This window comes from Modestobacter sp. SYSU DS0290 (assembly GCF_054050955.1).
In genome coordinates, this window is record NZ_JBJHAI010000004.1 from 57,024 (window position 1) to 114,214 (window position 57,191).

Sequence of the window (57,191 nt, forward strand, 5' to 3'; positions counted from 1 at the left end):
GGGCGGTGTTCGTCGCCCGGCCCACCACCTGGGGGCTGGCGGCCGGCGGCGCCGACGGCGTGGTGCGGGTGCTGGGTGGCCTGACCGAGGAGCTCGCGCACACCATGGTGGTGTGCGGCCTCGACGACGTGCGCTCCGTGCCCGGGGACACCGTCGTCCGGGCGGGCCGCTCCACCCCGGGTCCGTCCCACTGAGCCGAGGCGGCTGGTCGGTGGCCGGCCCCGCCGACCACCACCTGGACCGCGGCGCCCCCGTCCGTCCAGCCCATCGGGTCACACCCGGCCCATCGTCCCGACGAGTCCGCGTCGTTTCGTCCAGCCGGCCGGATCCGCTCCTAGACTCACCGGCGTGGACACCGTCGTGACCGACCCCGCGGTCGGCCTCGTCCTCGAGGGGCGCTACCGCCTCGAGGAGCGCCTCGCGCGCGGCGGCATGTCCACCGTCTACGCCGCCACCGACCTGCGGCTGCACCGCACGGTCGCGGTCAAGGTGATGGCCGAGCACCTGGCGCACGACCCCGCCTTCGTCGACCGGTTCACCCGCGAGGCACGGGCCACGGCGATGCTCAGCCACGTCAACGTCGTGTCCGTCAGCGACCAGGGCGCCGACCAGGGCCTGGTCTTCCTGGTGATGGAGCTGGTCCGCGGCCGCACCCTGCGCGACCTGCTGCAGGCCCGCGGCCGGCTCACCGTCGGCGAGGCGTTCGCCGTGCTCGAGCCGGTGCTCGCCGGCCTCACCGCGGCCCACCGGGCCGGCATCGCGCACCGCGACGTCAAGCCGGAGAACGTGCTGATCTCCACCGACGGCCAGGTCAAGGTCGCCGACTTCGGTCTCGCCCGCGCCGTCGCCGGCACCGGGCAGACCAGCCACACCGGCGGCGTGCTCATCGGCACCGTCGCCTATCTCTCCCCCGAGCAGCTGGAGCGCGGGCGCAGCGACGCCCGCAGCGACGTCTACGCCGCCGGGATCATGCTCTACGAGCTGCTCACCGGGCACCCGCCGTACCAGGGCGACACCTCGCTCGCGGTGGCCTACCAGCACGTGCACCACGACGTGCCGGCACCGTCGGCGGAGGTGCCGGGCGTGCCCTGGCAGGTCGACGAGCTGGTCGCGCGCACGACACGCCGCGAGCCGGCCGGCCGCCCGCTGGACGCCGGGGCCTTCCTCGCCGAGCTCATCGACCTGCGGACCGACCTGGGGCTGGCCCGCGTGCCGGTGCCCACCGGCCGGACCACCGATGCCCCGGGCACGCTGCGCCCCACGAACCGGACCACCGCCCCCCGGCCGCGCGGGGCGAGCGCTCCCGGCCTGGGCCGCACCGACCCGCGCACCGAGGTGCTCGGCGGCGGCCGCAGCCGCGGCACCACCGTGCTGCCCGGCGCCGGCAGCGGTGCCACGGCCCACGTCGGTGGCACCCGCCCGGGTGCGTCCCGGCACCCCTCTGTCCGGCCGGGGGTGCCCGCGCACATCCGCCGCCGACGGGCCCGCCTGGGCCTGGCCGTCGTCCTGCTGCTGGCGATCACCATCGGGGCCGTCGGGTGGTGGCTGGGCGTGGGCCGCTGGACCGACGTGCCCGACCTGGTCGGCAAGGACCGGGACACCGCCGTCGGGTTGCTGCAGGAGTCGGGGCTCGACCCGGCCTTCGGCGAGGAGGTCTTCAGCGAGGACGTCCCCGCGGGCACCGTGATCTCCGCCGACCCGGCCGACGGCGAGGCGATCCGCGGCACCGACGTCACCCTGGTGGTGTCCAAGGGCCAGGAGCGGTTCGAGGTCGACCCCGCGCTGGTCGGGCAGCCGCTGGACGCGGTGCAGGCCGCGCTCACCGAGGCCGGGGTGCCGGTGACCCTGACGTCCCGCGAGGAGTTCGACGACGAGCAGCCGGCCGGCACGGTGCTGGGCTTCGAGCCCGCGGCCGGCACCGAGCTGAAGCGGAACGACCCCGTCATCGCGGTGGTCAGCGCGGGGCGGGCCCCGGTGAAGGTCCCCGACGTCGTCGGCCTCAGCCCCGACGCCGCGACGGCCAACCTGACCGAACGCGGTTTCGACGTCGCCACCGCCACCGGCCGCAGCGCCGAGGTCGACCCCGGTGAGGTCATGGCGGTCAGCCCCGGCCCCGGGGACGCCGCACAGCGCTACGGCAGCACCGTGACGATCACCGTCTCCGAGGGCGTGCCGCAGGTGACCGTGCCCGACGTGAAGGGCAAGTCCAAGGACGAGGCGACGGCGCTGCTCACGCAGGCGGGGCTGAACGCCGAGTCCACCCAGTTCATCGCGGGCGACCGCGTGTTCCAGCAGAGCCCCCGGGCCGGCGAGGTCGTCGACCAGGGCAGCACCGTCCGCATCCTCATCAGCTTCGGGTGACCTCTTCCTCGTGACCTCCCCCAGCACCACCCTGCCCTCCTCCGCCCTGCCCACCCCCGCCCTGCCCACCCCCGGCCTCCTGCCGCCGATCGGGGCGCACATCCAGATCAAGGGCGGCCTGGCCAAGGGCGGGCTGGCCTACACCGACGCCGTCCGGGCCCGCGCCGTCCAGGTCTTCGTCGGCAACCCGCGCGGCTGGAAGCCCAGCGCCGGGGACCCGGCGCAGGACGCCGCGTTCACCGCCGGCTGCGCCGAACGAGGGGTGCCCTCGTTCATCCACACCCCGTTCCTGGTCAACGTCGGCTCACCCAGCGAGGCGACGGTCGAGCAGTCGATCGCGACCATCCGGCACAACCTGGCTCGCGGCAGGGAGCTGGGCTGTGCGGGCGTCGTGGTGCACGCCGGCTCGGCGGTGGGTGCCGACCGCTACGAGGCCGCGCTGGCCCAGCTGCACGACCGGCTGCTCCCGGTGCTGGACGAGCTGCCCGAGGACGCGCCCCGGCTGCTCGTCGAGCCGACCGCCGGTGGCGGGAAGTCGCTCGCCGCCACGGTGGAGGACCTGGGGCCGTACCTGGCGGCGCTGGAGCAGCACCCGGCGGTCGGGGTCTGCCTGGACACCTGCCACGCCTGGGCGGCGGGTCACGACCTGGCGTCTCCCGGCGGCATGACGGCGATGCTGACCGTGCTCGAGGAGACCGTCGGCCCCGGCCGGCTGGGCCTGGTGCACGCCAACGACTCGCTGGACGCCCGGGGGTCCACCCGCGACCGGCACACCACCATCGGGGCCGGGTCGATCGGGGCCGCGCCCTTCGGCGAGCTGCTCACCCACCCGCTGATGGCCGGCGTCCCGGTGGTCGTGGAGACCCCCAGCGCCGACGACGGGCACGCCCGCGACATCGCGCTGCTGTGCGCCCTGCGGGACGGGACGGAGCTCCCCGGCTGAGCCGGCCGCCGGCGCGTCGCTCGGGCGAGTCCGGGCGACGCGCCGGTGCGGCATCGATCCCATCGCCTCCGCTCTTTCCAGAACGGCCGGGATCCGCTTTGACTCTCCGTGTCTGAGTCGTACCTGAGAGTGCGGCCACGTCGACCGAGGAGATCCCGTGCTCAACCGCAGCCTCCCCCGCCGGACCCTGGCCACCGCGGCGCTGACCGCGCTGGTGGCCACCGGCCTCGGTGCCACCGCCGGCACCGCTTCCGCCGGCCCCGCCGGTCCGAAGGACACCTACATCGTGACCCTGGTGCCCGGCTCGTCCGCCGCCGCGATCGCCGAGCGGGCCGCCCAGCGGTTCGGCGGCGAGGTGGAGCACGTGTACACCGCGGCCCTCAGCGGCTTCGCCGTCGAGCTGCCGACCGCCCTCGCCGACCGCCTGGCGACGCTCCCGGGCGTGGCGGGCGTCGAGCGGGACGCGCCGGTGGCGCTCAGCGCCACCCAGTCCTCGGCCACCTGGGGCCTGGACCGCACCGACCAGCGGTCGCTGCCGCTCGACGGCAGCTACGGCTACACCGCGACCGGCGCCGGCGTCACCGCCTACGTCATCGACACCGGCATCCGGCTGGGGCACGGCGACTTCGGCGGACGGGCGGTCTCCGGCTACGACGCGGTCGACGGCGGCAGCGCCGAGGACTGCAACGGGCACGGCACCCACGTGGCGGGCACTGTCGGCGGCACCGCCCACGGCGTCGCCAAGGACGTGCAGCTGGTGGCCGTGCGGGTGCTGGACTGCGCGGGCAGCGGCACCAACGCCGGGGTCATCGCCGGCATCGACTGGGTCACCGCCCACCACCAGCCCGGCCGGCCGGCGGTCGCCAACATGAGCCTCGGCGGCGGGACCAGCACCGCGCTGGACGACGCCGTGGCGCGCTCGATCGCCGACGGGGTCACCTACGCGGTGGCCGCCGGCAACGGCAACGCCCGGGGCGTGCCGCAGAACGCCTGCTACTCCTCGCCCGCCCGGGTCACCGGAGCGCTGACCGTGGGGGCGACGGACCGCACCGACGCCCCGGCCTCGTTCAGCAACTACGGCAGCTGCGTGGACCTCTTCGCCCCCGGCGTGGGGATCACCAGCGCCTGGCACACCGGCGACACCGCGACCAGCACGATCAGCGGCACCTCGATGGCCACCCCGCACGTGGCCGGCGTCGCCGCGCTGTACCTGCAGGGCAACCCGGCCGCCTCCCCGGCGGCGGTGGGCTCGGCGATCACCGCCGGGACCACCAAGGACGCGGTGCGGACCACCCGGACGGCGAACAACGACCTGCTGTTCAGCGCCTACTGAGCCACCCCCACGCCTACTGAGCCACCCACCGGACGACGTCGGCCGGGCAACCCTCTCGGGGCTGCCCGGCCGACGTCGTCCGTGCCCGGGGACGACCCGTCAGAAGATGCCGCTGAGCACCCAGGCGATGGCGAAGCCCACGACACCGATCAGCGTCTCCATGACCGTCCAGGTGCGCAGGGTGGTCTTGACGTCCATCTCCAGGAAGCGCCCGACCAGCCAGAACCCCGAGTCGTTGACGTGGGAGAGGACCGTGGCGCCACAGGCGATCGCGATCACGACCAGCGCGACGTCGATCCGGGAGAGGTCGGCGGCCGCGACCGCCGGGGCCATGAGCCCCGCGGTGGTCAGCAGGGCGACCGTCGCCGACCCCTGGGCCACCCGCAGGCAGGTGGCGATGACGAAGGCGGCCACGATCACCGGCAGGCCGATGGACTCCAGGCTGTCGGCGAGGGCGGTGCCGATGCCGCTGGCCCGCAGCACACCGCCGAACATCCCCCCGGCGCCGGTGATCAGGATGATCGCCGCGACCGGGCCGATCGAGGAGTTGAGCAGGTCCTCGGTCTCCGAGCGGGAGAACCGCTCGCGGCTGAGCACCGTGGCGGCCACCAGCAGCGTGATCAGCAGCGCCACCGGGGTCTGGCCGAGCAGGGTCACCCAGTCCAGCCAGCCGGCCTCCTCGTCGACCGCCCCGGCCGTGGCCAGGGTGTTGAAGCCGGTGTTGAGCAGGATGAGCACCAGCGGCAGGAGGAGCAGCGCCAGGACGGTGCTGAACTTCGGCGGGCCGGTCCGGGTGGCGGTGGCCGCCGCCGTCCCCCCGCGCGCCGTGGCACCACTCCCACCGCCGCCCATCGGGCCGTCGGCGTCGTCGACCTCGGTGGCCTCGACCCGCGGGTCGTCGGCCTCGGACTTGCGCCCGGCGAAGGTCGAGGGGATGCCCACCTGGACCCGGCGACCGATCCACTGGCTGAACAGGTAGCAGGAGATGAACCAGGTCGGGAGCCCGATGACCAGGCCGACGACGACCAGCAGACCGATGTCGGCGCCCAGGATGTCACCGGCGCCGACCGGACCCGGGTGCGGCGGGACGAAGGCGTGCATGACCGCGAAGGCGCCCGCCGACGGCAGCGCGTAGATCAGCACCGACCCGCCGAACTGACGGGCGACGCTGAAGATGATCGGGAGGAAGACGACGAAGCCGGCGTCGAAGAAGATCGGGAAGCCGAAGAGCAGCGAGGCGACGCCCAGCGCGAGCGGTGCCCGCTTCTCGCCGAACCGGTTGATCATCGAGTCGGCCAGCACGACGGCGCCGCCGGTGACCTCGAGCAGCTTGCCGATCATCGCACCGAGGCCGACGAGCAACGCGACGCTGGCCAGCGTGGAGCCGAACCCGGCCAGCATCGTGTCGATGACGTCGCCGGTCGGGATCCGCGTCGCCAGAGCGGTCAGCAGGCTCACCAGCACCAGCGCCACGAAGGCGTGGACCTTGAACTTCATGATCAGGACGAGCAGCACGGCCACCGCGGCCACCGCGATGAGCAGCAGTGGTGTGGTGCCCAGGACGGGCTCTACATCGGGCACGGGGAACCCCTCGGGTCGACGGCACAGTGCCTCAACTGGCTGTGAGGCGGGTCCCACTGTGTCAGTGGTGATCACCTGCGCGCGACCGTGGAGCACGTCTCGATCGGGTATCGGTGGCAGGATCCCCGGCATCGCGGACGGCAGCCGGGGAGGTGTGGGATGACCCGAGCCGGACGCCGGGTGCGCGGCGTGCTGAACCCCGTCTCGACCCGGCTCGCCGAGCTGTGGTGCACCAGCGCCGTGCGCCGCACCCTCCTCCGCGCCCTCCTCCGCGCCCAGGAGCGCCGCGCCTCACCCCTGACCGGCGGACCCGCGGACCCGGGGCGCTCCCCCGGTCCCTGGTCGGCGCCGCCAGGGGTCCTGCCCGGCTGGGACTGGCTGCCCCCGGACCACGGGGTCCGGCGCCGGCTGGACCGGGTGCCGGCGTGGGTGCGCCTCTGGTACCGGACGCCGTTCGTCGACCGCTACGCCCACGCGTGGATGTGGCACCACGGCGGCTGGGACGTGCTCCCCACCGCCGGACCGGGCGATCCCGCCGGCGACCGGGAGCCCCGCCGGCCACCGCCCAGGTCGCCGGCCGGCCGCCGCTGAGCCGGGGTCGCGGCGTGGGGCTGCCGGCTCAGCGGCCGGTGAGCTCCCCGATCACCTGGGTGAGCACCTTCGCCGCGCGCTCCACCCCGGCCCGGTCGACGTCCAGGTGGGTGACCAGCCGGATCCGCCGGCCGCTCACCTGACCGACCAGCACACCCTGGGCACGCGCCGCGGCGACGACCTCCGCGGCGGGGACGTCATCGACGACGACCATGTTCGTGGGCACCCCGGCGGGGTCGACACCGAGCCGCTCGGCCAGCGCCTGCGCGTGCGCGTGGTCCTCCGCCAGCCGCTCGAGGTGGTGGTCCAGGGCGTACAGCCCCGCGGCGGCGAGCACGCCGGCCTGGCGCATGCCCCCGCCCAGGCGCTTGCGCCAGAGCCGCCCGGCGGCGATCCGCTCGGCGTCGGCGACCAGCACCGAGCCGACCGGGGCACCGAGCCCCTTGGACAGGCAGACCGACGCGGTGTCGGCCAGCCGGCCGTAGGTCTCCAGGGAGACCCCGGAGGCGACGTGCGCGTTCCAGATCCGGGCGCCGTCGAGGTGGACGGCGACGTCGTGCTCACGGGTCCAGCCGAACAGCGCCTGCAGCTCCCCGAGCGGCTGCACCAGCCCGCCGCCGCGGTTGTGCGTGTTCTCCACCGCGATCGCCGCGGTCGAGGTGACGTGCCAGTCGTCCTTGGGGCGCACCTGGGCGATCAGCTGGTCTGCCGAGAGCGGACCACCGGTGACGACGGTGCGGCTGGCCAGCCCGAACAGCGCGGCGGCCGCACCCATCTCGTAGGTGAAGACGTGCGCGTCGGCGTCCCCGACGATCTCCTGGCCCGGCTCGCAGACCAGCCGCAGGCCGATCTGGTTGCCCATCGTGCCCGAGGGGACGAAGAGCGCGGCCTCGTGCCCGAACAGGTCGGCGACCCGCTCCTCCAGGGCGTTGACCGTCGGGTCCTCGACGTAGACGTCGTCGCCGACCTCTGCCTCCGCCATCGCCCGCCGCATCCCCGGCGTCGGCCGGGTGACGGTGTCCGAACGCAGGTCGATCAGGACGGGATCCTCACCCACGCAGCATCTCGGTGACCAGGAACGCCAGCTCCAGCGACTGGCCGGTGTTCAGCCGGGGGTCGCAGGCCGTCTCGTACCGGCTGTTGAGGTCGGCGTCGCTGATCTCCATCGCGCCACCGAGGCACTCGGTGACGTCCTCCCCGGTCAGCTCGACGTGGATGCCACCGGGCCAGGTGCCCAGCGCACGGTGCACGTCGAAGAACCCGAGCACCTCGTCGACGACCCGGTCGAAGTGCCGGGTCTTGTAGCCGGTGGGCGACTCGTGGGTGTTGCCGTGCATCGGGTCGCACTGCCAGACCACCTGGTGCCCGCTGGCGGTGACCTTCTCCACGATGCCCGGCAGGACGTCGCGGATCTTGCCGTTGCCCATCCGGCTGATCAGGGTCAGCCGCCCGGGGATGCCCTCCGGGTCGAGCCGCTCGACCAGCTCGGTGGCCTGCTCGGGCGTCGTCGTCGGGCCGATCTTGACCCCGATGGGGTTGGCCAGCTTGGAGACGAACTCGATGTGCGCGCCGTCCATCTGCCGGGTGCGCTCCCCCACCCACACGAAGTGGGCGCTGAGGGCGTAGGGGCGGCCCTCGTACATCCGCAGCAGGGCCCGCTCGTAGTCCAGGATCAGCGCCTCGTGGCTGCTGTAGAGCTCCACCCCGCGCAGCGCGTCGGAGTCGATGCCGCAGGCCTTCATGAACGCCAGGGCGCGGTCGATCTCCCGCGCGATCACCTCGTAGCGCACCCCGGCCGGCGAGGTGGCGACGAAGTCCTTGTTCCAGTCGTGCACCGCGTGCAGGTCGGCCAGCCCGCCGCGGGCGTAGGCGCGGATCATGTTCATCGCGGCCGCGGAGTTGGCGTAGGCGCGCACCAGCCGGTTCGGGTCCGGGATGCGCTCCTCGAGCACCGGGTTGAGCGAGTTGACCATGTCGCCCCGGTAGGAGGGCAGGCCGAGCGCGTCGGTGTTCGAGCTGCGCGGCTTGGCGTACTGCCCGGCGACCCGGCCGACCTTGACCACCGGCACGCTCGCGCCGTAGGTGAGCACCACCGCCATCTGCAGCAGGGTGCGGGTGGTGGCCTGCAGGTGCGGCTCGGTGTTGAGGTCGAAGGTCTCGGCGCAGTCACCGCCCTGCAGCAGGAACGCCTTGCCCTGGGCGACGTCGGCCAGCTGCTGACGCAGGGTGTCGACCTCGGCCGGGGCGACGATCGGCGGCACGGCCGACAGCGTGGACAGGACGGCGTCCAGCGCGGCGCGGTCGGGCCACTCCGGCTGCTGGGCGGCGGGCAGACCCCGCCACCGGTCCAGGTCGGGGACCAGGTCCGCGGGTTCAGGCAGGCTCACAGGTCGAGGGTACGGCCCGCCGGGCAGCCGCTGGGACACCTGTCCGCATCGTGGGACTCCCCCGGTCCCCGACGGCGCTGTGGCCGGTGGGACCGGTGTGACTCACCCCGGGGGCCGGTCCGGTTTCCGGTTCCGAAGATCACGAACGCTGCCGATGCAGCTAGCGGAGGCGGGATCTCACCCGCCCGGGGAAGCGGGTCAGGGGAGCACACGTGCGCTGGGGAATCAGGACGAAGGTGGTGGCGCTGGCGGTGGCCAGCATCGCGGTCACCGGAGCGGCCATGGTGGGGGTGAGCAGCTGGCAGAGCGGGTCGTTCGCCGACGAGGCGAAGGCCGACGTCGACCAGTTGGTCGACGACAGCCTCAGCCGGATCACCGACGGCGTCTACGACGTCGTCTCCACTCAGGGCGACTCGACCAGCGCGAAGGTCGACAGCGACCTGCAGGTGGCGAACTACGTGCTGGCGGAGTCCGGCGGGTTCGCGCTCGGGTCTGCCACGCGGAACACGGTGACGTGGGACGCGAAGAACCAGGTCACCAACGAGGTCACCCCCGTCGCGCTTCCCCGCGTCGAGGTCGGTGGCCAGTGGCTCGGCCAGAACGCCGACGCGGCCGTCCCGACCCCGGTCATCGACCAGATCCAGTCGCTGGTCGGCGGCACCGCGACGGTCTTCCAGCGGATGAACCCCGCCGGCGACATGCTCCGGGTCGCCACGAACGTGATCGGCGCGACCGGCGCCCGGGCGATCGGCACCTACATCCCGGCGGTCGGTCCCGACGGCGCCCCCAACCCGGTGATCTCCGCGGTGCTGTCCGGCCAGACGTACCGCGGGACGGCGTACGTCGTCGACTCCTGGTACGTCACCGCCTACCAGCCGCTGTTCGACGACGCCGGCCAGGTGATCGGCGTGCTCTACGTGGGCGTGAAGCAGGAGAACCTGCCGGCGCTGCGCGAGAGCCTGCAGAAGACCACCGCCGGTGAGAACGGCACCCTGTGGGTGCTCGGCGGTACCGGCGACCGCGCCGGGACCGTGCTGGTCAGCGCCGACGGCAGCGCGGACGGCACCTCCCTGATGGAGGCGGCCGACGCCGACGGCCGGGCGTACGTCCAGGAGCTGGTGGAGCGGGCGGTGACGCTGCAGCCCGGGGAGCAGGCGACGGTCCGCTACCGGGACGCCGACACCGGTTCGCACACCGTGCAGGTGGCCTACTACCAGCCCTGGGACTGGGTGCTCGTCGTCGACGCGCAGGACAGCGACTTCGCCGGCCCGGTCGAGCGGCTCGAGGCCGGCAGGTCGTCCATGGTGACCGGCATGGTGGTGGCGGCGATCGTGGTGGCGCTGGCCGGCGCCGCCCTGGCGCTGTGGCTGGGCCGCCGGCTCACCGAGCCGCTGCACGCGCTGCACCGCCGGATGGTCGAGATCGCCGACGGCGAGGGCGACCTGACCCAGCGGGTCGACGACTCGACGAAGGACGAGGTCGGCGAGCTGGCCCGGGCGTTCAACCGGTTCGTGGACAAGGTGGCCGGCACGATCCGGGACATCGGCAACTGCGCGGGGTCGCTGGCCATCTCGGCCTCCGGGGTGGCCCGGGTGGCCGACGGGCTCGGCGAGCGCGCAGCGCGCAACCGGGACCAGGCCCACGACGCCTCGCAGGCGGCCGCCGACATCAGCACCGGGGTCTCCTCGGCAGCAGCGGGTGCGGAGCAGATGGGCTCGGCGATCCGGGAGATCGCGCGCAGCGCCAGCGAGGCCAGCCACGTCGGCCAGGGGGCGGTCGAGCTGGCCGCCAACACCGAGACGGCGATCGCCGCACTGGGCACCAGCTCGGCCGAGATCAGCGACGTGGTCAAGGTGATCTCCGCCGTGGCCGAGCAGACCAACCTGCTGGCGCTCAACGCCACGATCGAGGCGGCACGGGCGGGCGAGGCCGGCAAGGGCTTCGCCGTCGTCGCCACCGAGGTCAAGGAGCTGGCCCAGGAGGCGTCGCGGGCCAGCGAGGAGATCCACCAGCGGGTGCAGTCGATCCAGGCCGACACCAGCGCGGCAGTGGGCTCGATCAGTCAGATCGTCGGGGTCATCCGGGAGATGAACGACCACCAGACCACGATCGCCAGCGCGGTCGAGGAGCAGACGGCGGTGACCAACGAGCTGTCCCGCAGCGTCACGTCGGTGGCCGACGGCGCGGGCTCGGTGACCGACGTGATGACCGAGGTCGCCTCCGACGTGGACCGGACGGCGGCGGACGTGGAGACGGCGCGCGCGTCGGCGCGCGAGCTGGACCAGCTCTCCGGCGAGCTGACCCGGCTGATCAACGTGTTCACCGTCTGACGACGGACCCGGGGCCGTCGGCAGCGACTGCCGGCGGCCCCGCGGCCCCGCGGCGCCGGGTCAGACCGGGGTGACCGGGGCCGCGGCCTCCCGCCCGTCCGCCGCCACGGCGGCGCGCCGCCGGCGGTGGTCCAGCCAGGTCATGACCGGCGTGGCGGCCATCCCGTGCACGACCACCGAGACCAGGACGACGAGCACCGTCACCCGCCACAGCTGCTCGGCGCCGGTGAACTCGGCCTGGCTCAGGCCGTAGGCGAGGTAGTAGAGCGACCCGATGCCGCGGACCCCGAAGAAGGAGATGACGCCCCGCTCCCGGAGCCCCGTGCGTCCGCGGAGCAGCCCCAGCCAGCCCGCCAGCGGCCGGACCACGAGCACCACGCCGACGGCCAGCCCCACCTCGGCCCCGCTCAGGCCGGCCAGCGCGCCCCGGGCCACCGCGCCACCCAGCAGCACCAGGACGACGACGGTCAGCAAGCGTTCGAGCTGCTCGACGTAGGTGTGCACCACCGGGTGCCGGCCGTGCGCCCGCTCCGCCGCCCGGATCGTGCAGGCGCAGACGAACACGGCGATGAAGCCGTAGCCCTCGACGAGCTCGGCGACGCCGTAGGCGAGGAAGACGGTGGCGAGCGCGACGAACCCCTCGGCCCGCTCGGCGAGGCCCGCGCGCCGCTGCCCGGCGGAGAAGAACAGCGCGCGCAGGGCCCAGCCCACCCCGATGCCCACGGCGACACCTGCCGCGATCCGCCAGGCCACGTCGAGCAGGAGCCAGTCCCGGAGCCAGTTCGACGGCGCCGCGCCGATGGTGGCCATGGCGACCGCCGCGTAGGTGAACGGGAAGGCCAGCCCGTCGTTGAGGCCGGCTTCCGAGGTCAGCGCGAAGCGGGCCTCGTCCTCGCTCTCCGCGTCACCGGTCGGCTCGTCCACCTGGACCTCGCTGGCGAGCACCGGGTCGGTGGGGGCCAGGACGGCGGCCAGCAGCACCGCCGCGGCCGCCCCCAGCCCGAGCAGCCAGCCGCCGAGCAGGGCGGTGGCCACGACGGTCAACGGCATGGTGATGCCGAGCAGCCGCCAGGTCGTCGACCAGCGCCGCCAGCCCAGCGGCCGGTCCAGGGCCAGCCCGGCCCCCAGCAGCGAGACGATCACGCAGGCCTCGGTGAGGTGGACGGCGATCGTCTCGTGCGCCAGCGGGTCGGGGGTGGGCAGCCCGTCGACGGCGGCGAAGGCGGCGACCCCGATGGCCACCACCACCATCGGCAGCGAGATCGGCAGCCGGCGGAGCAGCCGGGGCAGCAGGGCGGTCAGCAGGGCCGCGGCCCCGGCGACCCCGTAGGCCAGTCCGGTCGGGTCCATCCCGGGTCAGCGGGCGGCCGGGCGCCGGGGCGCAGGGGTGTCGGACCGGGCGAGCATCTGGGAGCACTGCCCGGGTCGACGTCCTCCGACACCACCCGGCTCCGGACGTCCCCTCACCGGACCGCGCCGAGGCGGTACCTGGTCAGACCGGCGTGCTCTCCATCCCCCACATCACCGGGCCGGTGGGACCGAGCCGGACCTCCGAGCGGACCCGCAGCCCGTGCGCCTCGTAGAAGGGCAGGTTGGCCGGGTTGGTGGTGTCGAGCCGGAGCGGCACCCCGTCCTCCGCAGCCCGGTCCAGGACGCCGTCCAGCAACCGTCCCCCGAGCCCGCGGCCCTGAGCGTCCGGGGCGACGGCGAGGAAGTGCAGGTAGGCGCACGGGACGTCGTCGGCGGTCTGCGCGCGGGCCGCGGCGAAGCCCTCGGCGATCTCCGCTGCCCGGGCGGCACCGACGAACGCGCGCAGCAGGCCACCGGCCGTGGGCAGCAGGTCGGGCGCGCCGGCCAGGGTGGTCCACGGGCGTCGCCACAGCGCCACGGCGGAGAGCGCGCCGTCCCGGACGAGGTCCACCTGCCCCGCGGCCACGTAGCGCTCGGCGCTGACCCCCAGCCAGGCGGCCGCCGCCTCCGGCCGATCTCGCGCGTCGGGGAAGACCCAGGCCAGCAGCGGGTCGTCGGCGTGGGCGCGGGCCAGCAGGGTCCGGATCTCCGCGACCGTCACCGCGCGGCGGCCTCGATGACGTGCCAGCGGGTCAGGTTGTACCGGGCGTCGACGAGGGCGTCGTGCGTGCCGGCGGGCTTCGGCGGGAGCGCGGGCCTACCGGCGTCGTCCCACCGCTGCCGGAGCTCGCGGGTGAAGCGCGGGATCGACCGGGGCAGTGCGGGCATCGCCCCCCACAGCTGGCACAGCGCGACGTGGTCGTAGGCGGCGAACCAGGCCCACAGCTCGATCTCCTCCCCCGGCGCGGTGAGGAAGGACAGCAGGTCCGCCCGGATCCGCTCCCGGCTGCGCCAGGCCTTGTCGGCCGGCGGCGGGAGCTGGTCCAGCACGTTGCGGCGGACCCAGGGGACGGCGCGGTCGGGGTCGAACTCGGTGCTCACCGCGTAGAACTCGCGACCGGTCTCGTCGACCACGCCGATCGACACCAGGTCGATGGTGGTCCCGTCCTCGATGAACTCGGTGTCGTAGAAGTACCGGCGCACGCTCACGCCGTCACGGTAGAGGGGCGTCCTCCGGCGGGCCCGGCTCCTGCCAGCTGTCCCGTACCGCCAGGGCCTCCACCTCGACCAGTTGCCCGGGGTACCCGAGCACCGTCACCCCGACCAGCGTGCTCGGTGCGTCGTGCTCGCCGAACGCGCCGCGCACCACGCCCCACGCCAGGTCCAGGTCGGCCCGATCGGTGGTCGCCACGTACACGGTCGTCTTGAGGACGTCGGTGAGTGCGACGCCGGCCGCCTGCAGCGTGGCGCCCAGGTTGGCCATCACCTGGCGAGCCTGACCGGCGACGTCCCCCTCGGCGACGACGGCCCCGTCGGTGTCGAGCGGGCAGGCGCCGGCGGTCACCACCATGCGGCCGGGGTCGGTGACGGCCGCGTACGCGTACGGGACGTCGGCGAGGTCGGGCAGGCGGACGAGTTCGATCCCTGCGGTCACCCGCTCATGATCGGGTCTGCGGTGCCGGCACGCTCCTCGGGCACGCGGGCCGCCCAGGAGTCCGACCTCCTGTCCGGCCGCCGCTCCGGCCACCGCCCCGACCGTCGTCCACAGGTCCCCGTTCCGGCTGGTCAGGCCACCGACACCCCGGTATCGTCGTACATGTGTTCGAGTCGGCCGCCCAGTCCGCTCCCCTCGGGGAGGCGGAGCTGCGCGCCGCGATGGACGAGCTGACCGAGCGCTGGCGCGCCGAGGTCCTGGGCGACGAGACACCTCGGTGGCAGACCGCGGCCGGGCGGCTGAGCGCGTCCTTCGAGGCAGGTGGCCACCACCTCGCCGGGGTGCGCGCCGCCCAGGCGGCCATCGGCACGCAGGAGGCCCGCCGGGACCGCGCGATCGCCGCGTTCTGCCGGTCCCGCCCCGCGTCGCTGGACCGACCGGAGAACGAGATCGGCGCGGCGGCGGCCGCGACCCGGGCGGCCCGCCCGGCAGCGCTGGCACCGGTCAGCGAGTGGGCGGTCGACGAGGTCGCGGTGGCCCTGTCACTGACCGAGGCGGCCGCGACCCGGGTGGTCGTCCAGTCCCTGCAGCTGGTCGAGCGGCTGCCCGGCACCCTGCGGGCGCTGGAACGGGGCGACCTCACGTGGGACCACGCCCGGGTGATGAGCGAGCTGATCGCGCCGCTCGACGAGGAGGTCCGGGCCACTGCCGAGGAGCGTCTCCTCGGCCGGCTCGGGAGCAAGACGCCGGCACAGCTGCGGGTGGCAGCCCACCGCGTGGTGGCGCGGCTCGACGCGGCCGCGGTGGCGCGCCGGATCGCCGCGGCCATCCGCGACCGGCACGTCGCCGTCCACCCCGGGGCGGACGGCATGGGCACCCTGTCGGCCACGCTGCCACTCCCGGTCCTGCGGGCCGTGCAGAGCACCCTGGAGCAGTACGCCGACGCGGCCGCCGTCCCCGGCGACGAACGCACCCGCGCCCAGCGGATGGCCGACTGCCTGGTCGACCTGGTGCTGCGCCCCGGCGAGCACGGGCTGCCGCCGGTGCAGGCCCACCTGACGGTGGTCGCGGGTACCGGGACGCTGCTCGGCACGGACGACAAGCCGGGTGAGGTGAACGGTGATCTCGTGCCGGCGGAGATGGTGCGCCGGCTCGCGCAGGCCCTGGGTCTGATGCCCGCCGGCGACGCGGTCCCCCACTCCCCCGCCACCGACGCCGACTCAGACCCCCACGCCGCGGCACTGGCCGACCTGCTCGGCACCCGCATGATCGCCGGCAACGCACTGGCGGCCCGGCCGGCGATCGCCCTGGTCGACGAGCTCACCGGGCAGCTGCTCGCACTGACCGACGCCGCTGGTCTGCGCGCCGGACGACCCCTCGGACCACCGCCGGAGAGCCCGGGCTACACGCCCGAGCGAGCGCTCGACCGGTTCGTCCGGCTGCGCGACCGCCGCTGCCGGTTCCCCGGCTGCCGCAAGCGACCGATCCGCTGCGACCTCGACCACACGGTGCCGTGGCCGCTCGGGCCCACGGCACACGACAACCTCTGCTGCCTGTGCCGGCACCACCACCGACTGAGCCACCAGGCACCGGGCTGGCGGCTGCGCGGGCTCGACGACGGTGGGCTGGAGTGGACCACCCCGACCGGCCAGGTGCTGGTCACCCACCCACTGCGCTTCGGCGCCGACGACGACCTGCCACCGCCGTACATCGAGCGGCCGGCTCCACCGCACGGTGGCCCACTGCCCGGAGCCCCACCGCCCGACGAACCACCGCACGAGGAACCACCGCCCTTCTGACCTGCGGCCCCCTGCCCCCGGGCCGCACGCTGACGGACCCGAGCCCGGGCGCCCAGTTCCAGGTGCCCGGGCTCGGGTGCCCGTCGGCTCGGGGTCGATCAGCTCACGGGTCCATCAGCTCAGGAGCCCGTCGGCCCGGGCGCCATCGCTCGGGGGCTCGTCGCCTCGGAGTTCGACGGTTCCGTCAGCAGATCACTGACCAGTTCCAGGGTCAGCTCGGGGAACCGCTCGGCCACCGCCTCCGCCATGAGCCGCTCGCCCTCGGGTTCGTCGAAGGTGCAGCGCTCGCGGGTGGCGGCGTCGGGCCAGCGTGCGTAGGCCACCCACGTGCCGTCGTCCGCACGGTGCAGCCGCGAGCCGTAGCTGCCGCAGCCGGCGTGGATGGCCCGGGTCACCCGCTCCCACCCGTCGCGGAACTGCGCCTCCTGACCTGGCCGCAAACGCCATCGGTAGACCACCGCGAACATCGCTCCTCCTCCCCGGTGACGCGCGGTGCGTCACCCGGGGGGACCGTCACATCTGATGTGGACTTGAGGTCAACCCTCGTGGCGGTGAGGCTGCTGTCGTGCTGCTGACGATCGGGGAGCTCTCCCACCGGGCCGGTCTCCCACCGGCGACCCTCCGGTACTACGAGGAGATCGGGCTCATCAGCAGCACCCGGTCAGCAGGGGGCCACCGCCGGTACCCGCGCTGGACGCTGCGCCGGCTGGCCGTCGTCGCCGCCGGACAGCGGGTGGGGCTGCCCCTGGCGCAGATCCGCGACTCACTGGCCGACCTGCCCACCGACCGGGCGCCGGACCGCAGCGAGTGGTCGGCGCTGTCGACGGCGTGGCGGGCGCACGTCGACGCGCGCATCGCCGAGCTGACGACCCTCCGGGACGAGCTCGACGGCTGTGTGGGCTGCGGCTGCCTGTCGCTGGACCGGTGCCCGCTCCACAACCCGGACGACGAAGCGGCCGACGAGGGCCCGGGCGCCCGACTGCTCCGCCGGGCGCGGACGCCCCAGCAGCGCGGCGCCGGAGGACGTCGCCCGGACACACCCGATCATCGACCCTGCAGCGACTGATCAGTGCCCGTTCCGACCTGACGGTGCTCCGTGCCCAGCGGCAGGCGCTGTGGACGCCCGGGGCGACGGCTGGATCCGCGTGGATCGACGGGGCGACGGGCCCGGACGGACGGCGCCGGCGCGGACCGGGGCGTGGTCAGCCGGCCAGTGAGCTGGGCAGGCGGTCGGCGGCCTCGGTCGGCGGCGGCTGCAGCCGGCGGACCACCTCCCGGGCGCTGGCGCCGGTGGAGTCCATCGACTTCTTGACCTTGGCGCCGTAGAGATCGACGTACTCCTGGCCGGACAGCTCCATGATCTCGTACATGATCTCGTCGGTGATCGAGCGCTCGACGAACCGGTCACCGGCCAGCCCGGCGTACCGGGAGAAGTCCAGCGGCTCACCGAACCGGACGCCCACGCGGACGAACGTGCGGTTGACCCACCGGCCGAACGCACCGGGGACGGGCAGGTCGCGCGGGGTGTAGGTCATCGCCACCGGGATCACCGGGGCGCCGGTCTCCAGCGTCATTCGGGCGACCCCGGTCTTGCCGCGGAACAGCCGGCCGTCCGGCGAGCGGGTGCCCTCGGGGTAGATGCCCAGCAGCTTGCCCTCGCGCAGGATCCGGATGCCGGTGCGGATCGCGTCCTCGGCGGCGGAGGCGTCGGTGCGGTCGATCGGCACCTGACCGGTGCCACCGAAGAACACCCGCTGCGCCCAGCCCTTGAGGCCGCGGGCGGTGAAGTACTCCGCCTTCGCCAGGAAGGTCACCCGGCGGCGGACCGAGAGCGGCATGAAGATCCAGTCCGCGGCGGCCAGGTGGTTGCTGGCCAGGATGGCCGCGCCGGTCCGCGGCACGTGCCCGGAGCCGACCGGGCGCCACCGGAACACCAGCCGCACCAGCGGCCCGACGGCCACGAACTTGAGGAACCAGTAGAACAACGCGCCTCCCTCAGCGGCTGTCAGACTAGGGAAGCGCCCAGGTCCGCGACAATCGGCGCCCCACTGCGTTCCCCCCGTCCCACCAGCACTCCCCGCCCCACCTGCTCCGGCCACTGCCGCCCGCCCGCCCCTCCCGGAGGTCCGATGCGCCAGGCTCTCTCCCCGACCTCCGCCCCCCGGATGCCCGGCGCCGACCCGTTCGAGCTGCCGGGCGGCCCCGTCGGGGTGCTGCTGTGCCACGGCTTCACCTCCACCCCGCAGAGCCTGCGCGCCTGGGGGGAGCACCTGGCCGCCGCCGGCTTCACCGTCAGCTGCCCCCTGCTGCCCGGGCACGGCACCCGCTGGCAGGACGCCAACGTCACCACCGAGGAGGACTGGTACGGCGCGCTGTCCACCGCGCTGGACCAGCTCACCGACCGGTGCGCGACAGTGGTCGTCGCCGGCCTGTCGATGGGCGGCACGCTGGCGCTGCGGCTGGCCGAGCGCCGTTCCGAGGACGTCGCGGCCCTGGTGCTGGTGAACCCCTCGCTGCTCACCGAGCGTCGTGAGGCCAAGCTGTTGCCGCTGCTGGCCCGGGTCACCCCTGCCTGGACCGCGATCGCCGGCGACATCAAGAAGCCGGGCTGCACCGAGCTCGCCTATCCCCGGCTGCCCACCCGGGCGGCGCTGGGGCTGCGCCGGCTCTGGCGGGCGACCCGCGCCGAGCTGGCCGCCGTGCGCGCGCCGCTGCTGGTCTTCCGCAGCGAGACCGACCACGTGGTCGAGCCGGCCTCCACCCGGGTGCTGCTGGCCGGGGTCGGCAGCACCGACACCACCGAGGTCCTGCTGCACGACAGCTGGCACGTCGCCACCCTGGACAACGACGCCCCCGCGCTGTTCGCCCGGTCGGTCGAGTGGATCCGCGAGCGGGTGCCGTCGGCGAGCACCCCGGAGCCGACGCCGTGACCCTCCCCCGCCGCGGACGCGGCCGCCGTGACAACGGCCTCGACGCCCAACTGTGGCACCCGCTGCGCGACGTCGACCCACGGGTGGGCGAGCACCTGCTCGACGTGCTCGCCGCGGCCGGCATCGCCGCCTACCTGGAGCCGGCCACCGACGTCGCGCCCTACACGCGCAACGTCTACCTGCCCAGCCCGCCCTCGGACCGGCTGTTCGTCGACCGCGCCCGGAGCGCGGAGGCGCGGGCCGTGGTCGAGCAGACCGCGGAGGAGCCGGCCACCGAGCCGGCCGGCGACCACCCGGTCCGCCGCTCCAGTCCGGTCACCGACGAGGACGCCGAGTTCGCCCGGATCGTCGCCGCCTTCGAGGCCGAGCACGGCCGCACGGTCATCGACGAGGAGCCGCGCGACGACCCGCCGCCCCCACCCGCCGAGGTGTCGGTGCTCGACCTGCCGGAGGAGCACTACGAGCCCCCGCCGCCGCCCCCGCTGCCGGTCCTGACCCCGGCGTCGCTGACCGCCGTGCTTCTCATCGCGATCGGCGCGGTGCTGGTGATCGTCCCGGGGCGGCTGGGGCTGACGCTGGAGTCCGGGCTGGTGCTGGGGGTGGCGGCCCTGGTCGGCGGGGTCGGCATCCTGGTCTCCCGGATGCGCGACCGGTCCGACGACGGGGACGACGGCGCGGTCGTCTGACCCCCCGTCACGAGGCCTTCTGCCGCCGGCCACGCTGCCCTAGCGTCGCTGCCCATGGGCAGCCACCCGCACCGCACCGTGGTCGCACTGACCGGCCACCTGATGGACACCGGCGTCCTCGCCCGGGTGCTCGACGACGTCCTGGAGTACGGCGGCGACTACCGGATCGAGGACCTGACGCTCGGCCGCCAGCACGAGGACGAGTCCCGGGCCCTGGTCGAGGTCCGCGCCGGGGACGCCGAGCTCCTCGAGCGGATCGTCATGCGGCTGCAGACCCACGGCGCCAACGCCGTCGACCCGGGGACGGCGACCACCCGGCCCGCGCCGGCCGACGGCGTCTTCCCCGAGGACTTCTACTCGACCACCAACCTGGACACCTTCGTCCGGCTCGACGGCGAGTGGCTGGCCGTCGACCGGGCGGAGATGGACTGCGGCCTGGTCGTCGCCGGCGACCCGGGCCGGCCGGTCGTGCGCACCGTGCCGGTCAGCGACGTCCGCGCCGGGGACGCCGTCGTCTGCGGCGCGGGCGGCGTGCGGGTGGAGATGGCGCCGCAGGTGGCCCGGGGCGAGGAGGGGGACTTCGGCTTCATGTCCTCGGCGGTCTCCAGCGAGAAGCCGCAGGCCCTGCTGGTCCGCCAGATCGCGGAGCGGATGCGGGAGGTCAAGGCCGCCGGCCGGCGGGTCCTGTGGGTCGGCGGGCCGGCGGTCGTGCACACCGGTGCGGCACCGGCGATGGTCCGGCTGGTGCGCGCCGGCTACGTCGACGTCCTGTTCGCCGGGAACGCGCTGGCCACCCACGACATCGAGTCCGCGCTGTTCGGCACCTCGCTCGGCGTCGACCTCGCCCGGGGCGCCGGGGTGCCGCACGGCCACGAGCACCACATCCGGGCCATCAACACGATCCGCGCGGCGGGGTCGATCGCGGCGGCGGTGCGCACCGGAGTGCTCACCGGCGGGGTGATGCACGCGATGGTGCAGGCCGGCAAGCCGTTCGTGCTGGTCGGCTCGGTCCGCGACGACGGCCCACTGCCGGACGTGATCACCGACGTGATCGACGGTCAGCGCGCGATGCGCGACCAGCTGCCCGGCGTCGGCTTCGCGATCATGGTCGCCACGATGCTGCACTCGATCGCCACCGGGAACCTGCTGCCGGCGTCGGTGCCGCTGGTCTGCGTGGACATCAACCCGGCCACCGTCACCAAGCTCGCCGACCGCGGCAGCGCCCAGGCAACGGGCATCGTGACCGACATCGGCCTGTTCCTGGAGCAGCTGGCCCGCGAGCTCGCCCCCGAGTGACTCAGGCGGCGCCGTCGGCCACGGCCCGGCGCACCAGGTCGGCGGCGCCGACCAGCCCGGCCTGCGCGCCGAGCTCGGCGGCAACCACCCGCGGACCGGGGCGGAACCCGCGCCCGGGCAGCGCCCGCTCCAGCCGCTGCCGGGCCGGGCCGAGCACCGTCTCGCCGAGCACGCTGACCCCGCCGCCGATGACCACGACCTCGGGGTCGAGGACGGCGGAGAGGTCGGCGATGCCCTGACCCAGCCAGGAACCGACCTCCGCGAGCAGCTCCCCGGCCAGCGGGTCGCCGTCGGCCGCGGCCCGCGCGACCACCTCACCGGTGATCCGCTCGAGGTCGCCGCCGACCCGGTCGATCAGCGCGGCAGCGGCCGCCGGTGAGTTCTGCGCGACCTCCCGGGCGGTGTGCCCCAGCGCGTTGCCGCTGGCGTACTGCTCCCAGCAGCCCCGGTTGCCGCAGGCGCAGAGCCGGCCGTCGGGGACCACGCGCATGTGCCCCCACTCGCCGGCCACCCCGTGTGCCCCGCGCTGCAGGCGGCCGTCGATGACCAGCCCGCCGCCGATGCCGGTGCCCAGCGTGATCATCAGGACCAGGTCGCTGCCGCGGGCGGCGCCGTAGCGGTACTCGGCCCAGGCAGCGGCGTCGGCATCGTTGCCCACCCACAGCGGGCGCTGCAGCCGCACCCCGAGGTCCTTGCGCAGCGACTGGTTCCGCCAGGCCAGGTGCGGGCTGAACAGCACGGTGTCGCCCGTGCGGTCGAACCAGCCGGCGGCGCCGACGCCGACGCCGACCAGCGGCCCGCCGTGGCGCTCGGCCAGCTCGTCGACGACCGCGGCGATCGCGTCCTCGGTGGCCGCCACCGACTTCCCCGGGGTGGCCCGGCGGGCGGTGTCGAGGATGGTGCCGTCGGCGGCGACGACGCCACCGGCGACCTTGGTGCCGCCGATGTCGATGCCCAGCGCGGGCAGCTCGGCGGCGAGCGGGGTCCGGTCCGGGGCGCTCACGCGACGTCGATCCGCTGCACGCGGGCGGTGCGGGGGTGCGGGGAGGGCACCGGCTCCTCGTTCGCGGGAGGGGCACCCGGCTCCCGGGCGCCGTCGTCGGCACGCTGGCCGGCCGGGGTGCCGGCCTGGGCGCGGAGCGCGTCGGCGGCCGTGGCGAGCACGTCGGCGAGGCCCTCGAGCAGGTCGGGCCGGCGTCCGCGCAGGGCGGCCAGCCCGGTGCACAGGGGGCACCAGCGGCAGTCGGCGTCGGAGCAGGCCGCCGCGCCGTCGCGGTCGGCCGTGCCCGTGGTGGCGTTCCCGAGCAGCCCGCCGAGGGCCCCGGCCAGGCTGCCTGCCGCGGGGTGCTCGGCCGCCAGGCCGGTGACCAGGCGCCGGGCCTGCTCGATCCAGTCCTGTCCCGGCGTGGTCACGGTGTCTCCTGCGGATCGGTGGGGCGGGGGTCAGGGGGCAGCAGCCCGGCGGGCCACTGCGCGGGGTCGGGGGTGAAGCGGACGGCGAGCGTGGCCCGCGCGGTGCCGGAGTCGTCCAGCGCCCCGCCGGAGACGGTGCACCGGCGCAGCAGCGGGTCCAGCGGGACCGACCGCCGCACGCCGGCCGCGGTGACCACCAGGTCGTCGGCCCACCGGGTGAGCTCGACCTCCCCCCGCCGGGCGAAGGGCAGCGTCAGCTCCAGCAGCCACTCCCCCGCCGCCGACCGGCTGGTGCGCGGGACCCCGGGCTGCGGTCGGCCGGTGGCGGAGGAGGCCGGGACGGCGGCGTCCAGGGCGGCCAGCTCGGCCGGCGTCCGGGGTGCCACGGCCGCCTCGGCGACCTCGCGGACGTCCCCGGCCAGCTCGGTCAGCCGGCGCACCGCGTCGGCCTGTGCGGCTGTCCGCTCGGCCCACCAGTCGCCGGTGGCCGCGGGGAGCAGCCGCGCGGCCGTCACCGAGGCGACCCGCTGCCCGAGCACCCCCAGCGCGGTGGCGGTGGACTGCAGCTCGTCGGCGGCGGTGGCGTCCGGCCGCAGCACCAGGTGCACCGCGGTCCGCGCCGGGTCGTCCAGCGGCACCCGGTCGACCAGCTCCTCCAGCCCCTCGGCGCTCGCCAGCAGCCCGGCCAGGCCGTTGGGCCGCCCCGGTGCCGCCGCCGCCCGGAGGCTGGCGAGCACCCGCAGCCGGGTCGGCGCGAGCTGACCGAGCCACCAGCGCAGCGCGCCGGGCAGGGTCAGCAGGGACAGCGCGGCCGGGGTCGGTCCCGCGTCGACCACCACGGCGTCGAACCGGCCGGCGGCGGCGTGGCCGGCGAGCGCCGTGAGCAGCGCGAACCGGTCCACCCCCGGCACCGGGACGACCGACGTCGCCGGCGGGAGCACGTGCATCGGCAGGACGCCGGCCAGCTGCTCGACGTGCCGGCCCCACACCTGCTGCAGCGCCGGCTGGGCCGTGACCACCTCGACGTCGACGGCGCCGGCGAGCCCGGCGGTGGCGGGTGCGCGGTCGGTCAGCAGCAGGCAACGGGAGCCGGTGGCGGACAGCCGGAGCGCGGTGGCCGCGGCGACGGTGGAGCTGCCGGCCCCGCCGGGGCCGGTGACCAGGATGATCTGCACGTCAGCCCTCGACGCGCTTCTTGAGCTCCTTGAGCGCGGTGTCCAGGATGACCTTCTCCGCCCGGCGCTTGATCAACCCGAGCATCGGGATCGACAGGTCGATGGTGATCGAGTACGTCACCGTGGTCCGGCCACCGGCCTCGGCCAGCGTGTAGGAGCCGTCCTGCTGCTTCTGCATCTGGCCGCGCACCAGGGTCCAGTGCACCGCGCGGTCGCCGTCCCAGGTGTAGGCCAGCTCGTAGTCGTCGCTGACCGGCCCGGCGTCGATGACGAAGTGCACCCGGCGGGCGCGGCCGTCGGGCCCGGTCTCGAGCACCTCGACGGTCTTCGCCGCGGCCACCCACTGCGGGTACGACGGGAAGTCGGCGATCACGGCCATCACCGCGGCCGCGGGCGCGTCGACGACGATCGACTGGGTGGACTGGTCGGCCATGCGCCGCAGGGTAGTCGCCGACCGTGACCACCCGGAGTCCCGACCGGACCGGTCACCCCGACCGGGGGTCGTTGCCGTGTCCCCCGGCGACTCCGCCGACTAGATTGACCTCCCGACCCAGCGTCCGGGTCCGGGAGGCGACGGCGCCTCCCGCCCGGGCGGGGCAGAGAGGACCGGCGTGCGCGAGCTGAGCGTTCCCCCCACCGCCACCGTGGGGGCCGATGACGCCCTGACGGACATGGTCGCCCGCAACGCGGCCGAGCACCCGCACGACGTCGGGCTGCGCCGACAGGTCGACGGAGAGTGGCGGGACGTGACCTGGGCGCAGTTCGCCGCCGAGGTCGCCGGCGTGGCCAAGGGCCTGGTGGCCGCCGGGGTCGGCCCGGGCGACCGGGTGTGCCTGCTGGCTCGCACCCGGTACGAGTGGACGGTGCTGGACTACGCGATCTGGACCGCGGGCGCCGTCGTCGTCCCGGTGTACGAGACCTCCAGCCCCGACCAGATCTCCTGGATCCTCACCGACTCCGGTGCCCGCGCGATCTTCGTGGAGAGCCAGCGGCACGCCGACGACGTCGAGTCGGTGCGCAGCGAGGCGCCGGACCTGGGCCCGGTGTGGGTCATCGACGACGGCGCGCTCGACCAGCTGACCGCGGCGGGGGCCGACGTCCCCGACACCGAGCTGGCGGCCCGCCGGCAGACCCTCGGCGCGGACAGCCTGGCCACGCTGATCTACACCAGCGGCACCACGGGGCGGCCCAAGGGCTGCGAGCTCACCCACGGGAACTTCCTGTTCGAGGTGCGCAACGGGATCACCCTGCTGGACCGCTTCATCAACCCCGGCGGCTCGATGCTGCTGTTCATCCCGCTGGCCCACGTGCTCGCCCGGGTGCTGCAGGTCGGCGCCATCGATGCCCGCACGGTCGTCGGGCACACCCCCGACATCGCCGACCTGGTCGGCGATCTGGGCCGGTTCCAGCCCACCTTCGTGCTCGCCGTCCCCCGGGTGTTCGAGAAGGTCTACAACGGCGCGAAGGCCAAGGCGGAGGGCGACGGCAAGGGCAAGATCTTCGACCGCGCCGCGCAGGTCGCCGTCGACTGGTCCCGCGCGCAGGACACCGGCGGCCCGGGCCTGGCGTTGCGGCTGCAGCACGCGCTGTTCGACCGGCTGGTCTACGGCAAGCTGCGGGCGGCCCTCGGCGGGCACTGCGCCGGCGCCGTCTCCGGTGGCGCGCCCCTCGGCGAGCGACTGGGGCACTTCTTCCGCGGTCTCGGCGTGACCATCTACGAGGGCTACGGGCTCACCGAGACCACGGCCGCCGCCGCGGTCAACCACGACGCCGCGATCCGGATCGGCACCGTGGGCCGGCCGCTGCCCGGCGTGGACGCGGCCATCGCCGAGGACGGCGAGGTGCTGCTGCGCGGCGGGATCGTGATGCGCGGCTACTGGCGCAACGAGCAGGCCACTCGCGAGGCGATCGACGCCGACGGCTGGTTCCACACCGGCGACCTCGGCGAGCTCGACGAGCAGGGGTTCCTGCGGATCACCGGCCGCAAGAAGGAGATCCTGGTGACCGCCGGCGGCAAGAACGTCGCCCCGGCCGTCCTGGAGGACCGGCTGCGGGCGCACAAGCTGGTCAGCCAGTGCATCGTCGTCGGTGACCAGCGGCCCTTCATCGCCGCGCTGGTCACCCTGGACGCCGAGGCGCTGCCCGCGTGGCTCAAGGGCCACGGCAAGGACGAGTCGCTCACCGCCGCCCAGCTGCGGGACGACCCCGACCTGCTGGCCGAGCTCGACACCGCGATCGCCGACGCCAACAGGGCCGTGTCGCACGCCGAGGCGATCAAGAAGTACCGGGTGCTCGCGGAGGACTTCACCGAGGCCAACGGCACCCTCACCCCGAGCATGAAGCTCAAGCGCAGTGTGGTGATGAAGGAGTTCGGCGCCGAGGTCGAGGCGATCTACCAGAGGTAGACCGGCACGGCGTCAGCCCTGCAGCAGTCGGGCGAAGGTGTCGGCGATCGTCGCCCAGGACCAGCGCTCCTCGACCCAGGCCCGGCCCGCGCGCCCCATCGCGCGGGACCGGGCCGGGTCGTCGAGCAGGTCGCTGATCACCTGGGCGACCGCGGTGGGTGAGCGCGGGTCGACCACGTGCCCGGTCTCCCCCTCGCGGACGGTCTCGGGGGCCCCGCCGGAGGTGCCGGCGATCACCGGCCGGCCGCAGGCGGCCGCCTCCAGGAAGACCATCCCCAGCCCCTCCACGTCCAGCCCGCCGCGGCGGGTCCGGCAGGGCATGGCGAAGACGTCGCCGGCCGCGTAGTGGGCGGGCAGCTCCCCGGCCGGCACCCCACCGGTGAGCACCACCGAGCCACCGAGCCCGCGCGCCGCGATCGCCCGGCGCAGCCGCAGCTCCAGCGGACCGCCCCCGACCAGCAGCAGCCGCGCGTCGGGGTGCCGGGCCAGCACCTGCGCCCAGCCCGCCACCAGCACGTCCTGGCCCTTGCGCGGCACCAGCCGGCTGACGCACACGACCACCGGCGCGCTCCCCAGCCCGTACTGCTCGCGCACGGCCGAGCCGTCGGCGTCGGGGGTGAACAGGTCGACGTCGACCCCCGGGGACAGCTGGCTGAGCACCGTCCGGTCGCCGAGGGCCGGGGCGAGCCGGGCGTGGGTGTACTCGCTGATGTAGCTGAGCTCGTCCAGCCCTCCCGCGATCCGCTGCATCAGCTGCCGCGCGGCAGGGAGCGCCACCCAGCCGGTCTCGTGCCCGTGGGTGGCGCCGACCAGCCGGCGCACCCCGGAACGGCGCAGGGCCGGCGCCATCAGCCCGAGCGGTGCGGCCGCGCCGAAGAAGACGGTGTCGCACCCGTGCTCCCGCGCCAGCCGCGCGGCGGTACGGGTGGCGTCCGGGGTGGGCAGGAGCATCCCGGTGCCGGCCCGGACCACCGGGTAGGGCAGCCGCGCGTCGTGCTCGGCGGCGCCGGGGTGGTCGGAGGCCAGCACGGCCAGCGACTCCGGGGGCCGGGTCGCCAGCAGCGCCGCCACGAACGTCTGGATGCCGCCCTGCCGGGGCGGGAAGTCGTTGGTGACGACGAGGGTGCGGCTCACCGGGGCACCGGGACGCCGTGCAGCAGCGCCCAGTCCGCCGCGAAGGCGATCCGCTGCGGGACGGTGGGGTGCGATCCGTAGAACCACTGCCAGGCGGCCGGCGGGTCCGGGTCGTTGAGGTTGGCCTCGCCGAGCCGCCGCTGCATCGCGGTGAAGGCGGCGGGGTCCCCGGTCAGGTCCAGCGCGTGCAGGTCCGCCCGGGCCTCGATCTGCCGGGAGACCACGTTCTGCACCGGCGTCGAGACCAGCGTCCCGACGGCGATCAGGAACAGCAGCAGGCCGACGACGGCGCCGTCGTCGGGTCCTCGCGCCCCGGCCCGGCGCAGCAGCGGCGTCGAGCGGAGCAACCAGCCCAGCAGGGACACCCCGGCACCGGCGCCCAGCGCACCGATCAGCGTGCCGGTGAGGACGTCGTCGGTGGCCACGTGCCCCAGCTCGTGGGCCACGATCGACTCGATCTCCTCGTCGGGCAGCCGGTCGAGCACCGTGTCGTAGACGACGATGCGGCGGGTCGACCCGAACCCGGAGACGTAGGCGTTGAGCGCGGTCGTGCGCCGGCTGGCGTCGGCGACCAACACGTCCTCGACCGGGGCGCCGCTGCGCTCGGCGAGTGCGAACAGGTCGCTGCGCAGCTGCCCGTCCTCCAGCGGCTCGAACTGGTTGAACGCCGGCTCGATCAGGAGGGGGTAGAGGAACGAGCCGACGACGACGAGCGCGGCGGCGCCCCCGCCGGCCCAGGCCCACCAGCTGCGCGGTGCCCGTCGGGCCAGCGCCACCACGGCGAGCAGCCCCAGCGCGGTGACGCCGGCGCTGATCCCGGTGGAGACCGCAACGTCCCGGGCCCACAGCCCCCAGCCCCGGGTCGAGAGCCCGTACCGGTGCCGCACCACCTCGCCCCAGACCGACAGCGGGAGGGTCACCAGCCGGCCGACCAGCAGGATCGCGAACGTGCCCAGGAGCACCTCCCAGCCCCAGCCCCCACCGAGCGGGCGGGCCAGCCGGCGGGCGGTGGCCGCGCCGGCGCGGGTCAGCCCGAACACCGCGGAGACGGCCAGGCCCAGCAGCAGGGAGACCAGCGACGCCGGCCGCACGGCCCCGGCGAAGTCCTCGGCGCGGGCGATCTGCTCGGCGCTGAACACCGCGGCGGGGTCGACCGGGGTGCGACCCCCGGACGGCGTGGCGAGCACCTCCCACGGGGTGGCGACCGCGATCACCACGACCAGCGCCGCTCCCAGGACCGCCGCCGCGCCGAGCGCCAGCCGCCGGGAGCGCCCGTCCACCGGGGCCACCGTGCTCACGCGGGCCGGCTCGGGACGGTCGGGAGGGGCACGCCAGGGAGCTTAGGACGGCGCCCTGTGCGCCCTGCCCGCCGCTGACCGGCTCAGCCGACGAGGCGGCGTGCCCCCACGTAGCCGGCCATGTCGACCCCGGTGACGACGACCGGGCTGCCGAACGTGGGCGCGTGCACCATCTTCCCGTTGCCCACGTACATGCCCACGTGGCTCACCGGGCTGTAGAAGAACACCAGGTCACCGGGCTGCAGGTCGGCCCGGCTCACCGCGGTGCCCATCGTCGCCTGCACCCGGCTGGAGTGCGGCAGCCGGATCCCGGCAGCGGCGTAGGCGTACTGCGTCAGGCCCGAGCAGTCGAAGGCGTCCGGCCCGCCGGCGCCCCAGACGTAGGGGTCGCCGATCTGGGCCAGCGCGGTGTCCACGGCGGCCTGCGCCGCGTCGGAGGAGGCGACGACCTCGGTGGCCGCGGGGGGCGCGAGCGTCGGGCCGGCGTGCTCCTCCACCACCGCCTGCTGCTGCACCGCACTGAGGGAGTCGTACTGGGCCTGGTACTCGGCGATGCGGCCCTGCAGGTCCGCCTGCCGGGCGGTGACGTCGGCCAGGCCGGCCTCGGCCTGCCCCGCCGCGGCGTCGGCGGCCGCCTTGGCCTGCTCCGCCGCCTGCGCCGCGGCGGCCACCTGGGCGAGGACGTCGGTGGTGTGGCCGGCGATGGCGTCGAGGGTGGTCACCTGGGAGAGGAACTCGTCGGCGGAGCCGCTGGTCATCAGGGCGTTGAACCGGGACAGGTTCTCTCCGGTGAAGGCGCTGCGCGCCACTCGCCGCATCTGCTCGTCGAGCGCCGCCAGCTGCACCTGGGCAGCGGCCAGCGCCTGGCCGGCTGCCTCGGCGGCGGCCCGCTGCTGGTCGAGCACCACCTGGGCGTCGTTGAACTGCTCGGTGACGACCTCGAGCTCGTGCGTCGCGTCGGACACCAGGCGGGTGGCCTCCTCCGCCGTGCCGGCCTGGGTGACCGGGTCACCGGGGGCCGCGGCCGCGCTGCCCGGGAGCAGGGTGAGCGTCAGGCTGGCGGTGAGCCCGAGGAGGAGCCCGGCACCGAGCCGGCCGGTCAGCCGGGCGCTCCGAGGACCGGAGGGCAGGGCAGCAGAGCGGACCGGGGTGATCCGGGAGCAGGGCTGAGGGCTCGCCATGCGAGGCGGGGCTCCGTTCTTCCTCGTCGCACCGCCTGCCGGGTCGACTGACGGGCCCGGGCGCCGGACTGCGCGCCCGCTCCCGACCGCGTCGGTGCTGACGCGGTGTGCCCGGCGACCCGGTGCACGCGAGGACCCACCTCAGTGCTGCGGTGGGCCCCGCTCCAGCCGACGGGGTCGGCTGGTTCGGCGGTCTCCGGCGGGGCCACCTGGATCGGTGACGACCTCCCTACCGGACGTCACGAACCTACGGCCGTGACCGGACCGAGACAAAGACCCGGCAAACCCGAAAACCGGGGCCAGATGTGACGAATCGCAGGCGTGCGATTTGTCAGCTCACGTGGCGGTCGCCATGGCCCGACGCATCCTGATGACGCAACGGCGGAACCAGGCCGAACTCTGCCAAAGCCCGGACCGCCCGCCGCTCCACGTCGTCCAGTTCCACCGCGGGCCGGGCCTCCGGGGCGGAGGCGTCAACGCGAGTCATGTCACGGCCGGCCCCGGCACGTCCGGGCGCGTCCACGCGCACCGGCACCTCGGCCGGCCCCGCCGCGTCGGTGGCGCGCGGGACGAGCGGGACGACGCTGGGGTCGCTGCCCTGCCAGCCCGGCGGTGCGCCCAGGAGCACGGTGACGACGCAGTCGGCGCAGCCCTGCCCGCGGACGGTGCAGGTGTCGCAGTCGATGAGCACGGCGGCTCCCCCTCTCTCTCCGTCGCGGACGGCCTTCCGTCCCGACAGCGCGGAACCTAGGAGCAGCCACCGACAGTTCCGGCCCGACCACCCCGCTCCCCTCCCGGGCCCGGCGTGCCCTCCCCCGGACTGTCGGACCCCCGACCTACCGTCCGCGACGTGCCACCTGTTCCCGCACCGCCCCCCGTCCCGCTGCCCGGTGGGCCGGGCGCCCGCCCGCACGGCTGGGCCTCTGCCGCTCTCCCCCCGGCCGCCCCCGCGCTGCCGACCGGCCCGCGCTACGAGCAGGTGTCGATCGACGAGGTCGGCACCGCACTGTCGGCGGTGACGTTCGTGGTCGTCGACCTCGAGACCACCGGCGGCTCCCCGAAGGACAACGCGATCACCGAGATCGGCGCGGTCAAGGTGCGCGGGGGCGAGGTGGTCGGCGAGTTCCAGACGCTGGTCGACCCGGGCCGGGAGATCCCGCCCTACATCAGCGTCCTCACCGGCATCACCACGACGATGGTGGCCGCTGCGCCGCGCATCGACGCCGTGCTGCCGGCCTTCCTGGAGTTCGCCCGCGGCGCCGTGCTGGTGGCCCACAACGCCCCGTTCGACCTCGGATTCCTGCGTGCGGCCTGCGAGGAGTCCGGCATCGCCTGGCCGGCCGCCGCCTCGGTCGACACCGCCGTCCTGGCCCGCCGGCTGCTGACCCGCGACGAGGTGCCCAACTGCAAGCTGGCGACCCTCGCCCCCTACTTCGCCACCTCCACCGAGCCCTGCCACCGGGCGCTGGCCGACGCGCGGGCGACCGTCGACGTCCTGCACGGCCTGTTCGAGCGACTGGGCCCGCTGGGGATCACCACCCTGGAGGAGCTCTCCGGCCTCACCCGCCAGGTCGACCCCGAGCGCCGCCGCAAGCGGCACCTGGCCGAGCACGTCCCGTCCGGCCCCGGCGTCTACGTCTTCCGCGGCCCGCGCGACGAGGCGCTGTACGTGGGCACCTCCACCGACCTGCGCAGCCGGGTCCGCAGCTACTTCTCCGCCGGCGAGCAGCGCAGCCGGATGACGGAGATGATCCGGCTCGCCGAACGCGTCGACGCGCTGCCGTGCGCGCACGACCTGGAGGCCGCCGTCCGGGAGCTGCGGCTGATCGCCGAGCACAAGCCGCGCTACAACCGCCGGTCGCGCTTCCCCGAACGCGCCCTCTGGGTGCGGCTCACCGACGAGCCCTTCCCCCGGCTGTCGGTGGTCCGCCGGGTCCGTCCGGGCGCCGGGGCCTTCCTGGGGCCCTTCCCCGACCGCCGGGCGGCCGACGCCGCGGTCGCCGCGGTGCACGAGTCGCTGCCGCTGCGCCAGTGCACCCCCCGGCTGGCGCTCGCGGGCACGGGCGCCGCCTGTGCACTGGCCGGCATGGGCCGGTGCGGCGCGCCCTGCACCGGCGCGCAGAGCCGGGAGGAGTACGCCTCGATCGCCGCGGTGTTCGCCGCGGCCGTCGACTCCGACCCGCGTGAGCTGGTCGCCCCGCTGCTCACCCGGGTCGAGCGGCTGGCCGCCGAGGGCCGGTACGAGGACGCGGCGCTGCTGCGCGACCGGGTGGCGGTGCTGGTGCGCGCGGTGCAGCGCCGGCAGCGGCTGGAGTCGCTGGCCACCGTGCCCGAGATGGTGCTCGCCCGCCCCGACGGCGCCGGTGGTTGGCAGCTGTCGGTGGTGCGCCGCGGCCGGCTGGTCGCCGCGGGGGTCGCCGAGCGCGGCCGCTCGGTGCGTGACTGCCTGGCCGAGCTGCGGGCCACCGCCGAGACGCCCACCGGCCCCGACGGCGAGCTGGCCGCCACCGTCGACGAGACCGAGCTGGTGCTGCGCTGGATGGAGAAGCCCGGCACCCGGCTGGTCGAGGTCGCCGGCACGCTGGCCAGCCGCACCCCGGGAACCGGCGCCTACCGCGCGTTCCTGGCGCAGGTCGAGGCCGGCCGGGCCGAGCGCGACCCCTTCGGCGACGGGCGGCCGCTGCGCACCCGCAGCCAGCCCGACCGGGTGGCCCCCGACCGACCGGAGGCGCGGCGCGGCCGGGGCGCCACCCGGCTAGCATCCCGGGAGTGATCACCGCCATCGTGATGATCGATGCCGCCACCGACTCCATCGCCGAGGTCGCCGAGGCGGTCGCCGACCTGCCCGGGGTCAGCGAGGTCTACTCCGTCGCCGGCGACGTCGACCTGGTCGCGATCATCCGCGTGCCCGAGTTCGACGAGATCGCCCAGGTGATCGCCGGGCGGATCAACAAGGTCCCCGGAGTCGTCGACACCGCCACGCACATCGCCTTCCGCGCCTACTCGCGGCACGACCTCGAGGCCGCCTTCTCCATCGGTTTCGAGTCCGCCGACTGAAGTAGGGCCCCGCTGCCCCCCCCCGACCCGCGCGAGCTCGGGTCCGGGCCCCTGCAGCGGGGCCGACACGGCCGGGGGCCGTCAGGTGCGGGTGCGGAGCGCCTGGCTGACCTGCACCCACTCCTCGAGCTTGGCCGCCGCCCGGCCGTCGTCCACCGCCGCGGCCGCCCGCTCCAGGGCCGCACCGAGGCTGTCGTGCAACGGCGCACCGCTCGCGTCGAAGGCGGCGAGCGCACCCGCGGCGTTCAGCAGCACCGCGTCCCGCACCGGCCCGCGGTCGCCGGCCACGAGGCGGCGGACCACCTCGGCGTTCTCCTCCGGCCCACCACCGCGCAGCGCGCCCGGTTCCGCGACCGGGATGCCGAACACCGTCGGGTCCAGCCGCTCGGGGACCACCTCGCCGTCGCGCACCACCCACACCGACGACGTCGTCGTGGTGGTGAGCTCGTCGAGGCCGTCGTCCCCCCGGAACACCAGGGCCCGGCTGCCGCGCTCGGCCAGCACCTGGGCGACCACCGGCGCCATCCGCAGGTCGGCACACCCGATCGCCCCGGCGACCGGCCGGGCCGGGTTGGTGAGCGGGCCGAGGAAGTTGAAGACCGTGCCGATGCCCAGCTCCCGCCGCGGGACCGCGGCATGCCGCATGCCGGGGTGGAACACCGGCGCGAAGAAGAAGCCGACCCCCGCCCGGCGGACGCACTCCGCGACCGCGCCGGCCGGAAGGTCGATCACCACCCCGAGCGCCTCCAGCACGTCGGCGGTGCCGGACTTCGACGACGCCGCCCGGTTGCCGTGCTTGGCCACCGGCACCCCGGCGGCGGCGGTGACGATCGCGGCCATCGTGGAGATGTTGACCGTCTGCGCCCCGTCGCCGCCGGTGCCCACGATGTCCACGCAGTCCTGCGCGAGCACCACCGGCGTGGCCTGGTCGAGCATCGTGGCCGCCAGGCCGATGACCTCGGCCGGCGTCTCCCCCTTGACCCGCAACCCCATGACCAGCCCGGCGATCTGCGCCGGGGTGGCCTCGCCGGTCATCACCTGGCGCATCGCCCAGCGGGTCTCCTCGGTCGTGAGGTCCTCCCGCCGGGCCAGCCGGCCGAGCAGCGCGGGCCAGGTCGGGGCGGTGGCCGCCACGCCGCTCAGCGCCGCACGACGGGCCGCGAGGCGGCCCGTTCGCGCAACAACCCGGCGACGGTCTCCGGGGCGACCAGCGGGTCGACCGGGAAGGCCAGCGTCGCGTCGGCCTGCGACCAGTGCGCCAGCCAGCGGTCGGCCTGGCGGGCGATGAGCACCACCATCGCCGGGCAGTCGGCCACCTCGGCGCGCAGCTGCCGGCTGATCCCCATCCCGCCGGTGGGCTGGGCCTCACCGTCCAGGACGCACAGGTCGACCCCGCCGGCGTCGACGGCGGCGACGACCTCGTCGCCCGTGACGCACTCGAGGTATCGCAGGGGCCCGACGTCCGGGGCGGGGAACGCGCCCAGCGCGGTCCGGACGGCGGCGCGGACCTCGGCCCGCTGGCTGAAGACCAGCACGGTGGCCGGTGCGGCGTCGACGCTCACCCGGCGCAGCTTAGTGGCTCGCCCCGGCGTGTCGGAGGGCGCACCGCGCGCTCACCGCGAGACACGCCACGCGCAGCCACCCCGCGTCGTGGGGAGGCCGTCCCGATGCCATGATGACCCCGTGACAACGGCCCCCGTGGCGAGCAGCACCTTCGACACCTCGCGGGTGCACTCCCTGACCCGACCGAACATGGTCAGCGTCGGCACGATCGTCTGGCTCGCCAGTGAGCTGATGTTCTTCGCCGGCCTGTTCGCCATGTACTTCACCGCGCGCGCCCGGGCGACAGACGGCTGGCCACCGGAGCCGACCGAGCTGAACCTGCCCTACGCGACGTTCTTCACCGTGATCCTGGTGGCCTCCTCGGTCACCTGCCAGCTCGGTGTCTTCGCCGCCGAGCGCGGGAACGTCTACGGGCTGCGTCGCTGGTTCGCCATCACCTTCCTCATGGGCGCGGTGTTCGTCCTGGCCCAGATGAACGAGTACCGGGTGCTGGTCGCCGAGCACGGCACGACGATCGCCTCGTCGAGCTACGGCTCGGTCTTCTACCTGACGACCGGCTTCCACGCCCTGCACGTCATCGGTGGCCTGGTGGCCTTCGTCTACGTGCTCATCCGGTCCACCATGGGCCGCTTCACGCCAGCGCAGGCGACCTCCGCGATCGTGGTCTCCTACTACTGGCACTTCGTCGACGTCGTGTGGGTCGGGCTCTTCGCCACGATCTACCTGATCCGCTAGGGAACCGGTGACCACCACGAACCCCTCGTCCGAGGCCCCCGCCGAGAGCGGCCGTCGGAGCGTGCGCGCCCGGTTCGGCCGGCGTCCGGTGGCCGGCACGCCCGCCGCGGCCGCCCTGTCCCGGCGGCGGTCCAAGCAGCGCCGCCGGCTGGCCAACGTGGCCGGTCTGATGGCCGCCCTGGTGCTCACCGGGGTCGGCTACTCGGCCCTCGCCCCGGGCGCCAGCGCCGCCGACGACGCGACCGGCAACCCGTCCAACGCCGTGGAGGCCGGCCGGGAGCTGTACACCCGCAGCTGCATCACCTGCCACGGGTCCAACCTGCAGGGCGTGCAGGACCGCGGGCCGTCGCTCGTCGGCGTCGGAGAGGCTGCCGTGTACTTCCAGGTGCACACCGGCCGCATGCCGCTGGTGCGCCAGGAGGCCCAGGCACCCGAGCGCCCGCCGGTCTTCTCCGAGGAGGAGATCGACCAGCTGATGGCCTACATCCAGGCCAACGGCGGCGGCCCGACCCTGCCCTCGGGCGACCTGCGTTCGGGCGACCTGGCCGCCGGCGGTGAGCTCTTCCGGCTCAACTGCGCCCAGTGCCACAACTTCACCGGCCAGGGCGGTGCGCTCTCGTCCGGCAAGCGGGCCCCCTCCCTGGAGGAGGCCAACGACCTCACGATCTACGCCGCGATGCTCTCCGGCCCGGAGAACATGCCCGTCTTCGGGGACAACCAGCTCACCCCGGAGGAGAAGCGGTCGATCATCAACTACGTGCAGACCGTGCAGGCGCAGGCCGACCCCGGCGGTGCCGGCGTCGGACGCGTCGGGCCGGTGGCCGAGGGACTCGTCATCTGGGTCGCCGGCATCGGCGCACTGCTGTTCGGGATCTTCTGGATGGGAACGAAGGCGTGAGCACCCCCCACACCGGCCCCGGCTCCGCCGGCGGCGACGACACCGCCGGCCCGACGCACGGCGGACCGGACGACGAGTACAGCCCCGAGCAGCTCGCCGCGATGGACCGCACCGAGCTGGACCGGCTCGGTGCCCGCTACGACGGCGTCGAGGTGCTGCACGTCGAGCCGGCCGCGGAGCCCGGCTCCGCGCTGGAGAAGCGCGCCACCCGGCAGGTCACCTTCTGGTTCGCGCTGGCCGCCGTCGCTGCCGTCGCGTTCCTGGTCATCTACGCCGGCTCCGGCTGGTTCCTCCCGGACTGGGAGTGGCAGGTCGGCGGCAGCACCTGGAGCGCGCTGTTCACCCCGATGCTGGGCGTCACGATGGGCATCTCGCTGACGGCGATCGGCGTCGGCCTGGTGCTCTACGTCAAGAAGCTGCTGCCGCACGAGACGGCTGTCCAGGACAAGCACGACGGGTCACACTTCGACCGGGTCACCACCGGCGCGACGCTGCTCAGCGGCCTGGACAAGTCCGGCCTGCCCCGCCGGAAGCTGCTGGCGACCACGATCGGGGTCATGGGTGCCGCGGCGGGTGTCATGATCATCGCCCCGCTGGGCGGCCTGATCCGCAACCCGAACACCGGCAACCCGCTGGGCACGACCCCGTGGGCCAACGGCGTCCGGCTGCTGCGCGCCGACGGCACCCCGGTCCGGCCGGCCGACCAGCAGGTCGGCTCACTCGAGACGGTGTTCCCGGCCGTCCCCGGTGGCAACTTCCACGCCGACGCGTCGGCCTCCGTGATGCTCATCCGGCTCCGCCCGGAGCAGCTGGCGAGCAGCCAGCCCCCGGAGGGGCAGGAGGACTTCGGGTACGGGGACTACCTGGCCTACTCGAAGATCTGCACCCACGCCGGCTGCCCGGTCTCGCTCTACGAGCAGGAGACCGGCCGGATCCTCTGCCCGTGCCACCAGTCGCAGTTCCAGGTGACCCAGGGCGCCAAGCCGGTGTTCGGCCCGGCCACGCGCTCGCTCCCCCAGCTGCCGATCGCCGTGGATGATGAGGGTTACTTCGTCGCCCTCGGGGACTTCCCCGAGCCGGTCGGCCCCTCGTTCTGGAACCTTGGGAGGCTCTGATGGCCACCACCACGCCGAGTACGGCGCGACCCACCACCAGGATCGGGGCGGCCGCCTACGAGGTCGATGACCGGCTCATCGTGGCCGGGCCCGTCCGCCGGACCCTGAACAAGGTCTTCCCCGACCACTGGTCGTTCCTGCTGGGGGAGATCGCGCTCTACGCGTTCGTCATCCTCCTGCTGTCGGGCACGTACCTCACGTTCTTCTACGACCCGTCCCTGACCGAGGTCGTCTACGACGGGTCGTACGCGCCGATGCGGGGCATCGACGTCTCGCGGGCCTACGAGTCGACGCTGAACATCTCCTTCGACGTCCGCGGCGGGCTCGTCATCCGGCAGATCCACCACTGGGCGGCCCTGCTGTTCGTGGCGGCGATCGTCGTCCACCTGTTCCGCATCTTCTTCACCGGCGCGTTCCGCCGGCCGCGGGAGACGAACTGGTTCATCGGGGTCGCGCTGCTGGTGCTGGCCCTGGTCGAGGGCTTCGCCGGCTACTCGCTCCCCGACGACCTGCTCTCCGGTACCGGCCTGCGGATCGCCTCGGCGGTGATCATCTCCATCCCGGTGATCGGCACCTGGCTGTTCTTCACGGTCTTCGGTGGTGACTTCCCCGGCGAGCTGATCATCGGGCGGCTCTACATCCTGCACGTGCTGATCGTGCCCGCGATCCTGCTGGCGCTCATCGCGCTGCACCTGCTCATCCTGGTCAAGCAGAAGCACACCCAGTTCCCGGGCGCCGGCCGGACCGAGCACAACGTGGTCGGCAACCGGCTCTTCCCGACGTTCGCCGGCAAGGCGACCGCGCTGTTCTTCATCGTGTTCGGTGTCTGCGCCGCCCTCGGTGGCCTGGTGCAGATCAACCCGATCTGGTTGCTGGGTCCCTACAACCCGGCGCAGGTGTCCGCGGGCTCGCAGCCCGACTGGTACATCGGGTTCCTCGACGGCGCGGCGCGGCTCTTCCCGCCGTGGGAGCTCGTGCTCTGGGGCTACCACGTCCCGGCGCTGTTCTGGGCCACCGCGGTGATCCCGGGTCTGATGTTCGGCGTGCTGGCGCTCTACCCGATCATCGAGCGCAAGATCACCGGCGACACGGCCAGCCACCACCTGCTCCAGCGTCCCCGCGACGTGCCGGTGCGCACCTCGCTGGGTGCCATGGCCATCTCGTTCTACGTCGTGCTGTGGATCTCCGGCGGCAACGACGTCATCGCCGACAAGTTCGACATCAGCCTGAACGCGATGACCTGGTTCGGTCGGATCGGCATGCTGGTGATCCCGCCGGCGGTGTACTGGCTCACCTACCGGATCTGCCTGGGTCTCGAGCGGCACGACCGCGAGGTGCTCGAGCACGGCATCGAGACCGGCGTCATCCGGCGCCTGCCCAACGGTGAGTTCATCGAGGTGCACCAGCCGCTGGGTCCGGTCGACGAGCACGGCCACGGAGTGCTCGCCTACGGCGGCGCCTCGGTGCCGAAGAAGATGAACCAGGTGGGCGGCGCACGTCGTGCCATCCGGGGCTTCTTCAAGCCCGTCGAGGAGCCGGCCGCGGTGCAGGCCGAGGCCGAGCGCGAGTCGCGTGGCCTGGAGTCCTCGCAGGCCAACCGCGAGCTGACGGGCTCCGGTCGCCCCTCCGAGGGTGGCCGTCCCGCCGAGGGTGGTCGCCCCCAGGACCCGCGCGACTGACCCACTCGCACCACCAGCAGGGCCCCCGGCGGATCATCCGCCGGGGGCCCTGCTGCTCTCCCGTCCGTCTGTGGGCATCCCACTCCCCCAGCCTCGGGCCCGAACGCCTGGAACCGGGACCGTCAGGGCCGCGCACCGAGACCGCAGTAGCCGCGTGGCGCCCGGGTGCCCGCCGGCGGCGCACCGCGCTCTCCCCACTCGAGGCCCGGGCCGAGGTGCGCGACGCCGTGGAGTGCCGGGCAGGACACCGTCCACCTACGCCGGACAGCCGGCGCCGGGCCGGTCGTGACCGAGCCGGTCAGCTCGCTGCCGGTGCAAGTCGTGGCGACGTCGGTCGTCCTCCGTCACGTCGAGCAGGCCGGCAGCCGGGTGGCCGGCGCCCGGCTGACCGACCCCGACCCGGCGGCGCCCACCCGCGCCCACCGAGCATCCCCCACGCCCCTCCCCCGCCTCCAGCCGCCCGAGGTAGGCCTGAGCCGCGTCAGCACGCGGCTGAGGCAGCGCCTGCGCGGCTCACCCCCTGCCCCGTGGCGGGCGACGGGTCACCCGAGCGTCGGACCGGCTCAGCGCCGGCGGGGCACCTGCAGCGCCCCCGGCAGCACCGCCATCTGGCACGGGATCCCCGCGCATCCGCGACCGACCGCGCCAGCCCGTGCCGCGGGCGACGTCGCCAGCGCGCGCCTGCACCGCAGCTGGCCCGTCGGCCACCGCGCGCTCGAGCGATGCCTGGGGCCGGGCCGCCCCCTTGCCCAGCGGACGACGACCGGCGTGCGCCGCCCGGGCACCGACCACGAGGCACCGACCACCGGGCACCGACCACTGGGCACCGACCACTGGGCACCGACCACCGGGCCCCGTCACGGACACGCCAGCGACCCGCCCCACCCGCTGGACAGGCCGCGGACGGCACCGCGGCGGACAGGCACTGTGCCCCGGATGCGTGGCGACCCCGATGTCCGCCCCGTGGAGACGACCGGTCCCCGCCGGCCTCCGCGCAGCCGTGCGCGGGCGCCCGCCGGGTGCCCTGTCCCCACAGACGCCACCGGGGCCCCTCCCGACGTGGGAGGGGCCCCGGTGGACGAGGTGGAGCGCGGTTCAGCTGTGCGCGTTCTGCCCGACGTAGTACTCGAAGAGCAGCCCGCCCACGGTGATCAGGAGTGCAACTCCGGCGATGAGGACCAGCCAGGGGTACCAGAACGCCAGCGCGATCCCCATCAGGGCGGCGGAGAGCGCCAGCCCGAAGGGCCAGTAGCTCGCCGGGCTGAAGAAGCCCAGCTCACCGGCGCCGTCGGCGATCTCGGCGTCCTTGCGGTCCTCCGGCCGGGCGTCGATCCGCCGGCTGACGAACCAGAAGAAGCCGCCGATCAGCGCGGTCAGCCCACCGGAGAGTGCCAGCGCCGTGGTGCCGATGGGCTCCCGGGACCAGACGCCGTAGACGACCGCGGCGACGAGGCAGAAGACCGTGATCAAGTTGAAGATGAGCGCTTCGACCTTCACGGCCGGTCCTCCTGGTGCTGCGGGGTGGAAGGGTCAGTCATCTGCGGCGGCCGAGGCCTGTTCGCGGGCGCCCGCGAACGGGCTGGTCGAGGTGGCGTAGCCGGGCTCGCCGATGCTCTCCAGGGCGTCGTGGGTCGACTGGCCGGCCACACGCGCGCTGATGTAGTCGTCGAAGTCGTCGCCGCTCACCGCACGCAGCTCGAAGTTCATGAACGCGTGGTACGTGCCACACAGCTCAGCGCAGCGGCCGACGAAGGCACCCTCCTCGCGGACGGTGACCTCGAAGACGTTGTCGCGGCCGTTCTCGTTGCCGGGGATGACGTCCAGCTTGAACAGGAAGTCCGGGATCCAGAACGAGTGGATGACGTCGGCGGAGGCGAGCTCGAACCGGACCGTCTGGTCGACCGGGACGACGAGGATCGGGATCTCGTCGGTGCTGCCCACCGTCGACACCGGCTCGCCGCCGTTCTCGTCGGTGGTCTCCGGGTAGACGAACTGCCAGTTCCACTTGAAGGCGTTCACCGCGACGGTCACGTCGGGGTCTTCGCTGCGCTGCATGACCCGGTTCTGCGTGTTCACCGTGAAGAAGAACAGCACGGAGACGATCACGAACGGGATGATCGTGTAGACGACCTCGAGCGGCAGGTTGTACGCCGTCTGCTTCGGCAGGTCATCGCCGCGCTTCCGGTACCGGATCGCGGCGTAGGCGATGAGCACCCAGACGGCGACGCCCACCACGAGGGCGGCGATCGTGGAGCCGATCCAGAGCGCGTGCATCTGCTCGGCCTCGTCGGTGATGCCCTCAGGCCATCCCCAGCTCCAGAAGCTGCGGTCCACCGAGCACCCTCCTCATCTCCCCCGTGGCGGCACCACGAGGTCTTCCCGGTGGTGGTCCACCGGCACCCATCGACAGGCGCCGCTCACCCCCACCACAGTCTTCCGGAGACTATCCGACCCCGCCTGCCGTGCCCGGGGCGGGCGGACCCGCCCGGCGGGTCGCCGCGGCGCCACTGGCTCCACTGCTGCCCCGCAGGCACCCCACACCTCGCGGCCGGGGCGGACGGCACCGGCAGCCGGGCCCCGCCGGTTACAGTCGGGGCGTGTACCGACGCCTGCTGACCTGGCGGTGGGTGCTCATGCACCTGCTGGTCCTGGCGCTGTTCGTGGCCACCTTCTTCCTGGGCTCCTGGCAGCTGTCCAAGGCCGAGGCGGGTGGCGGCGCCGTCAACTGGAGCTACGCGCTGCAGTGGCCGCTGTACGGCTTCATGGGCCTGGGCTTCTACCTGCGCATGGTCCGGGACGAGTACCGCCGCGACCCCGACGACGGCGAGCCGGGCAACGCCGTCGTCCTCTACCAGCGCCCCCGGATCGACACGACGGGAGACCCCGAGCTGGCCGCCTACAACGCCTACCTCGCCGAGCTCAACGCCAAGGCGCTGGGACAGCGGGTGAACGGTGGCCGCTGACACCAGGACGCACAGCTCGCGACTCCCCCACGCGCTCGCCCGCCGGGTCGGGCGGGACGTGCCGCAGGCACTCACGCGCTACCGGGTGATGGCCTGGGTCGTCGGCGTCCTGCTCATCGCGCTGGTCCTGGTCGCCGTCCCGTTGAAGTACCTGGCCGACCTCGACGGGCCGGTCGCGGTGATCGGGACGGCGCACGGCTGGCTGTACGCCATCTTCTTCGTGACCGCCTGCGACCTCGCTCTGCGGGCGCGGTGGTCGCTCAAGGGCTCGGTGCTCGTGCTGCTCGCAGGCACGGTCCCGGTCCTGTCGTTCGTGGCCGAGCGGTTCGCGACGCGGAAGACCCGCGCCGGCGAACGCGTCTGACCGGCCGCCCTCCCCCTACTCTCCCCCACCCCAGGAGCCCTCCCCGCATGTGCGGCCTGCTCGCCTACCTGTCCACCGACGCCGACCGGGTCGGGGAGGGCACCGTCGAGCAGGTGCGGCACGCGCTGCGCTGCCTGCGCCACCGCGGTCCCGACGACCGTGAGGTCTGGGCCGACCCGCACGCGGTGCTGGGCTTCAACCGGTTGGCGTTCATCGACATCGAGGGCAGCCCCCAGCCGATGCCCTACGCCGAGGGCCGGTACCGGATCGTCTTCAACGGCGAGATCTACAACTACCTGGAGCTCCGCGAGGAGCTGAGGGCCGCCGGTGCGACCTTCGCCACCGAGGGCGACACCGAGGCGATCGTCGCCGGCTACCACCTGTGGGGCGAGGCCGTCGTCCCACGGCTGCGCGGCATGTTCGCCTTCGTCATCTGGGACACCGAGACCGGGACCGCCTTCGGCGCCCGGGACGCGTTCGGCATCAAGCCGCTGTTCACCGCGCGCCTGGCCGACGGCGGGCTGGTCTTCAGCTCGGAGAAGAAGGCGCTGCTGGAGCTGCTCGGCGGCACCCCGGGCGCCGGCGGCATCGACCCGGCGTCCCTGCAGCACTACCTGACGCTGCAGTACGTGCCAGAGCCCGCCACCCTGCACCGCGGCATCCGCCGGATCGAGAGCGGCAGCAGCTTCACCGTCGTCGACGGCGAGCTGCACACGAAGCGCTGGTTCCACCCGACGTTCCGCCCCACGCCGGTCACCCCCGGCTCGGAGCAGGCGCTGTTCGACCGGATCGCCGAGGTGCTCGAGGACTCGGTGGCCAAGCACATGCGGGCCGACGTCACCGTCGGCTCGTTCCTGTCCAGTGGGATCGACTCGACCGCGGTCGCCGCGCTGGCCCACAAGTACAACCAGGACCTGGTCACCTTCACCGTGGGCTTCCAGCGAGAGGCGACGTCGGAGGTGGAGATCGCCGCGGAGTCCGCGGCCATCCTGGGCGTGCGGCACGTACCGGTCGAGGTGACGGCGCAGGAGTTCGCCGACGCCATCCCCGCCGTCGTCTGGTACCTCGACGACCCGGTGGCCGACCCGGCGCTCGTGCCGCTGTACTTCGTGGCCCGCGAGGCCCGCAAGCACGTCAAGGTGGTGCTCTCCGGCGAGGGCGCCGACGAGCTGTTCGGCGGCTACACGATCTACCGCGAGCCGTTGAGCCTGGCCTGGGCGGGCAAGCTGCCGCCGGCCGGACGGCGGGCCCTCGGGGCGCTGTCGCGGCTGGTCCCCGAGGGGGTCCGCGGGCAGGACCTGCTGCGGCGTGCCTCCATCCCGCTCGAGGAGCGGTACTACGGCAACGCCCGCAACCTGAACGCTGAGGAGCTCGCCCAGCTGCTCCCCGGCCGCGACCCGGACCTCTCGCACGTCCAGGTCACCGAGGAGCTCTACCGGCGCACCCGCGAGGCCGGCTACGACGACGTGACCGCCATGCAGTACGTCGACCTCTTCACCTGGCTGCGCGGCGACATCCTGGTCAAGGCCGACAAGATGACCATGGCCAACTCGCTCGAGCTCCGGGTCCCGTTCCTGGACCCGGAGGTCTTCGCCCTGGCCAGCACGCTTCCCCTGGAGATGCGCGTCCCCCGCCGCGGCGACGCGACCAAGTACGCGCTGCGCCAGGCGATGGCGCAGATCGTGCCGCCGCGGATCATGAACCGGCGCAAGCTCGGCTTCCCGGTGCCGACCGGGGAGTTCCTCGCCGGTCCGCTGCACGAGTGGGCCCGCGGCCTCGTGACCGAGAGCCAGACCGACGAGTGGCTCGACCGCGACCACGTGCTCACCCTGCTCGACCGGCTGCGCCAGGGGGAGACGCCCAGCAAGCGGGTCGCCCGGCAGGTGTGGGAGGTGCTGGTCTTCATGATCTGGCACGGGATCTTCGTCGAGCAGCGGATCACCCCGCAGATCCCGGAGCCGGTCTACCCGGTCCGGCTGTGACGCGACGCACGGCGCGGCTGGCCGTCAGCGGGCTGGCCGCTGCTGCCCTGCTGGCCGGCTGCTCCGCCGGTGACGATGCGTCGCCCGCGCCCAGCAGCCCGCCCGGCACGTCGGCGCCGGCGAGCCCGCGGACCCCGCCACCGATCGCACCGTCCGCCCCCGGGACGGTCAGCCCGTCGGTGCCCGCGCCCACCTCCGGTCTCCCGGTCCCGATCCCGTCCGCCCCCCAGAACTGACCGAGGCCCGGCTCCCCTGGAGGGGAGCCGGGCCTCGGTGCCGGTTCAGGCGGCGATCAGTGGAACGAGTCGCCACAGGCGCAGGAACCGCCCGCGTTGGGGTTGTCGATGGTGAAGCCCTGCTTCTCGATGGTGTCGACGAAGTCGATCGTCGCGCCGCTGAGGTAGGGGATGCTCATCCGGTCGACGATGACCTCGGTGCCACCGAACTCGAAGGTCTGGTCGCCGTCGAGGAAGCGCTCGTCGAAGAACAGCTGGTACCGCAGACCCGAGCAGCCACCGGGCTGCACCGCGATCCGCAGCCGCAGGTCGTCGCGACCCTCCTGCTCCAGCAGCGCCTTCACCTTCGACGCGGCGGGGTCGCTGAGGATGACGCCGGTGGCGTCGGGGGCCTGCGTGTCCTGCACGGTCATGTCGTGGTCCTCCCACACTCGAGGGTGTCCTGTTCGCCCGCCCACCGGGGACGGCCCGACAGGACGGCCAACACCGCCGTGGCGGAGCTGCTTCCCACTGTACGGCGGTCCGGCGGCCGAGGGGGAGGCCCCGACCGGGTGGGGCGCGGCACGGCGCCGGCGGAACGGGCCTGTGCGGGGCCTCGGCCACGTAGACTCCCCTGCCGTGAAGCTCCGCCTGCCCGGCCGCCGCGCCGACTCCGCGACGACCCCGGACACCCAGTCCGACCTGACCGCACAGCTGGCCGGGAGCACCGCGGTGGGCAAGGGCCGCCCCACCCCCAAGCGCAGCGAGGCCCAGGGCCGCCGCTCCGGGCCGGTGCCCCCACCGCCGACCAACCGCAAGGAGGCCTACCGGCGCTCCCGGGAGCAGCAGGCGGCCAACCGCGGCACCACCCGCGCGGCGGCCCTGCGCGGTGACGACAGCGCGCTCCCGGCCCGCGACCGCGGCCCGGTCCGCCGGCTCGTCCGCGACGTCGTCGACGCCCGGCGCAACGCCGGCAGCTTCTTCCTCGTCGTGGCCGCACTGGTGCTGGTCGGCTACTTCATCCCGAACCCGGCCGTGCAGAGCTACACGGTGTTCGTCTGGTTCGCGTTCTTCCTCGTGATCATCGTCGACTCGGTGTTCCTGGGACGCCGCATCAAGAAGGTCGTCGACGACCGGTACCCCGACCACACCGAGCGGATGCGCGGCCTGGTCTGGTACGGCATCAGCCGCGCGACCATGATCCGCCGGTGGCGCTTCCCGAAGCCGCAGGTCGCGCTCGGCGCCGAGGTCTGAAGAAGTCGAGGGACCCCCTCGCCCCCCACCGCTCGCAGGCTCGCGGCGGGCCCTGCGAGGGGGCCGCGGCCGGTCATTACCCGGCCTAAGTACCGTCGGGTCGTGCAGACACGACGCCTGGGCCGTTCCGGCCTGAACATCTCCGAGATCGCCTACGGCAACTGGCTGACCCACGGCAGCCAGGTCGAGGAGGACGCCGCGCACGCCTGCGTGCACGCGGCCCTCGACGCCGGGATCACCACGTTCGACACCGCCGACGTCTACGCCGGCACGAAGGCCGAGTCGGTCCTCGGCCGGGCGCTCGCCGGCCAGCGCCGGGAGGGTCTGGAGGTCTTCACCAAGGTCTACTGGCCCACCGGCCCGGGCGCCAACGACCGCGGCCTGTCCCGCAAGCACATCACCGAGAGCTGCCACGCCTCGCTCAAGCGCCTGCAGACCGACTACGTCGACCTCTACCAGGCCCACCGGTACGACCCCTCGGTGCCGCTGGAGGAGACGATGACCGCCTTCGCCGACCTGGTGCGGCAGGGGAAGGTCCTCTACCTCGGGGTCTCGGAGTGGCGGGCCGAGGAGATCGCCGCCGCGGCCGAACTGGCCCGCGAGCTCAAGGTGCCGCTGATCAGCAACCAGCCCCAGTACTCCATGCTGTGGCGGGTCATCGAGACCGAGGTGGTGCCCACCAGCGAGAAGGAGGGCCTCTCCCAGATCGTGTGGTCGCCGCTGGCCCAGGGGGTGCTCACCGGCAAGTACCTGCCCGGCCAGCAGCCGCCTGCCGACAGCCGTGGCGGCCACGCCACGGTCGGCGGGTCCATGAAGAGCTACCTGACCGACGACGTGCTGACCCGGGTGCAGCAGCTCCGCCCGATCGCCGACGAGCTCGGCCTGTCGATGGCCCAGCTGGCGGTCGCCTGGGTGCTGCAGAACCAGAACGTCGCCGCGGCGATCATCGGGGCCAGCCGCCCCGAGCAGGTGCACGACAACGTCAAGGCCGCCGGCGTCCAGCTACCGGCCGAGGTGCTGACCCGGATCGACGAGGTGCTCGGCGACGTCGTCGAGCGGGACCCGGCCAAGACCTCCCGCGGCTGAGCAAGGACCCCGTCCTCCTCACCCCTCGCGAGCTCGGGGCGAGCCTCTGGACGGGGCCTGACCTGGCGGCGGCCGATCAGGTCGCCGCCAGGCCCATCGGGCCGTAGACGCGTTCGCCGTCCTCCAGCAGCGTGACGGTGGCGACGCCGCGGTCGAGCAGGTCCCGCCAGGCCTCCCCGAGCCAGGACTCGGCGTCGCCCTGCGCCTCGAACTCGGGCACCTCCACACCGATCGCAGCAGGATCGGTGGGCGTCCCCGCGGGGTCCTCCAGCTGCCAGCTCCAGACCATGGGGCGAGGCTAGCGAGCAACGCACCCGCGCGCGCTCCGCCTGCGCTGGTGATCTTGGTTTACACGGTAAGGCGACGGGGGATGCAGAGGGCTGCCCTGCTCGTCGAGCACCGCTCCCCAGATCCGCGGAGGACCCATGTCCCAGCCCGTCCAGGGCGTCGGCGCCAGTCGGGTCGAGCTCCCACCCCCGGCCCCCGAGAACGCCTCCACCGGCCAGCTCATCGGTCAGCTGTCCGAGCAGCTCACCCGGCTCGTCCGGGACGAGATGCGCCTGGCCCAGGCCGAGGTCAGCACCAAGGCCAAGCGGTTCGGCCTGGGGGCCGGCCTCTTCGGCGGCGCCGGGCTGTTCGGCTTCCTCGGCCTGCAGGTCCTCGTGGCCGCCGCCGTGCTCGCCCTCGCCCTCGTCCTCCCGGGCTGGCTGGCCGCCGTCGTCGTCGCCGTCGTGCTCTTCCTGGTCGCCGGCGTCCTCGCGGTGATCGGCAAGAAGGACGTGCAGCAGGCCACTCCCCCCGTGCCCACCGAGGCCATCTCCAGCGTCAGGACCGACGTCGCCACCGTGAAGGAGAGTGCGTCCCGATGAGCGGACCCGACGACGAGCAGCCGAACGGCGGGGCGGGTCCCACCGACCCCGACGCGATCCGGGCCGACATCGAGCAGACGCGCGAGCAGCTGGGCAGGACGATCGACGAGCTCAGCCACCGCCTCGACGTACCTGCCCGGGCGAGGCAGAGCGCCGACCAGGTCAGGACCTCGGCGGTGGAGAGCGCCAACCGCACGAAGGACACCGCGGTTGAGACCTACCGGGAGAACCCGCCGGCCGTCATCGGGGGCGGCGTCGCCGTCCTGACCGCGGCCGTCGGCGTGCTCGCCTGGCGACGGAAGCGCCGGGCGACTCGGGCGGCGCGCGCCGCGGCGAAGGAGGCCGGGCACCACCGGGCAGCGGCCCAACGGGCGGCACGGCGGGCCGCCGAGGAGCGATCGGCAGCGCGCGCCGCGGCCCGCGAGCGGGCTGCGGCCCGGCGGGAGGCGACCGCGCGGGCCCTCGCCGAGCGCAGGCGCACCACCCGGGAGCAGCGGGCCACCGCCCGTCGAGCCGCCGCCGCCCGGCTGACCACGAGCTCCCGGTGAGCCCCAGCCCTCGGGCCGTCTACCGCCCCATCGGCCTGCTGGGCGGAGTCCTGGCCGGTGCCGTCTCGGGCGCGGTGTTCAAGCAGATCTGGAAACGGGTCGCCGACGAGGACGACGCGCCCGGCGCGCTGCAGAGCGAGTACCGGATGCGCGAGGTCGTGCTCGCCGCCGCTGTCCAGGGCGCCCTGTTCGGCGCCACCAAGGCCGTGATCGACCGAGCCGGCGCCCGCGGGTTCACCAAGCTCACCGGCAGCTGGCCCGGCGACTGACCCGCCACGACCGACCACCACCCGAGACGAGGGGACCGCCCAGATGGTCGACGCCGGACGCCGGGAGAGCGCCGTCGAGCGCATCCGCGAACGGGTGCAGGAGAAGGCCGAACGGCGCGCTGCCGCCCGGGCCGCCGCCGAACGCGCCCAGGACGACCCCGCCACCGGCGCGTCCGCGGCCTCGGTCGTGGCCACCGAGCGACGGGAGGCCGCACGACCGGCGCCGGAGGTGCCCAGTCACCGGGAGATGCCGGGCGTGCACGCCGAGACCCCGCTGCAGATCCCGCCGCGGGGCTGGCTGCAGGTGGTCAAGCGCGCCTGGGCGGAGAACAACGCCGACAACATGCCGATCATCGCCGGCGGGGTGGCGTTCTTCGGCTTCCTGGCGATCTTCCCCACCCTGATCGCCACCGTCTCGATCTACGGCCTGGTCGCCGACGCCGACACGGTGGAACGGCAGATCGCCTCGCTGTCCGAGCAGCTGCCCGACGAGGCGGCGGAGCTCATCGGCGACCAGCTGCGGAACATCGTGGAGAACAGCGGTGGAGCGCTGACGGTCAGCCTGATCCTCTCCATCCTCGGCGCACTGTGGAGCTCGTCGGGCGGGACCAACAACCTGGTCAAGGCGGTCAACATCGCCTACGACGAGGTGGAGACCCGCAGCTTCGTCAAGCTCCGCGCCCTGGCCCTCCTGCTCACCCTGGGCGCGATCGTCTTCGTGCTGATCACGTTCTCCCTGGTCGCCGTCCTGCCGATCGTGCTGGACGCGCTGCCACTGGGCGGGTTCGGCAGCGTGCTCGCCCAGGTGGCCCGCTGGGTGCTGATCCTGGGGGTCATGGTGGGGTCGCTGGCGGTGCTCTACCGGGTCGCCCCGGACCGGGACGCCCCGCGGTTCGCGTGGGTCAGCCTGGGCTCGCTGCTGGTGACCCTCGTCTGGGCGCTGGTGAGCCTCGGGTTCAGCTTCTACGTGAACAACTTCGGCTCCTACGACAAGACCTACGGTGCGATCGCCGGCGTCATCGTGTTGATGCTGTGGCTGTACCTGACCTGCTACCTGGTGCTGCTGGGCGCGGAGATCAACGCCGAGACCGAGCACCAGACGACCGTGGACACCACCGAGGGCGACCCCCAGCCGATGGGCCAGCGGGACGCCGTCGTGGCCGACGAGGTGCCCGACCCACCGGTGCCGTCGAAGTAGCGCCCCCGACGGACGAGGGCGCCGATCGTGTGCCGTCCTCACGACCTCCCTAGGATCGGCCCGTGCCACCGACGATCTCCGCCACCGACCGCCCGCTCGAGAAGCTGACCGCCGACGCCGTCGTCGTCGGGGTCGGCGCGGGGCCCACGGGCCTGCTCACCACCCCTGGCGCCGAGGCGGTCGACCGCCTCCTCGGCGGGCGGCTGCTGGCCGCCCTGGCCGACCTCGGCGCCCGCGGCGCCGAGGACGAGGTGACCAAGCTGCCCACGTTCGGCCAGGCCCCCTTCCCGGTGGTCGCCGTCGCCGGGCTCGGTGCCCCGCAGGCCGACGGCGGTTACGCCCCGGAGGCCGTGCGCCGCGCCGCCGGCGCCGCCAGCCGCGCCCTGACCGGCCGCAGCTCCGTGGTCACCCTGCTGGCCGCGGTCGGCGGCACCCCGGACGCCGAGCGCCTGCACGCCGTGGGCGAGGGGTCGCTGCTGGGCGCCTACGAGTTCACCGCCTACAAGTCCGGGCTCGCCGACGACCGCCCCGCTCCGCCCGCGTCGTTCGAGCTGGTCGTCCCCGACACGGCGGCGGCCAAGGCGCCGCTGGCCCGGGTGCGGGCCGTCGCCCACGCGGTGACCCTGGTCCGCGACCTGGTCAACACCCCGCCGAACGACCTGTACCCGGCCGAGCTGGCCGCCCGCGGCGCCGCCGCCGGCAAGAAGGCCGGGCTCTCCGTCGAGGTGCTCGACGAGAAGGCGCTGGCCGACGGCGGCTACGGCGGCATCCTCGCCGTCGGCAGCGGCTCGGCGCGCGGCCCGCGGCTGCTGCGCCTGGTCTACAAGGGCAAGAAGGCGCGCACCAGCGTGGCGCTGGTCGGCAAGGGCATCACCTTCGACAGCGGCGGCATCTCGATCAAGCCCGCCGCGAAGATGGAGGACATGAAGAGCGACATGGCCGGGGCCGCGGCCGTGATCGCCACCGTCTGCCTCGTCGCCGAGCTGGGGCTGCCGGTCGACGTCACCGCCACCGTGCCGATCGCGGAGAACCTGCCCAGCGGCACCGCCTACCGCCCGGCCGACGTGGTCACCTTCCGCAACGGCACCAAGGCGGAGATCACCAACACCGACGCCGAGGGCCGGGTGGTGCTCGCCGACGCGATCTGCCGGGCCACCGAGGACTCCCCCGCGTACCTGCTGGAGACCTCCACGCTGACCGGCGCCCAGCTGGTCGCCCTGGGCACCCGCACCGCCGGTGTCATGGGCAGCGACGAGCTGCGCGACGCCGTCGTCGACGCCAGCACGCGCACCGGCGAGCCGATGTGGGCGATGCCGCTGCCGCCGGAGCTGCGTCGCGGGCTGGACTCCTCCGTCGCCGACCTGGTCAACGCCAACGCCGACCGGATGGGCGGCATGCTGGTGGGCGGCCACTTCCTGGCCGAGTTCGTGCCGGCCGGGCTGCCGTGGGCGCACATCGACATCGCCGGCCCCTCGTTCAACACCGGGGCGCCGTGGGGCTACACCCCCAAGGGCGGCACCGGCGTGCCGGTGCGCACCCTGCTGGCCACGATCGAGGACCTGATCGCCCAGCACTGACGACCCAGGGGCTGCCCTGCCGCGCGCGGTCGGCGCGGCAGGCCAGCCCCTACAGGCGGTTCTGCTTCTGGCGGGCGCTCCAGTCGCGCATCCGCTGGGGGTAGCCGGTGACCTGCGCGTCGTAGACGGGAACGGCCAGGTCGCGGGAGAGGCGGCGGGCCACGTCGGGACCGTCGATCCGCCGGCGGGTCCACTCGCCGTCCGCGGCGACGAGCAGGATCGTCGTCTCGGTGACCGCGGTCCGGGGCTCGACGTAGCCCTCGACACCCCGGCGGGTCGCAACGAACTGCTCGAGGTGGGCGAGGTCGCCGGACCCCGACGCCCGGTCCAGCGTGCCCCGGCGTCCGCCACCGGGACCCGCCGTCCCCCGCCGTCCGCGCAGCCGGTCGAACAATCCCATCGCCGCTCCCGTCGCTCACGACCGCGGTCTGCTCCGCGACGCTCCGGCGACAGCAACGGAGCATGCGGACGTGCCGTTCCCGGGAGTGGCAGGATGGGCAGGCGCAGGACCACCGCGCCCGGGTCAGGCACCGGGCCACCCAGCACTGAGGAGCACTTGTGAGCGCACCGACCACCCCCGCTGACCTGGTCATCCTCGGTGGTGGCTCCGGTGGCTACGCCGCTGCGCTGCGCGCCGCTGAACTCGGCCTGTCGGTCGTGCTCATCGAGAAGGACAAGGTCGGCGGCACCTGCCTGCACCGCGGCTGCATCCCGACCAAGGCGCTGCTGCACAGCGGCGAGATCGCCGACATGGCCCGCGAGGGCGAGCAGTTCGGCGTCAAGACCTCGCTGGCCGGCATCGACATGGACGGCGTGAACGCCTACAAGGACGGCGTGATCGGCAGGCTCTACAAGGGCCTGCAGGGCCTGATCAAGAGCCGCAAGATCACCTACGTCGAGGGCGAGGGCCGGCTGGTCTCCCCCACCGCCGTCCAGGTGAACGGCGAGACCTACGAGGGCCGCCACGTCCTGCTGGCCACCGGCTCCTACGCCCGCTCGCTGCCCGGCATCGAGGTCGACGGCACCAAGGTCATCACCAGCGACCACGCGCTGGCGCTGGACCGGGTGCCCGCCTCGGCGATCGTCCTGGGCGGCGGCGTCATCGGCTGCGAGTTCGCCAGCGCCTGGAAGTCCTTCGGGGTCGACGTCACCATCGTCGAGGGCCTCAAGCACCTCGTCCCGCTGGAGGACGAGTCCTCCTCCAAGCTCCTCGAGCGCGCCTTCCGCCGCCGCAAGATCGGCTTCGAGCTGGGCAACCGCGTCTCCACCGTGCAGACCACCGCCGACGGCGTGAAGGTCACCCTGGAGAACGGCAAGGAGCTCGAGGCCGAGCTGGTGCTCGTGGCCGTGGGCCGCGGGCCGGTCAGCCAGGGCCTGGGCTACGAGGAGGCCGGCCTGCAGATGGACCGCGGGTACGTGCTGGTCGACGAGTACTGCCAGACCAACGTCCCCACCATCTCTGCCGTCGGTGACCTGATCCCAACCCTGCAGCTGGCCCACGTCGGCTTCGGTGAGGGCATCCTCGTCGCCGAGCGGCTGGCCGGGCTCCCGGTCGTGCCGATCGACTACGCCGGCGTGCCGCGGGTGACCTACTCCGACCCCGAGGTCGCCTCGGTCGGCCTGACCGAGGCCCAGGCCAAGGAGAAGTACGGCGAGGTCGAGGTGCTCACCTACGACCTGGGCGGCAACGGCCGCAGCCAGATCCTGAAGACCGCCGGTGCGGTCAAGCTCGTCCGCGCCGCCGACGGCCCCGTCATCGGCGTCCACATGGTGGGCAGCCGGGTCGGCGAGCTCATCGCCGAGGCGCAGCTGATCTACAACTGGGAGGCCCTGCCCGACGAGGTCGCCCAGCTGATCCACCCGCACCCCACCCAGAGCGAGGCCCTGGGCGAGGCGCACCTGGCGCTGGCCGGCAAGCCGCTGCACGCGCACAGCTGATCGCCGTCGCAACGCTCGACCCGCACGCACCACCACCCGCTCCACCCAGCACCGCACACCACGACCTGAGGAGACCTGCCTTCGATGCCGACGTCCGTCACCATGCCCGCCCTGGGCGAGAGCGTCACCGAGGGCACGGTCACCCGCTGGCTGAAGCAGGAGGGTGAGCAGGTCGAGGTCGACGAGCCGCTCCTGGAGGTGTCCACCGACAAGGTGGACACCGAGATCCCGTCGCCGGCCGCCGGCGTGCTCACCAAGATCCTCGTCGGTGAGGACGAGACCGTCGACGTGGGCGCCGAGCTCGCGGTGATCGGTGGGGACGGCGACGGCGGTGCGCCCGCTCAGGAGGCCCCCGCCCAGGAGGCCCCCGCCCGGGAGGCACCCGCTCAGGAGGCACCCGCTCAGGAGGCCCCTGCGGAGGAGGCACCCGCTGAGCAGGCACCCGCGCAGGAGGCCCCGGCCGCGCCGGCGCCCGCGCAGTCCTCGGGAGGCTCCGGTGGCGGACAGGGCACCCCGGTGACCATGCCCGCGCTGGGCGAGAGCGTCACCGAGGGCACGGTCACCCGCTGGCTGAAGGCCGTCGGCGAGGAGGTCACCGCAGACGAGCCGCTGCTGGAGGTCTCCACCGACAAGGTCGACACGGAGATCCCCGCCCCTGTCTCCGGCACCCTGCTGTCGATCTCGGTCAACGAGGACGAGACGGTGGAGGTCGGCGCGGAGCTGGCGGTGATCGGCTCCTCCGACGGCGCCGCGGCCCCCACCCCCGAGCCGGAGCCGGCCCCGCAGCAGCCCGCCGAGCAGCCGGCCGCCGCGCAGCAGTCGGCGCCGCCCTCGCAGCAGCAGCCCACCCCCCAGCGGGCCGAGCCCTCCTCGGAGCAGCCGGGCGCCGACTACGGCTCCAGCGGCGCCCTGCCGACGAAGTCGCCGACCTCCCAGCCCTCCCCGGCCGAGGCGGTGGCGCCCGCGTCCCGCCCGGTCAGCGCCCCGGCCCCCTCCGGTGGCGGCGCCTACGTCACCCCGCTGGTGCGGCGCCTGGCGGCCGAGCACGGTGTCGACCTGGGCTCGGTCGAGGGCACCGGTGTCGGTGGCCGGATCCGCAAGCAGGACGTGCTCGCGGCGGCCGAGAAGGCGCAGCAGCCCGCTCCCGCGGCGGCTGCGCCGGCGGCGTCGCGGACCCCGTCCCCGGCGGCCAGCCCTGACCAGCACCTGCGCGGGCGCACCGAGAAGCTGTCCCGTCTGCGGACGGTCATCGCCAAGCGCATGCTCGAGTCGCTGCAGGTCAGTGCTCAGCTGACCACCGTGGTCGAGGCGGACATCACCAAGATCGCCCGGCTGCGCGACCAGGTGAAGGATGACTTCGCCGCCCGCGAGGGCGTGAAGCTGTCGTTCCTGCCGTTCTTCGCCAAGGCCGCCGTCGAGGCGCTCAAGGTGCACCCGGTGGTGAACTCCTCCATCGACATGGAGGCCGGCACGGTCACGTACCACGACGCCGAGAACCTGGGCATCGCGGTGGACACCGAGCGCGGTCTGCTGGTGCCGGTCGTCCACGGTGCCGGTGACCTGAACATCCCGGGCATCGCGCGCAAGATCGCCGACCTCGCCGAGCGGACCCGCACCAACAAGGTCACGCCGGACGAGCTGGGCGGCGGCACCTTCACGCTGACCAACACCGGCAGCCGCGGCGCGCTGTTCGACACCCCGATCATCAACCAGCCGCAGGTCGCGATCCTGGGGGTCGGCTCGGTGGTCAAGCGCCCGGTGGTCGTCACCGACCCCGAGCTCGGCGAGGTGGTGGCGGTCCGGTCGATGGTCTACCTGGCACTGAGCTACGACCACCGGATCGTCGACGGCGCCGACGCGGCCCGCTTCCTCAGCACCATGAAGGAGCGGCTGGAGGCCGGTCAGTTCGAGGGTGAGCTCGGCCTTGCCTGATCTCCCGGCCTGATCCATCCACGAAGGGCCCCGGCTGCAGCCGGGGCCCTTCGTCGTCCCGCCCGGTCACCACCCCACCACCAGGGAGCACCTCGCGATGAAGGTCGCCGTCACCGGCTCCTCCGGGCTCATCGGCACTGCCCTGGTGCCCGCGCTCCAGGCCGATGGCCACGAGGTGCTGCGACTGGTCCGCCGCACCCCGCGGACCGCTGACGAGCACCGCTGGGACCCCGACCACCGGCAGATCGACCCGTCGCTGCTCGCCGATGTCGACGCGGTGGTCAACCTGGCCGGCGTGGGGGTGGGCGACCGGCGGTGGAGCGAGGGCCACAAGCAGCGGGTGCTGCGCAGCCGGGTGGACAGCACCACGACGGTCAGCCAGGCGCTCGCCGACGCCGCCGCGGCCGAGCCCGACCGCCCACGGGTGCTGCTCTCCGGCTCCGCGGTGGGCTTCTACGGCGACACCGGTGACCGGGTGGTCGACGAATCGGCACCGGCCGGCACCGACTTCCTCGCCCGGGTCTGCGTGGCGTGGGAGGGGGCGACCGCCCCGGCTGCCGACGCCGGCGTCCGGGTGGCCACCCTGCGCACCGGGCTGGTGCTCGGCCGTGGCGGGCTGATGGGGCGCATGCTGCCGCTGTTCCGCGTCGGGCTGGGCGGTCGGCTCGGCTCGGGGCGCCAGTACCAGCCGTGGATCAGCCTGCGCGACGAGGTCGACGCCATCCGCTTCCTGCTCACCGCCGACGTCGCCGGCCCGGTGAACCTGACCGGGCCGGCGCCGGTCACCAACGCCGAGTTCACCGCGGCCCTGGGTCGCGCGGTCCACCGCCCCGCCGTGCTGCCGGTGCCCGGCCCCGCCCTCCACCTGGTGCTCGGGGAGTTCGCCGAGGTCGGCGTGCTGGCCGGCCAGCGCGCCGTCCCCGCCGCCCTGGCGGCCGCCGGGTTCCGGCACGCCCACACCGACGTGGACGCCGCGGTGCAGGCCGCGCTCGCCGAGGACTGACCGGATCACGTCAGCCGCTCGGCGTCGGCGATCCGCCAGCCCGCCCCGGTCAGCTCCAGCACCAGCCGCACCCGGGCCTCACCCCGGGGCGGGACCTCCCGCACCGGTGCGCCACCGGCCTCGGCCACCCCGTAACCGGGCAGGGTGTCGACGACCTCGAGCACGGCCCGCTCCTCCTCGACGGTGACCGACTCGACCGAGCGGACCTCCGGCGTGAACCCGGTGAACACCTGCCCGGCAGCCGCCAGCGCCTCGAGCTGGGCCAGGTCACGCCGGAACAGCGGGCTGCCGGCCACGTGGACACCGGCCACCGCGGCCGGGTCCGCCGCCGCGAAGCCGGCCGCTCGCTGCTCGTAGAGGCCGGTGAGCAGCGCCTGCCACTCCCCCGGGCCGGTGGGCACGCCGCCGGCGCCCGGGGCGCGCGCACCCGGGGGCGTCACGCCCTCGGACGGCGCAGTGTCGGACGGCGCAGTGTCGGACGGCGCAGTGTCGGACGGCGCAGTGTCGGACGGCGCAGTGTCGGACGGCGCGCTGTCCGCCGGGGCGCTGTCGGCCGGGGCGGCGGGCCGCGCCGGCGGGACGGTCGGCACCTCGGCGCCGTCGGCTGCCGGCACCGGGGCGGTCACTCCCGTGCCCCAGTGGGCGCCCACCCAGGCGGCCCCGCTGACGCCGACCACCACGGTGGCCAGGACGACCACCGGCACCAGCAACCGTCGCAGGCCCGGCCACGAGCGCGGAGGCCCGGGCAGCCGGTCGCCGCCGGGGGGCAGCGCGCGGGCGAGGCGCAGCGCCCCCGCCCGGACGCGAACCAGCCGGCCCGCGGGCTCCGGCGCGGCGTGCGCCGCCCGCGCCCGCCGTCCGGGCACCTGGTGGGTCAGCTCGGTGTGCGGGCCACGCCCGGTCACGGCCAGCTCGGAGTCGGGCACGCCGGCCAGCGGCAGCCGCACCGGCTCAGGTCGACAGGCGTGCCGCAGGTCCAGGGCGAAGGCCGCCGCCGTGCCCCGGGCGTGCGGGTCCGGGGACAGCCCGCGCAGGACCACGCGCACCAGCTCCGCCGGCGCCTCGGGCGCCAGCAGCGCCAGGTCGGGCAGCTCCCCCG

At 74.4% G+C, this 57,191-nt stretch carries 56 protein-coding genes (2 of these 56 cut by a window edge); 31 read left to right on the plus strand and 25 right to left on the minus strand.

Annotation, left to right across the window (positions count from 1 at the left end):
* The 4 genes from ACI795_RS05780 to ACI795_RS05795 all read left to right on the plus strand — a co-directional run.
* On the plus strand, positions 1–194 hold the 3' end of the coding sequence (locus ACI795_RS05780) for an alpha-hydroxy acid oxidase (RefSeq protein ID WP_457074285.1). It extends 886 nt beyond the left edge of the window; the window shows 194 of its 1,080 coding nt (coding positions 887–1,080); its start codon lies beyond the left edge, outside the window; it ends in the stop codon at positions 192–194.
* Between the two features lie 154 nt (positions 195–348).
* Positions 349–2,361 carry a Stk1 family PASTA domain-containing Ser/Thr kinase gene (gene pknB / locus ACI795_RS05785; RefSeq protein WP_457074286.1) on the plus strand — a complete coding sequence of 671 codons (2,013 nt, stop codon included), beginning with the start codon at positions 349–351 and terminating at the stop codon, positions 2,359–2,361.
* Between the two features lie 10 nt (positions 2,362–2,371).
* Complete coding sequence (locus tag ACI795_RS05790; RefSeq protein ID WP_457074288.1) at positions 2,372–3,304, plus strand: deoxyribonuclease IV; 933 nt, start codon at positions 2,372–2,374, stop codon at positions 3,302–3,304.
* 157 nt (positions 3,305–3,461) lie between these two features.
* Positions 3,462–4,637, plus strand: coding sequence for a S8 family peptidase (locus tag ACI795_RS05795; RefSeq protein WP_457074290.1), 1,176 nt, complete (start codon positions 3,462–3,464; stop codon positions 4,635–4,637).
* A 99-nt stretch (positions 4,638–4,736) separates the two neighbouring features.
* Here the strand turns inward: ACI795_RS05795 and ACI795_RS05800 are convergent, their stop codons facing one another.
* Positions 4,737–6,218, minus strand: a complete 1,482-nt coding sequence (locus ACI795_RS05800; protein ID WP_457074292.1) for a GntP family permease — start codon at positions 6,216–6,218, stop codon at positions 4,737–4,739.
* Positions 6,219–6,377: 159 nt separating this feature from the next.
* Here ACI795_RS05800 and ACI795_RS05805 point away from each other — a divergent pair, with 159 nt between their 5' ends.
* Positions 6,378–6,809 (plus strand): hypothetical protein, encoded by a 432-nt coding sequence (locus tag ACI795_RS05805; RefSeq protein WP_457074294.1) that lies wholly within the window; start codon positions 6,378–6,380, stop codon positions 6,807–6,809.
* Between the two features lie 28 nt (positions 6,810–6,837).
* Here ACI795_RS05805 and ACI795_RS05810 read toward each other — a convergent pair whose 3' ends face one another.
* Together ACI795_RS05810 and ACI795_RS05815 are read right to left on the minus strand one after the other, a co-directional pair.
* A complete protein-coding gene (locus tag ACI795_RS05810; RefSeq protein ID WP_457074295.1) occupies positions 6,838–7,866 on the minus strand; it encodes a threonine aldolase family protein in 1,029 nt (342 codons plus the stop codon).
* A complete protein-coding gene (locus ACI795_RS05815; protein ID WP_457074296.1) occupies positions 7,859–9,196 on the minus strand; it encodes a class II 3-deoxy-7-phosphoheptulonate synthase in 1,338 nt (445 codons plus the stop codon). The genes ACI795_RS05810 and ACI795_RS05815 overlap by 8 nt, the downstream gene beginning before the upstream one ends.
* Before the next feature lie 212 nt (positions 9,197–9,408).
* Between ACI795_RS05815 and ACI795_RS05820 the strand changes: the two genes are divergently transcribed.
* Complete coding sequence (locus tag ACI795_RS05820; RefSeq protein ID WP_457074299.1) at positions 9,409–11,526, plus strand: methyl-accepting chemotaxis protein; 2,118 nt, start codon at positions 9,409–9,411, stop codon at positions 11,524–11,526.
* Between the two features lie 60 nt (positions 11,527–11,586).
* Here the strand turns inward: ACI795_RS05820 and ACI795_RS05825 are convergent, their stop codons facing one another.
* From ACI795_RS05825 to ACI795_RS05840, 4 genes are all read right to left on the minus strand, one after another.
* Positions 11,587–12,876 carry a cation:proton antiporter domain-containing protein gene (locus ACI795_RS05825; protein ID WP_457074302.1) on the minus strand — a complete coding sequence of 430 codons (1,290 nt, stop codon included), beginning with the start codon at positions 12,874–12,876 and terminating at the stop codon, positions 11,587–11,589.
* A 142-nt stretch (positions 12,877–13,018) separates the two neighbouring features.
* Positions 13,019–13,597 carry a GNAT family N-acetyltransferase gene (locus tag ACI795_RS05830; protein WP_457074305.1) on the minus strand — a complete coding sequence of 193 codons (579 nt, stop codon included), beginning with the start codon at positions 13,595–13,597 and terminating at the stop codon, positions 13,019–13,021.
* The gene (locus ACI795_RS05835; protein WP_457074307.1) at positions 13,594–14,085 is read right to left on the minus strand and encodes a polyadenylate-specific 3'-exoribonuclease AS; all 492 of its coding nucleotides are present in this window, start codon (positions 14,083–14,085) and stop codon (positions 13,594–13,596) included. The genes ACI795_RS05830 and ACI795_RS05835 overlap by 4 nt, the downstream gene beginning before the upstream one ends.
* A 4-nt stretch (positions 14,086–14,089) precedes the next feature.
* Positions 14,090–14,530 (minus strand): RidA family protein, encoded by a 441-nt coding sequence (locus ACI795_RS05840; protein WP_457074308.1) that lies wholly within the window; start codon positions 14,528–14,530, stop codon positions 14,090–14,092.
* 164 nt (positions 14,531–14,694) lie between these two features.
* Between ACI795_RS05840 and ACI795_RS05845 the strand changes: the two genes are divergently transcribed.
* Positions 14,695–16,329: a DUF222 domain-containing protein gene (locus ACI795_RS05845; RefSeq protein ID WP_457074310.1), complete on the plus strand. Its 1,635-nt coding sequence runs from the start codon at positions 14,695–14,697 to the stop codon at positions 16,327–16,329.
* A gap of 119 nt (positions 16,330–16,448) precedes the next feature.
* Here the strand turns inward: ACI795_RS05845 and ACI795_RS05850 are convergent, their stop codons facing one another.
* Entirely contained in the window at positions 16,449–16,796 is a 348-nt protein-coding gene (locus ACI795_RS05850) for a putative quinol monooxygenase (RefSeq protein WP_457074311.1), read from the minus strand.
* Between the two features lie 98 nt (positions 16,797–16,894).
* Between ACI795_RS05850 and soxR the strand changes: the two genes are divergently transcribed.
* The gene (gene soxR / locus ACI795_RS05855; protein WP_457074313.1) at positions 16,895–17,395 is read left to right on the plus strand and encodes a redox-sensitive transcriptional activator SoxR; all 501 of its coding nucleotides are present in this window, start codon (positions 16,895–16,897) and stop codon (positions 17,393–17,395) included.
* 136 nt (positions 17,396–17,531) lie between these two features.
* Here soxR and ACI795_RS05860 read toward each other — a convergent pair whose 3' ends face one another.
* On the minus strand, positions 17,532–18,314 hold the full coding sequence (locus ACI795_RS05860; protein WP_457074314.1) for a lysophospholipid acyltransferase family protein: 783 nt from the start codon (positions 18,312–18,314) through the stop codon (positions 17,532–17,534).
* Positions 18,315–18,458: 144 nt separating this feature from the next.
* Between ACI795_RS05860 and ACI795_RS05865 the strand changes: the two genes are divergently transcribed.
* From ACI795_RS05865 to ACI795_RS05875, 3 genes are read left to right on the plus strand one after another with little or no spacing between them, the layout of a single operon-like run.
* Positions 18,459–19,259, plus strand: a complete 801-nt coding sequence (locus tag ACI795_RS05865) for an alpha/beta hydrolase (RefSeq protein ID WP_457074316.1) — start codon at positions 18,459–18,461, stop codon at positions 19,257–19,259.
* Positions 19,256–19,945, plus strand: coding sequence for a hypothetical protein (locus ACI795_RS05870; protein WP_457074317.1), 690 nt, complete (start codon positions 19,256–19,258; stop codon positions 19,943–19,945). Before ACI795_RS05865 ends, ACI795_RS05870 begins: the two co-directional genes overlap by 4 nt.
* A 54-nt stretch (positions 19,946–19,999) precedes the next feature.
* Positions 20,000–21,241, plus strand: coding sequence for an ornithine cyclodeaminase, nickel-pincer nucleotide-dependent (locus ACI795_RS05875; RefSeq protein WP_457074319.1), 1,242 nt, complete (start codon positions 20,000–20,002; stop codon positions 21,239–21,241).
* A 1-nt stretch (position 21,242) separates the two neighbouring features.
* Here the strand turns inward: ACI795_RS05875 and ACI795_RS05880 are convergent, their stop codons facing one another.
* From ACI795_RS05880 to ACI795_RS05895, 4 genes are read right to left on the minus strand one after another with little or no spacing between them, the layout of a single operon-like run.
* The gene (locus ACI795_RS05880) at positions 21,243–22,244 is read right to left on the minus strand and encodes an ROK family protein (protein ID WP_457074320.1); all 1,002 of its coding nucleotides are present in this window, start codon (positions 22,242–22,244) and stop codon (positions 21,243–21,245) included.
* Positions 22,241–22,654: a hypothetical protein gene (locus tag ACI795_RS05885; protein WP_457074321.1), complete on the minus strand. Its 414-nt coding sequence runs from the start codon at positions 22,652–22,654 to the stop codon at positions 22,241–22,243. Before ACI795_RS05885 ends, ACI795_RS05880 begins: the two co-directional genes overlap by 4 nt.
* Positions 22,651–23,829 (minus strand): ArsA family ATPase, encoded by a 1,179-nt coding sequence (locus tag ACI795_RS05890; protein ID WP_457074323.1) that lies wholly within the window; start codon positions 23,827–23,829, stop codon positions 22,651–22,653. Before ACI795_RS05890 ends, ACI795_RS05885 begins: the two co-directional genes overlap by 4 nt.
* Position 23,830: 1 nt before the next feature.
* Positions 23,831–24,262, minus strand: a complete 432-nt coding sequence (locus ACI795_RS05895) for an SRPBCC family protein (protein ID WP_457074324.1) — start codon at positions 24,260–24,262, stop codon at positions 23,831–23,833.
* Between the two features lie 178 nt (positions 24,263–24,440).
* On the opposite strand from ACI795_RS05895, the gene ACI795_RS05900 reads away from it, so the two are divergent.
* Positions 24,441–26,234 carry an AMP-dependent synthetase/ligase gene (locus ACI795_RS05900; RefSeq protein WP_457074326.1) on the plus strand — a complete coding sequence of 598 codons (1,794 nt, stop codon included), beginning with the start codon at positions 24,441–24,443 and terminating at the stop codon, positions 26,232–26,234.
* A gap of 12 nt (positions 26,235–26,246) precedes the next feature.
* Here ACI795_RS05900 and ACI795_RS05905 read toward each other — a convergent pair whose 3' ends face one another.
* From ACI795_RS05905 to ACI795_RS05920, 4 genes are all read right to left on the minus strand, one after another.
* Positions 26,247–27,368 carry a glycosyltransferase family 4 protein gene (locus ACI795_RS05905; RefSeq protein ID WP_457074328.1) on the minus strand — a complete coding sequence of 374 codons (1,122 nt, stop codon included), beginning with the start codon at positions 27,366–27,368 and terminating at the stop codon, positions 26,247–26,249.
* Positions 27,365–28,648: a M48 family metallopeptidase gene (locus ACI795_RS05910; protein ID WP_457074330.1), complete on the minus strand. Its 1,284-nt coding sequence runs from the start codon at positions 28,646–28,648 to the stop codon at positions 27,365–27,367. The genes ACI795_RS05905 and ACI795_RS05910 overlap by 4 nt, the downstream gene beginning before the upstream one ends.
* Positions 28,649–28,749: 101 nt before the next feature.
* A complete protein-coding gene (locus tag ACI795_RS05915) occupies positions 28,750–29,847 on the minus strand; it encodes a C40 family peptidase (RefSeq protein ID WP_457074331.1) in 1,098 nt (365 codons plus the stop codon).
* Positions 29,848–30,178: 331 nt separating this feature from the next.
* Positions 30,179–30,538, minus strand: a complete 360-nt coding sequence (locus tag ACI795_RS05920) for a hypothetical protein (protein WP_457074333.1) — start codon at positions 30,536–30,538, stop codon at positions 30,179–30,181.
* Between the two features lie 159 nt (positions 30,539–30,697).
* Here ACI795_RS05920 and ACI795_RS05925 point away from each other — a divergent pair, with 159 nt between their 5' ends.
* Entirely contained in the window at positions 30,698–32,620 is a 1,923-nt protein-coding gene (locus ACI795_RS05925; RefSeq protein ID WP_457074335.1) for a DEDD exonuclease domain-containing protein, read from the plus strand.
* Positions 32,617–32,904 carry an Lrp/AsnC family transcriptional regulator gene (locus ACI795_RS05930; RefSeq protein ID WP_457074338.1) on the plus strand — a complete coding sequence of 96 codons (288 nt, stop codon included), beginning with the start codon at positions 32,617–32,619 and terminating at the stop codon, positions 32,902–32,904. The genes ACI795_RS05925 and ACI795_RS05930 overlap by 4 nt, the downstream gene beginning before the upstream one ends.
* Positions 32,905–32,985: 81 nt before the next feature.
* Here ACI795_RS05930 and trpD read toward each other — a convergent pair whose 3' ends face one another.
* Together trpD and ACI795_RS05940 are read right to left on the minus strand one after the other, a co-directional pair.
* Positions 32,986–34,038, minus strand: a complete 1,053-nt coding sequence (gene trpD / locus ACI795_RS05935) for an anthranilate phosphoribosyltransferase (RefSeq protein ID WP_457074339.1) — start codon at positions 34,036–34,038, stop codon at positions 32,986–32,988.
* A 5-nt stretch (positions 34,039–34,043) separates the two neighbouring features.
* Positions 34,044–34,466: a hypothetical protein gene (locus ACI795_RS05940; protein ID WP_457074341.1), complete on the minus strand. Its 423-nt coding sequence runs from the start codon at positions 34,464–34,466 to the stop codon at positions 34,044–34,046.
* A gap of 121 nt (positions 34,467–34,587) precedes the next feature.
* Between ACI795_RS05940 and ctaE the strand changes: the two genes are divergently transcribed.
* The 4 genes from ctaE to qcrB are packed head-to-tail and all read left to right on the plus strand — an operon-like array spanning position 34,588 to position 38,894.
* Positions 34,588–35,202, plus strand: a complete 615-nt coding sequence (gene ctaE / locus ACI795_RS05945) for an aa3-type cytochrome oxidase subunit III (RefSeq protein WP_457074342.1) — start codon at positions 34,588–34,590, stop codon at positions 35,200–35,202.
* Between the two features lie 7 nt (positions 35,203–35,209).
* Positions 35,210–36,100 carry a cytochrome bc1 complex diheme cytochrome c subunit gene (gene qcrC / locus ACI795_RS05950; RefSeq protein ID WP_457074344.1) on the plus strand — a complete coding sequence of 297 codons (891 nt, stop codon included), beginning with the start codon at positions 35,210–35,212 and terminating at the stop codon, positions 36,098–36,100.
* The gene (qcrA, locus tag ACI795_RS05955) at positions 36,097–37,215 is read left to right on the plus strand and encodes a cytochrome bc1 complex Rieske iron-sulfur subunit (RefSeq protein ID WP_457074345.1); all 1,119 of its coding nucleotides are present in this window, start codon (positions 36,097–36,099) and stop codon (positions 37,213–37,215) included. Before qcrC ends, qcrA begins: the two co-directional genes overlap by 4 nt.
* Positions 37,215–38,894 (plus strand): cytochrome bc1 complex cytochrome b subunit, encoded by a 1,680-nt coding sequence (qcrB, locus tag ACI795_RS05960; protein WP_457074347.1) that lies wholly within the window; start codon positions 37,215–37,217, stop codon positions 38,892–38,894. The genes qcrA and qcrB overlap by 1 nt, the downstream gene beginning before the upstream one ends.
* 1,095 nt (positions 38,895–39,989) lie before the next feature.
* Here qcrB and ACI795_RS05965 read toward each other — a convergent pair.
* A complete protein-coding gene (locus ACI795_RS05965; RefSeq protein ID WP_457074348.1) occupies positions 39,990–40,391 on the minus strand; it encodes a cytochrome c oxidase subunit 4 in 402 nt (133 codons plus the stop codon).
* Between the two features lie 33 nt (positions 40,392–40,424).
* The gene (gene ctaC / locus ACI795_RS05970) at positions 40,425–41,228 is read right to left on the minus strand and encodes an aa3-type cytochrome oxidase subunit II (protein WP_457074349.1); all 804 of its coding nucleotides are present in this window, start codon (positions 41,226–41,228) and stop codon (positions 40,425–40,427) included.
* A 263-nt stretch (positions 41,229–41,491) separates the two neighbouring features.
* On the opposite strand from ctaC, the gene ACI795_RS05975 reads away from it, so the two are divergent.
* The 3 genes from ACI795_RS05975 to asnB are packed head-to-tail and all read left to right on the plus strand — an operon-like array spanning position 41,492 to position 44,203.
* Positions 41,492–41,857, plus strand: coding sequence for a metalloprotease (locus ACI795_RS05975; protein ID WP_457074350.1), 366 nt, complete (start codon positions 41,492–41,494; stop codon positions 41,855–41,857).
* Positions 41,858–41,915: 58 nt separating this feature from the next.
* Entirely contained in the window at positions 41,916–42,221 is a 306-nt protein-coding gene (locus ACI795_RS05980) for a DUF3817 domain-containing protein (protein ID WP_457074352.1), read from the plus strand.
* Between the two features lie 47 nt (positions 42,222–42,268).
* Positions 42,269–44,203 carry an asparagine synthase (glutamine-hydrolyzing) gene (asnB, locus tag ACI795_RS05985; RefSeq protein ID WP_457074355.1) on the plus strand — a complete coding sequence of 645 codons (1,935 nt, stop codon included), beginning with the start codon at positions 42,269–42,271 and terminating at the stop codon, positions 44,201–44,203.
* A gap of 292 nt (positions 44,204–44,495) precedes the next feature.
* On the opposite strand, the gene ACI795_RS05990 is transcribed toward asnB, so the two are convergent.
* Positions 44,496–44,852 (minus strand): HesB/IscA family protein, encoded by a 357-nt coding sequence (locus ACI795_RS05990; RefSeq protein ID WP_457074357.1) that lies wholly within the window; start codon positions 44,850–44,852, stop codon positions 44,496–44,498.
* 205 nt (positions 44,853–45,057) lie between these two features.
* Between ACI795_RS05990 and ACI795_RS05995 the strand changes: the two genes are divergently transcribed.
* Complete coding sequence (locus tag ACI795_RS05995; protein WP_457074358.1) at positions 45,058–45,672, plus strand: DUF3043 domain-containing protein; 615 nt, start codon at positions 45,058–45,060, stop codon at positions 45,670–45,672.
* A gap of 102 nt (positions 45,673–45,774) precedes the next feature.
* Entirely contained in the window at positions 45,775–46,758 is a 984-nt protein-coding gene (locus tag ACI795_RS06000) for an aldo/keto reductase family protein (protein WP_457074360.1), read from the plus strand.
* A gap of 76 nt (positions 46,759–46,834) precedes the next feature.
* Here the strand turns inward: ACI795_RS06000 and ACI795_RS06005 are convergent, their stop codons facing one another.
* The gene (locus ACI795_RS06005) at positions 46,835–47,047 is read right to left on the minus strand and encodes a hypothetical protein (RefSeq protein WP_457074362.1); all 213 of its coding nucleotides are present in this window, start codon (positions 47,045–47,047) and stop codon (positions 46,835–46,837) included.
* A 136-nt stretch (positions 47,048–47,183) separates the two neighbouring features.
* Between ACI795_RS06005 and ACI795_RS06010 the strand changes: the two genes are divergently transcribed.
* From ACI795_RS06010 to ACI795_RS06030, 5 genes are all read left to right on the plus strand, one after another.
* The gene (locus ACI795_RS06010) at positions 47,184–47,627 is read left to right on the plus strand and encodes a phage holin family protein (protein ID WP_457074364.1); all 444 of its coding nucleotides are present in this window, start codon (positions 47,184–47,186) and stop codon (positions 47,625–47,627) included.
* Positions 47,624–48,175 (plus strand): DUF3618 domain-containing protein, encoded by a 552-nt coding sequence (locus tag ACI795_RS06015; protein WP_457074365.1) that lies wholly within the window; start codon positions 47,624–47,626, stop codon positions 48,173–48,175. Before ACI795_RS06010 ends, ACI795_RS06015 begins: the two co-directional genes overlap by 4 nt.
* Positions 48,172–48,444 (plus strand): DUF4235 domain-containing protein, encoded by a 273-nt coding sequence (locus ACI795_RS06020; RefSeq protein ID WP_457074367.1) that lies wholly within the window; start codon positions 48,172–48,174, stop codon positions 48,442–48,444. Before ACI795_RS06015 ends, ACI795_RS06020 begins: the two co-directional genes overlap by 4 nt.
* 43 nt (positions 48,445–48,487) lie before the next feature.
* Positions 48,488–49,642, plus strand: a complete 1,155-nt coding sequence (locus ACI795_RS06025) for a YihY/virulence factor BrkB family protein (protein WP_457074369.1) — start codon at positions 48,488–48,490, stop codon at positions 49,640–49,642.
* Positions 49,643–49,704: 62 nt separating this feature from the next.
* A complete protein-coding gene (locus tag ACI795_RS06030) occupies positions 49,705–51,219 on the plus strand; it encodes a leucyl aminopeptidase (RefSeq protein WP_457074371.1) in 1,515 nt (504 codons plus the stop codon).
* Between the two features lie 49 nt (positions 51,220–51,268).
* Here the strand turns inward: ACI795_RS06030 and ACI795_RS06035 are convergent, their stop codons facing one another.
* Positions 51,269–51,619 (minus strand): oxidoreductase, encoded by a 351-nt coding sequence (locus ACI795_RS06035; protein ID WP_457074372.1) that lies wholly within the window; start codon positions 51,617–51,619, stop codon positions 51,269–51,271.
* Positions 51,620–51,777: 158 nt separating this feature from the next.
* On the opposite strand from ACI795_RS06035, the gene lpdA reads away from it, so the two are divergent.
* From lpdA to ACI795_RS06050, 3 genes are all read left to right on the plus strand, one after another.
* Positions 51,778–53,157 carry a dihydrolipoyl dehydrogenase gene (gene lpdA / locus ACI795_RS06040; protein ID WP_457074374.1) on the plus strand — a complete coding sequence of 460 codons (1,380 nt, stop codon included), beginning with the start codon at positions 51,778–51,780 and terminating at the stop codon, positions 53,155–53,157.
* Positions 53,158–53,241: 84 nt separating this feature from the next.
* Complete coding sequence (gene sucB / locus ACI795_RS06045; RefSeq protein WP_457074375.1) at positions 53,242–55,089, plus strand: 2-oxoglutarate dehydrogenase, E2 component, dihydrolipoamide succinyltransferase; 1,848 nt, start codon at positions 53,242–53,244, stop codon at positions 55,087–55,089.
* Between the two features lie 97 nt (positions 55,090–55,186).
* Positions 55,187–56,092, plus strand: a complete 906-nt coding sequence (locus ACI795_RS06050) for a TIGR01777 family oxidoreductase (protein ID WP_457074378.1) — start codon at positions 55,187–55,189, stop codon at positions 56,090–56,092.
* A gap of 5 nt (positions 56,093–56,097) precedes the next feature.
* On the opposite strand, the gene ACI795_RS06055 is transcribed toward ACI795_RS06050, so the two are convergent.
* Positions 56,098–57,191, minus strand: partial view of a protein kinase domain-containing protein gene (locus ACI795_RS06055; protein ID WP_457074380.1) — the 3' portion only. 667 nt of this gene lie beyond the right edge of the window; the window shows 1,094 of its 1,761 coding nt (coding positions 668–1,761); its start codon lies off the right edge, out of view; its stop codon occupies positions 56,098–56,100.

Excerpts from the sequence above, each read along its gene's own strand:
- ACI795_RS05875 (WP_457074319.1), top strand. The coding sequence starts at position 20,000 with ATGGGCAGCCACCCGCACCGCACCGTGGTCGCACTGACCGGCCACCTG.
- ACI795_RS06025 (WP_457074369.1), top strand. The coding sequence starts at position 48,488 with ATGGTCGACGCCGGACGCCGGGAGAGCGCCGTCGAGCGCATCCGCGAA.
- asnB (WP_457074355.1), top strand. The coding sequence starts at position 42,269 with ATGTGCGGCCTGCTCGCCTACCTGTCCACCGACGCCGACCGGGTCGGG.
- qcrB (WP_457074347.1), top strand. The coding sequence starts at position 37,215 with ATGGCCACCACCACGCCGAGTACGGCGCGACCCACCACCAGGATCGGG.
- ACI795_RS06050 (WP_457074378.1), top strand. The coding sequence starts at position 55,187 with ATGAAGGTCGCCGTCACCGGCTCCTCCGGGCTCATCGGCACTGCCCTG.
- ACI795_RS05865 (WP_457074316.1), top strand. The coding sequence starts at position 18,459 with ATGCGCCAGGCTCTCTCCCCGACCTCCGCCCCCCGGATGCCCGGCGCC.
- sucB (WP_457074375.1), top strand. The coding sequence starts at position 53,242 with ATGCCGACGTCCGTCACCATGCCCGCCCTGGGCGAGAGCGTCACCGAG.
- ACI795_RS05990 (WP_457074357.1), bottom strand. The coding sequence starts at position 44,852 with ATGACCGTGCAGGACACGCAGGCCCCCGACGCCACCGGCGTCATCCTC.
- ACI795_RS06010 (WP_457074364.1), top strand. The coding sequence starts at position 47,184 with ATGTCCCAGCCCGTCCAGGGCGTCGGCGCCAGTCGGGTCGAGCTCCCA.
- ACI795_RS05895 (WP_457074324.1), bottom strand. The coding sequence starts at position 24,262 with ATGGCCGACCAGTCCACCCAGTCGATCGTCGTCGACGCGCCCGCGGCC.
- ACI795_RS05915 (WP_457074331.1), bottom strand. The coding sequence starts at position 29,847 with ATGGCGAGCCCTCAGCCCTGCTCCCGGATCACCCCGGTCCGCTCTGCT.
- ACI795_RS06005 (WP_457074362.1), bottom strand. The coding sequence starts at position 47,047 with ATGGTCTGGAGCTGGCAGCTGGAGGACCCCGCGGGGACGCCCACCGAT.
- ACI795_RS06015 (WP_457074365.1), top strand. The coding sequence starts at position 47,624 with ATGAGCGGACCCGACGACGAGCAGCCGAACGGCGGGGCGGGTCCCACC.
- ACI795_RS06035 (WP_457074372.1), bottom strand. The coding sequence starts at position 51,619 with ATGGGATTGTTCGACCGGCTGCGCGGACGGCGGGGGACGGCGGGTCCC.
- ACI795_RS05805 (WP_457074294.1), top strand. The coding sequence starts at position 6,378 with ATGACCCGAGCCGGACGCCGGGTGCGCGGCGTGCTGAACCCCGTCTCG.
- ACI795_RS05825 (WP_457074302.1), bottom strand. The coding sequence starts at position 12,876 with ATGGACCCGACCGGACTGGCCTACGGGGTCGCCGGGGCCGCGGCCCTG.
- ACI795_RS05850 (WP_457074311.1), bottom strand. The coding sequence starts at position 16,796 with ATGTTCGCGGTGGTCTACCGATGGCGTTTGCGGCCAGGTCAGGAGGCG.